This window comes from Vibrio sp. 1288, assembly GCF_033344475.1.
In genome coordinates this window covers 1-50,289 of sequence record NZ_JAWPOX010000035.1, presented here as the reverse complement: position 1 = coordinate 50,289, position 50,289 = coordinate 1, and the positions used below count along the sequence as shown (strand labels likewise).

46 protein-coding genes, 3 tRNA genes and 1 pseudogene are annotated in these 50,289 nt (G+C 45.0%); 31 read left to right on the top strand and 19 right to left on the bottom strand.

Annotated features, from left to right (window positions below; all coding sequences use genetic code 11):
• Positions 1-2 precede the first annotated feature (2 nt).
• The 6 genes from R8O11_RS20520 to lolB all read right to left on the bottom strand — a co-directional run bounded on the left by R8O11_RS20520 (position 3) and on the right by lolB (position 4,684).
• Positions 3-76 (bottom strand) — tRNA-Met (locus R8O11_RS20520).
• A 284-nt stretch (positions 77-360) separates the two neighbouring features.
• Complete coding sequence (gene ychF, locus R8O11_RS20515) at positions 361-1,452, bottom strand: redox-regulated ATPase YchF (RefSeq protein WP_005393178.1); 1,092 nt, start codon at positions 1,450-1,452, stop codon at positions 361-363.
• Positions 1,453-1,462: 10 nt separating this feature from the next.
• Entirely contained in the window at positions 1,463-2,053 is a 591-nt protein-coding gene (gene pth, locus R8O11_RS20510) for an aminoacyl-tRNA hydrolase (protein ID WP_138939894.1), read from the bottom strand.
• A 151-nt stretch (positions 2,054-2,204) separates the two neighbouring features.
• On the bottom strand, positions 2,205-3,149 hold the full coding sequence (locus R8O11_RS20505; RefSeq protein WP_005393176.1) for a ribose-phosphate pyrophosphokinase: 945 nt from the start codon (positions 3,147-3,149) through the stop codon (positions 2,205-2,207).
• Between the two features lie 27 nt (positions 3,150-3,176).
• Positions 3,177-4,049, bottom strand: a complete 873-nt coding sequence (ispE, locus tag R8O11_RS20500) for a 4-(cytidine 5'-diphospho)-2-C-methyl-D-erythritol kinase (RefSeq protein WP_005384108.1) — start codon at positions 4,047-4,049, stop codon at positions 3,177-3,179.
• The gene (gene lolB, locus R8O11_RS20495; protein ID WP_017634843.1) at positions 4,046-4,684 is read right to left on the bottom strand and encodes a lipoprotein insertase outer membrane protein LolB; all 639 of its coding nucleotides are present in this window, start codon (positions 4,682-4,684) and stop codon (positions 4,046-4,048) included. Before lolB ends, ispE begins: the two co-directional genes overlap by 4 nt.
• Positions 4,685-4,818: 134 nt before the next feature.
• Here lolB and hemA point away from each other — a divergent pair, with 134 nt between their 5' ends.
• The 8 genes from hemA to ybaK all read left to right on the top strand — a co-directional run bounded on the left by hemA (position 4,819) and on the right by ybaK (position 12,673).
• Positions 4,819-6,075: a glutamyl-tRNA reductase gene (gene hemA, locus R8O11_RS20490; protein ID WP_005384104.1), complete on the top strand. Its 1,257-nt coding sequence runs from the start codon at positions 4,819-4,821 to the stop codon at positions 6,073-6,075.
• 29 nt (positions 6,076-6,104) lie between these two features.
• Positions 6,105-7,193, top strand: coding sequence for a peptide chain release factor 1 (gene prfA, locus R8O11_RS20485; RefSeq protein ID WP_005382222.1), 1,089 nt, complete (start codon positions 6,105-6,107; stop codon positions 7,191-7,193).
• A gap of 3 nt (positions 7,194-7,196) precedes the next feature.
• Positions 7,197-8,051, top strand: coding sequence for a peptide chain release factor N(5)-glutamine methyltransferase (prmC, locus tag R8O11_RS20480; RefSeq protein ID WP_086046567.1), 855 nt, complete (start codon positions 7,197-7,199; stop codon positions 8,049-8,051).
• Positions 8,052-8,091: 40 nt separating this feature from the next.
• On the top strand, positions 8,092-8,475 hold the full coding sequence (locus R8O11_RS20475) for a SirB2 family protein (RefSeq protein WP_005382225.1): 384 nt from the start codon (positions 8,092-8,094) through the stop codon (positions 8,473-8,475).
• Positions 8,476-8,480: 5 nt separating this feature from the next.
• On the top strand, positions 8,481-9,290 hold the full coding sequence (locus R8O11_RS20470) for a SirB1 family protein (RefSeq protein WP_005384098.1): 810 nt from the start codon (positions 8,481-8,483) through the stop codon (positions 9,288-9,290).
• Between the two features lie 53 nt (positions 9,291-9,343).
• Positions 9,344-10,195, top strand: coding sequence for a 3-deoxy-8-phosphooctulonate synthase (gene kdsA / locus R8O11_RS20465; protein WP_005384095.1), 852 nt, complete (start codon positions 9,344-9,346; stop codon positions 10,193-10,195).
• A gap of 219 nt (positions 10,196-10,414) precedes the next feature.
• Positions 10,415-12,097 (top strand): bifunctional UDP-sugar hydrolase/5'-nucleotidase UshA, encoded by a 1,683-nt coding sequence (gene ushA, locus R8O11_RS20460; protein ID WP_318194399.1) that lies wholly within the window; start codon positions 10,415-10,417, stop codon positions 12,095-12,097.
• 102 nt (positions 12,098-12,199) lie between these two features.
• Positions 12,200-12,673, top strand: coding sequence for a Cys-tRNA(Pro) deacylase (gene ybaK, locus R8O11_RS20455; RefSeq protein ID WP_005384092.1), 474 nt, complete (start codon positions 12,200-12,202; stop codon positions 12,671-12,673).
• A gap of 66 nt (positions 12,674-12,739) precedes the next feature.
• Here the strand turns inward: ybaK and rluF are convergent, their stop codons facing one another.
• The 3 genes from rluF to R8O11_RS20440 all read right to left on the bottom strand — a co-directional run bounded on the left by rluF (position 12,740) and on the right by R8O11_RS20440 (position 14,846).
• Positions 12,740-13,897 carry a 23S rRNA pseudouridine(2604) synthase RluF gene (rluF, locus tag R8O11_RS20450; RefSeq protein ID WP_318194398.1) on the bottom strand — a complete coding sequence of 386 codons (1,158 nt, stop codon included), beginning with the start codon at positions 13,895-13,897 and terminating at the stop codon, positions 12,740-12,742.
• A gap of 94 nt (positions 13,898-13,991) precedes the next feature.
• Entirely contained in the window at positions 13,992-14,573 is a 582-nt protein-coding gene (gene smrA / locus R8O11_RS20445; RefSeq protein WP_005382233.1) for a DNA endonuclease SmrA, read from the bottom strand.
• A 132-nt stretch (positions 14,574-14,705) separates the two neighbouring features.
• A complete protein-coding gene (locus tag R8O11_RS20440; RefSeq protein WP_005382236.1) occupies positions 14,706-14,846 on the bottom strand; it encodes a DUF3149 domain-containing protein in 141 nt (46 codons plus the stop codon).
• 259 nt (positions 14,847-15,105) lie between these two features.
• Between R8O11_RS20440 and R8O11_RS20435 the strand changes: the two genes are divergently transcribed.
• Positions 15,106-15,182 (top strand) — tRNA-Pro (locus R8O11_RS20435).
• 185 nt (positions 15,183-15,367) lie between these two features.
• Here the strand turns inward: R8O11_RS20435 and R8O11_RS20430 are convergent.
• On the bottom strand, positions 15,368-15,751 hold the full coding sequence (locus R8O11_RS20430) for a hypothetical protein (protein ID WP_412035065.1): 384 nt from the start codon (positions 15,749-15,751) through the stop codon (positions 15,368-15,370).
• A 151-nt stretch (positions 15,752-15,902) separates the two neighbouring features.
• Positions 15,903-16,775, bottom strand: a complete 873-nt coding sequence (locus R8O11_RS20425) for a TraB/GumN family protein (RefSeq protein ID WP_005382001.1) — start codon at positions 16,773-16,775, stop codon at positions 15,903-15,905.
• Positions 16,776-17,269: 494 nt separating this feature from the next.
• Here R8O11_RS20425 and R8O11_RS20420 point away from each other — a divergent pair, with 494 nt between their 5' ends.
• Entirely contained in the window at positions 17,270-19,921 is a 2,652-nt protein-coding gene (locus R8O11_RS20420; protein WP_318194397.1) for a beta-N-acetylhexosaminidase, read from the top strand.
• Between the two features lie 439 nt (positions 19,922-20,360).
• Positions 20,361-21,053, top strand: coding sequence for an oligogalacturonate-specific porin KdgM family protein (locus R8O11_RS20415; RefSeq protein WP_005382004.1), 693 nt, complete (start codon positions 20,361-20,363; stop codon positions 21,051-21,053).
• A 65-nt stretch (positions 21,054-21,118) separates the two neighbouring features.
• On the opposite strand, the gene R8O11_RS20410 is transcribed toward R8O11_RS20415, so the two are convergent.
• Positions 21,119-21,568: a DUF411 domain-containing protein gene (locus R8O11_RS20410; RefSeq protein ID WP_005382005.1), complete on the bottom strand. Its 450-nt coding sequence runs from the start codon at positions 21,566-21,568 to the stop codon at positions 21,119-21,121.
• Positions 21,569-21,589: 21 nt separating this feature from the next.
• On the bottom strand, positions 21,590-24,286 hold the full coding sequence (locus R8O11_RS20405; protein ID WP_258509541.1) for a heavy metal translocating P-type ATPase: 2,697 nt from the start codon (positions 24,284-24,286) through the stop codon (positions 21,590-21,592).
• 478 nt (positions 24,287-24,764) lie between these two features.
• Between R8O11_RS20405 and chiP the strand changes: the two genes are divergently transcribed.
• The 4 genes from chiP (at position 24,765) to R8O11_RS20385 (ending at position 29,815) form a co-directional block, all read left to right on the top strand.
• Entirely contained in the window at positions 24,765-25,886 is a 1,122-nt protein-coding gene (gene chiP, locus R8O11_RS20400) for a chitoporin (RefSeq protein ID WP_005382007.1), read from the top strand.
• Positions 25,887-26,009: 123 nt separating this feature from the next.
• The gene (locus tag R8O11_RS20395) at positions 26,010-26,606 is read left to right on the top strand and encodes a DUF2057 domain-containing protein (protein WP_262593124.1); all 597 of its coding nucleotides are present in this window, start codon (positions 26,010-26,012) and stop codon (positions 26,604-26,606) included.
• A gap of 177 nt (positions 26,607-26,783) precedes the next feature.
• Positions 26,784-28,211 (top strand): glutamate--tRNA ligase, encoded by a 1,428-nt coding sequence (gltX, locus tag R8O11_RS20390; RefSeq protein WP_318194396.1) that lies wholly within the window; start codon positions 26,784-26,786, stop codon positions 28,209-28,211.
• A gap of 641 nt (positions 28,212-28,852) precedes the next feature.
• Entirely contained in the window at positions 28,853-29,815 is a 963-nt protein-coding gene (locus R8O11_RS20385) for an OmpA family protein (RefSeq protein WP_005382010.1), read from the top strand.
• Positions 29,816-29,930: 115 nt separating this feature from the next.
• Here R8O11_RS20385 and R8O11_RS20380 read toward each other — a convergent pair whose 3' ends face one another.
• The 3 genes from R8O11_RS20380 to R8O11_RS20370 all read right to left on the bottom strand — a co-directional run bounded on the left by R8O11_RS20380 (position 29,931) and on the right by R8O11_RS20370 (position 32,102).
• Complete coding sequence (locus R8O11_RS20380) at positions 29,931-30,437, bottom strand: hypothetical protein (RefSeq protein WP_005382011.1); 507 nt, start codon at positions 30,435-30,437, stop codon at positions 29,931-29,933.
• A gap of 279 nt (positions 30,438-30,716) precedes the next feature.
• A tRNA-Arg gene (locus R8O11_RS20375) sits at positions 30,717-30,793 on the bottom strand.
• 175 nt (positions 30,794-30,968) lie between these two features.
• Positions 30,969-32,102 (bottom strand): flagellar assembly protein FlgT, encoded by a 1,134-nt coding sequence (locus R8O11_RS20370; protein WP_025768949.1) that lies wholly within the window; start codon positions 32,100-32,102, stop codon positions 30,969-30,971.
• A 169-nt stretch (positions 32,103-32,271) separates the two neighbouring features.
• Between R8O11_RS20370 and R8O11_RS20365 the strand changes: the two genes are divergently transcribed.
• Both R8O11_RS20365 and flgP read left to right on the top strand, forming a co-directional pair.
• Positions 32,272-32,910, top strand: a complete 639-nt coding sequence (locus R8O11_RS20365; protein ID WP_005382013.1) for a FlgO family outer membrane protein — start codon at positions 32,272-32,274, stop codon at positions 32,908-32,910.
• 9 nt (positions 32,911-32,919) lie between these two features.
• Positions 32,920-33,351, top strand: coding sequence for a flagellar assembly lipoprotein FlgP (gene flgP, locus R8O11_RS20360; protein ID WP_005382014.1), 432 nt, complete (start codon positions 32,920-32,922; stop codon positions 33,349-33,351).
• 102 nt (positions 33,352-33,453) lie between these two features.
• On the opposite strand, the gene R8O11_RS20355 is transcribed toward flgP, so the two are convergent.
• From R8O11_RS20355 to flgA, 3 genes are all read right to left on the bottom strand, one after another.
• Positions 33,454-33,879, bottom strand: a complete 426-nt coding sequence (locus R8O11_RS20355; protein ID WP_318194395.1) for a flagella synthesis protein FlgN — start codon at positions 33,877-33,879, stop codon at positions 33,454-33,456.
• A 27-nt stretch (positions 33,880-33,906) separates the two neighbouring features.
• Positions 33,907-34,221, bottom strand: coding sequence for a flagellar biosynthesis anti-sigma factor FlgM (gene flgM / locus R8O11_RS20350; RefSeq protein WP_005382018.1), 315 nt, complete (start codon positions 34,219-34,221; stop codon positions 33,907-33,909).
• Positions 34,222-34,337: 116 nt separating this feature from the next.
• Positions 34,338-35,084 carry a flagellar basal body P-ring formation chaperone FlgA gene (gene flgA, locus R8O11_RS20345; RefSeq protein WP_005382020.1) on the bottom strand — a complete coding sequence of 249 codons (747 nt, stop codon included), beginning with the start codon at positions 35,082-35,084 and terminating at the stop codon, positions 34,338-34,340.
• A gap of 76 nt (positions 35,085-35,160) precedes the next feature.
• Here flgA and R8O11_RS20340 point away from each other — a divergent pair, with 76 nt between their 5' ends.
• The 14 genes and pseudogenes from R8O11_RS20340 (at position 35,161) to R8O11_RS20275 (ending at position 49,781) form a co-directional block, all read left to right on the top strand.
• The gene (locus R8O11_RS20340; RefSeq protein WP_005382022.1) at positions 35,161-36,087 is read left to right on the top strand and encodes a chemotaxis protein CheV; all 927 of its coding nucleotides are present in this window, start codon (positions 35,161-35,163) and stop codon (positions 36,085-36,087) included.
• A gap of 11 nt (positions 36,088-36,098) precedes the next feature.
• Positions 36,099-36,926 carry a CheR family methyltransferase gene (locus R8O11_RS20335; protein ID WP_005382024.1) on the top strand — a complete coding sequence of 276 codons (828 nt, stop codon included), beginning with the start codon at positions 36,099-36,101 and terminating at the stop codon, positions 36,924-36,926.
• Between the two features lie 303 nt (positions 36,927-37,229).
• Entirely contained in the window at positions 37,230-37,625 is a 396-nt protein-coding gene (gene flgB / locus R8O11_RS20330) for a flagellar basal body rod protein FlgB (RefSeq protein ID WP_005382026.1), read from the top strand.
• A gap of 5 nt (positions 37,626-37,630) precedes the next feature.
• On the top strand, positions 37,631-38,044 hold the full coding sequence (flgC, locus tag R8O11_RS20325; RefSeq protein ID WP_005393132.1) for a flagellar basal body rod protein FlgC: 414 nt from the start codon (positions 37,631-37,633) through the stop codon (positions 38,042-38,044).
• 17 nt (positions 38,045-38,061) lie between these two features.
• Positions 38,062-38,772 (top strand): flagellar hook assembly protein FlgD, encoded by a 711-nt coding sequence (gene flgD, locus R8O11_RS20320; RefSeq protein ID WP_318194394.1) that lies wholly within the window; start codon positions 38,062-38,064, stop codon positions 38,770-38,772.
• Positions 38,773-38,802: 30 nt separating this feature from the next.
• Positions 38,803-40,116, top strand: coding sequence for a flagellar hook protein FlgE (gene flgE, locus R8O11_RS20315; protein WP_005382030.1), 1,314 nt, complete (start codon positions 38,803-38,805; stop codon positions 40,114-40,116).
• Positions 40,117-40,446: 330 nt separating this feature from the next.
• Positions 40,447-41,196: a flagellar basal-body rod protein FlgF gene (flgF, locus tag R8O11_RS20310; RefSeq protein ID WP_005382031.1), complete on the top strand. Its 750-nt coding sequence runs from the start codon at positions 40,447-40,449 to the stop codon at positions 41,194-41,196.
• An 18-nt stretch (positions 41,197-41,214) separates the two neighbouring features.
• The gene (gene flgG, locus R8O11_RS20305; RefSeq protein ID WP_005382032.1) at positions 41,215-42,003 is read left to right on the top strand and encodes a flagellar basal-body rod protein FlgG; all 789 of its coding nucleotides are present in this window, start codon (positions 41,215-41,217) and stop codon (positions 42,001-42,003) included.
• Between the two features lie 30 nt (positions 42,004-42,033).
• Positions 42,034-42,813 (top strand): flagellar basal body L-ring protein FlgH, encoded by a 780-nt coding sequence (gene flgH / locus R8O11_RS20300; RefSeq protein ID WP_005382033.1) that lies wholly within the window; start codon positions 42,034-42,036, stop codon positions 42,811-42,813.
• Between the two features lie 43 nt (positions 42,814-42,856).
• On the top strand, positions 42,857-43,948 hold the full coding sequence (locus tag R8O11_RS20295; RefSeq protein WP_005393118.1) for a flagellar basal body P-ring protein FlgI: 1,092 nt from the start codon (positions 42,857-42,859) through the stop codon (positions 43,946-43,948).
• A gap of 16 nt (positions 43,949-43,964) precedes the next feature.
• Positions 43,965-44,891: pseudogene (gene flgJ / locus R8O11_RS20290) on the top strand (flagellar assembly peptidoglycan hydrolase FlgJ).
• Between the two features lie 160 nt (positions 44,892-45,051).
• On the top strand, positions 45,052-46,992 hold the full coding sequence (flgK, locus tag R8O11_RS20285; RefSeq protein WP_053350834.1) for a flagellar hook-associated protein FlgK: 1,941 nt from the start codon (positions 45,052-45,054) through the stop codon (positions 46,990-46,992).
• A 13-nt stretch (positions 46,993-47,005) separates the two neighbouring features.
• Positions 47,006-48,199, top strand: coding sequence for a flagellar hook-associated protein FlgL (flgL, locus tag R8O11_RS20280; RefSeq protein ID WP_005382037.1), 1,194 nt, complete (start codon positions 47,006-47,008; stop codon positions 48,197-48,199).
• 427 nt (positions 48,200-48,626) lie between these two features.
• Positions 48,627-49,781, top strand: a complete 1,155-nt coding sequence (locus R8O11_RS20275) for a flagellin (protein ID WP_005382038.1) — start codon at positions 48,627-48,629, stop codon at positions 49,779-49,781.
• Positions 49,782-50,289 lie beyond the last annotated feature (508 nt).

Genomic DNA, 50,289 nt, shown 5'->3' with positions numbered 1-50,289 from the left:
GGTGGCTACGACGGGATTCGAACCTGTGACCCCATCATTATGAGTGATGTGCTCTAACCAGCTGAGCTACGTAGCCAAAACCATATTTTTTGTTCTCAACGCTTTGTTGCCTTGTCGTTGGGAACGGCGCGCATTATGCGAAGTTGAGTGAGATCCGTCAACAGTTTTTTTTAATAAATTTCGGAAAAAACCTCGTTCGCTTCCTTTTTAAACAAAGAGGCGTGTTTATGATCTAAAACTGGAAATAAATTAGCTTGCAGTTGCGTAATTTATTTTTGTTCATTTACTTAAGGTATTAAAAAAGCCAGCTTAACAGCTGGCTTTTAGTGTAAATGAAGTGTTTAGAATTCATTCATTTAATTAAACATTGAAGCGGAAGTGTACAACATCGCCATCTTTTACGATGTAGTCTTTACCTTCTAGACGCCATTTACCTGCGTCTTTTGCGCCATTTTCACCATTGAATTGGATGAAATCGTCGTAACCAACTACTTCTGCACGAATAAAGCCTTTCTCGAAGTCAGTGTGGATCTTACCTGCCGCCTGAGGCGCAGTTGCACCAACAGGGATTGTCCAAGCACGTACTTCTTTAACACCTGCTGTGAAGTAGGTGTGTAGAGTCAGTAGTTCGTAACCAGAGCGAATTACACGGTTCAGGCCCGGCTCTTCGATCCCCATATCTGCTAGGAATTCTTCGCGATCTTCATCTTCTAGTTCAGATAGTTCAGATTCGATAGCTGCACATACAGGTACAACGACATTGTTTTCTTTTTCTGCGAACTCACGAACCGCATCTAGATATGGGTTATTTTCGAAGCCATCTTCGTTTACGTTTGCAATGTACATAGTTGGCTTCAGTGTTAGGAAGTTTAGATAGCCGATTGCTGCTAACTCTTCTTTAGATAGCTCAACTGTGCGTGCCATGCCGCCTTCAGTTAGTACTGGTAACAGTTTTTCTAGTACGGTTAGTTCAAATTTTGCGTCTTTATCGCCGCCTTTTGCCTTCTTCGCGTTACGTTGAATCGCTCGCTCACAAGAATCTAGATCAGCCATCGCAAGTTCAAGGTTGATCACTTCGATATCTTCAATAGGTGAAACTTTACCTGAAACATGAACAATGTTTTCGTTTTCAAAACAACGTACAACGTGGCCAATCGCGTCTGTTTCACGGATGTTAGCTAGGAATTTGTTACCTAAACCTTCACCACGTGATGCACCAGCAACAAGACCAGCGATGTCCACGAACTCCATCGTCGTTGGAAGAACTCTCTGTGGGTTAACGATCTTAGCTAGTGCGTCTAGACGTAGATCTGGCACAGGAACCACACCAGTGTTTGGTTCAATGGTACAGAACGGGAAGTTTGCTGCTTCGATACCCGCTTTAGTTAGTGCGTTGAACAGAGTTGATTTACCTACGTTAGGTAGACCAACGATGCCACATTTAAAACCCATGATAGTAACCTTATTCAGCTTTGAACGTGTGGAGGCGATTTTGTGCTTTAGATAGGCCATCCTTAATCAGGATATCTAGACAACGAACAGCCTCATCAGCTGCTGCATCTAAAAGCTCTTGCTCTTTAGCTGGCGCTTTACCTAATACAAAACCCGCCACTTTATCTTTGTGTCCCGGATGACCAATGCCAATACGAAGACGATAAAAATCTTTGTTATTGCCCAGTTTGCTAATGGTGTCACGCAGACCGTTGTGTCCACCGTGCCCCCCACCTTTTTTAAACTTAGCGACACCTGGCGGTAAGTCTAGCTCGTCATGAGCAACCATGATCTCTTCAGGTTTAATTTGATAAAATTTCGAAAGCGCTGCGATCGATTTACCTGATAGATTCATGAAGGTGGTTGGGATAAGCAAACGGAGATCCTGGCCATTGACCATAATGCGTCCTGTTAGACCAAAAAACTTTGGTTCGTTCTTCAGTGTAACGTTGTGAACGCGTGCTAATTCTTCTACAACCCAAGCGCCCGCATTGTGACGAGTTCTGGCGTATTCTGGTCCTGGATTAGCAAGACCAACAAGAAGTTTGATTTGTTGACTCAAGGTTAGGATCTCTCTGGAATCTCAAAAAGCGCAGTATGATAGCACAGAAAACTCGCGGTGGGCGACCAAGGGATTTTCTAGTTATCAGTACAAATAAAAAAACACCCCAAAGAGGGGTGCTTTTGAAATCAGTGTAACTGAAATGTTCGTATTAGTTGAACATTGCAGAGATTGACTCTTCGTTGCTGATACGACGAATCGCTTCAGCTAGCATGCGAGATAGGCTTAGTGTTGTCACTTTACCTGTTGCAGCCATCTCTTTAGACAGAGAGATAGAGTCAGTTACGATAACTTGGTCAAGAACTGAGTTCTTGATGTTATCCGCAGCGTTGCCTGAGAATACTGCGTGAGTAGCGTAAGCGAATACACGCTTAGCACCGCGCTCTTTTAGTGCTTCAGCTGCTTTACATAGTGTGCCACCTGTGTCGATCATGTCATCAACGATCACACAGTCACGACCTTCAACATCACCGATTAGGTTCATTACTTCAGAAACGTTTGCACGTGGACGACGCTTATCTACGATTGCGATGTCGATGTCGCCTAGTGCTTTTGCTGTTGCACGAGCACGAACAACGCCACCTAGGTCAGGAGATACCACTACAGGGTTATCTAGACCGCGAGCCTGCATATCTTCAAGTAGCACTGGCGTGCCGAAGATGTTGTCTACAGGTACATCGAAGAAGCCTTGAATTTGCTCTGCATGTAGGTCGATAGTTAGAACGCGGTCAACACCAACGTTAGATAGGAAATCAGCAACAACTTTTGCAGTAATTGGCACACGCGCAGAACGTACACGACGGTCTTGGCGAGCGTAGCCGAAGTAAGGGATAACTGCAGTGATACGGCCTGCTGAAGCACGGCGCATTGCATCAATCATAACAACCAATTCCATTAGGTTGTCGTTAGTCGGTGCACAAGTGGATTGAATGATGAAAACATCGCTACCACGAACATTCTCATTGATTTGAACTGCAACTTCGCCATCAGAAAAGCGAGAAACAGATGCATCACCAAGAGAGATGTAAAGACGATCAGCAATACGTTGGGCTAGTTCAGGTGTTGCGTTACCAGCAAATAGCTTCATATCAGGCACGGTGGAAACCTCGGGTTTGCGTCCAGTTTAAATAGGTCGGTGTGAGGCTGATTGGTATTCAGCCAAAGTCTCTTTTAATGGCGAAATATTGCGCCCTTGAGCGACAAATGCCGAGACTTTATCAGAGAGTTGTGCAAGGATAGTTTCTGCTTCAGATTTGCTCGAAAATTCAGCAAAAACGCAAGATCCTGTCCCCGTCAATCTTGACGGCGCGTATTGTAGCAGCCAAGAAAGTTGCTTATCAACCTCTGGGTAGAGCATTCGTACAATTTTTTCGCAATCGTTTACGCTTGGCGTATTTAAAAGTGTTTCTAGATCTCGTTTTGGGGTGTTTCGCGTTAGATCTGGATGACAAAAAACGTCGACGGTTGCGATAGATACATTCGGTCTGACGACTAAATACCACTTTTCTTCGGGATAAGCAGGAGAGAGTTTTTCACCAACACCTTCAGCAAAAGCTGCAAATCCGCGCACAAATACGGGCACGTCTGCGCCTAGTTTTAAACCTATTTCAGCCAGTTCGTCGTCAGTTAGATTCAGTTGCCATAAGTAATTCAGTGCCACTAATGCTGTAGCTGCATTCGATGAGCCCCCACCAATGCCTCCACCCATAGGCAGCACTTTCTGTAGCTCAATATGCGCGCCAAAAGGGCAGTTTGAGTAAGCTTGAAGCGCGGTTGCTGCTTTCCAAATTAAATTGTCTTGAAGAGGCACACCTTCTATCTCTGGAGAAATCGTAATATCACCAGAATGGTTCGCTTGAATGGTGAGCTCATCGCCGTGATCGACGAATTGGAATAAGGTTTGTAACTCGTGGTAGCCATTCTCTGTACGGCCGTTGATATATAGAAAGAGATTCAATTTCGCTGGTGATGGCCAGCGTGTTGAAAGTTCAATCATTGGGTGATGTTCCATTTTGTGATCACTAGATTTATTTTGACATCAGCTGTGGTGAGTTTCAGCTTATTTGGCAGAGGGAGAGACTGTTCATGCCATTGAACGTCGCCATATCGTTGATAAGCGATACTCCAATCATTTAAACCAATTTGTTTGTTTAACGCTTGCAGTGTATTGGTTGGAGACAGTTGGAATTTGTCGGCATCGGTCGGTAGACCTAATAGCCAGTCAGGCATGTGATCGACGGGCATCATCAACCCTGTAAGACGGTAAATCAGCTGGTTAGCACTGCGAGAAGAAAGGACCTGATCATCGTAAGTTTCTACTGTGGCGCCTTGTGGGGTGATGGTGAGCTTTAATGCCGTTTGTCCGAGAATCGTTGTTAAACGCAACTGGCTTAGTGCTGAAGAATGTTTCCAGTAGAAGTTTAAATTTTGTCTTTGGTCTGGGCCAATATAACCAAGTTTCCCCGTTGCTTGAAAATCTTGGATGGTTTCGAGTCGCTGCTCATGAGCTTGCCATTCAACGCTGGTAACACTTTCAGGAACGGATGAACAACCAGCGAGCAGTAAGCTCGACAAGAAAAAAAGAATAAAGGAGCGTAACGTCATGTTTGATGGCTTATTAATCAGTTTCATCGGGAATCGCTCACAACTATAGCATTGAAAAGTCGCACTTAGGAAAACAAATCCGGCTTACCCTTTCAATAAATGCGTGCTTACAGTAAAATTCTGGACCTATTTTATAACCTATCCCAGAGATACCACGTTAGATGTCCTTGCTTGCTATTGGAATTAATCACAATACAGCGTCTGTCGACTTGCGAGAGAAGGTGGCGTTTGGTCCGGATAAACTCGGCCCTGCACTCGAGCAACTTAGAGAGCACGAAGCGGTTAACGGCAGTGTGATTGTTTCAACCTGTAACCGAACTGAGTTGTACTGCGATGTTAAGCAAGGAGCGCGAAACAAGTTGATCGATTGGCTTGCTCAATTTCATCAAGTGAGCCGCGAAGATTTAATGCCGAGTTTGTATGTTCATGAAGAACAAGCTGCAATAAAGCATTTGATGCGCGTATCGTGCGGTCTTGACTCTCTGGTGTTGGGTGAGCCTCAAATTTTAGGGCAGGTAAAGCAAGCATTTTCTGACTCGCGAGATCATCAAGCCGTCGATGCCTCGATTGATAAACTGTTTCAAAAGACGTTCTCAGTCGCCAAACGGGTGAGAACAGAGACAGATATTGGTGGTAATGCCGTGTCCGTGGCTTATGCGGCATGTACACTGGCAAAACATATTTTTGAGTCGTTATCAGATTCAACCGTGCTTTTAGTTGGTGCGGGTGAGACGATTGAATTGGTCGCGAAGCATTTAGCGTCCAACGGTTGCACAAAAATGATTGTCGCGAACCGCACTAAAGAGCGCGCGCAAGGCTTAGCGGACCAATTTGGCGCAGAAGTGATCAGTTTGAACGAAATTCCTGAACATTTGGCGAAAGCGGATATTGTGATTAGCTCAACGGCGAGCCCATTGCCTATTATTGGCAAAGGTATGGTCGAAACGGCTCTAAAGCAGCGCCGACATCAACCTATCTTGTTAGTCGATATTGCGGTGCCGCGAGATGTAGAGTCGGAAGTCGGTGAACTGAACGACGCATATCTGTATTCTGTTGATGACTTGCAATCTATCATCGACAGCAACATTGAGCAGCGTAAAGTCGAAGCGATTCAAGCTGAAGCGATTGTTAGTGAAGAAAGCGCTGCGTTTATGACATGGTTGCGTTCACTGCAAGCCGTCGATAGTATTCGCGACTATCGCAAATCAGCCAACGAAATTCGTGAAGAGTTACTGAGCAAAAGTTTGCAATCTTTAGCGGCAGGCGCAGATCCGGAGAAAGTGCTGCGCGAGCTGAGTAATAAACTCACCAACAAACTGATTCACGCTCCAACTCGCGCATTGCAAAGTGCAGCAGAGCAAGGCGAACCAGCAAAATTAACGATTATCCGCCAAACACTTGGCTTGGATGATCTATAACTCACGCTTTTTATTAAGAAAACGACACTATGAAAGCCTCTATTCTGACTAAGCTAGAAACGCTAGTAGAACGTTACGAAGAAGTTCAACATCTTCTTGGTGATCCTGATGTAATTGGAAATCAGGACAAATTCCGTGCTCTATCAAGAGAGTACTCTCAGCTAGAAGAAGTAACCAAGTGCTTCCAAGCTTATCAACAAGCACAAGAAGATCTTGTCGCCGCTGAAGAGATGGCAAACGAAGACGACGAAGAAATGCGTGAAATGGCGCAAGAAGAAATCAAAGAAGCGAAAGCGACGATTGAGCGTCTTACTGATGAGTTACAGATTCTTCTTCTGCCAAAAGATCCGAACGATGATCGTAACTGTTTCCTAGAAATTCGTGCAGGTGCGGGTGGCGACGAAGCGGGTATCTTCGCGGGTGATCTATTCCGTATGTACAGCAAGTACGCAGAAAAGCGTGGCTGGCGCATCGAAGTCATGTCTTCAAACGAGGCTGAGCACGGTGGTTACAAAGAGATGATCGCAAAAGTGAGCGGCGACGGTGCGTACGGCGTACTGAAGTTTGAGTCAGGCGGTCACCGTGTACAGCGTGTTCCAGCAACTGAATCTCAAGGCCGTGTGCATACTTCTGCTTGTACAGTAGCAGTAATGGCGGAAATCCCTGAAGCGGATCTGCCAGAAATCAAAGCAGCAGACCTGAAAATCGATACGTTCCGTGCATCTGGCGCGGGTGGTCAGCACGTTAACACCACGGATTCTGCAATCCGTATTACCCACTTACCAACGGGTACGGTAGTAGAGTGTCAGGATGAGCGTTCACAGCACAAGAACAAAGCGAAAGCAATGGCGGTTCTTGCTGCTCGTATCGTTCAAGCGGAAGAAGAGCGTCGTGCCGCAGAAGTGTCTGATACACGTCGTAACCTTCTAGGTTCTGGTGACCGTAGTGACCGTATTCGTACCTACAACTACCCACAAGGTCGTGTGTCTGATCACCGCATCAACCTGACCATCTACCGTTTGAACGAAGTGATGGAAGGTGACCTGCAGAGCTTGATTGATCCTGTGATTCAAGAGCACCAAGCAGACCAACTTGCGGCGCTCGCAGAGAACGGCTAATCGATGAGCCAAGTTCAATCGATTGAGCAAGCACTGAAAAGTGCGACGGCGAAACTGGCAGAAGGCGGCAAAGAGTCGCCTTCTCTCGATGCAGCTGTACTCCTTTGCCATGTCCTTGGCAAACCACGAACTTACCTGCTGACCTGGCCAGAAAAAGCGTTAGAAGCAGAGCAAAAATCTCAGTTTGACGCTCTACTTGAACGACGTTTAACTGGTGAACCCGTCGCTTATATTATTGGTGAGCGAGAGTTTTGGTCTTTACCGTTCAAAGTTTCTCCCTCTACCTTGATCCCAAGACCGGATACAGAACGTTTGGTCGAGGTTGCACTCGATAAGACCTACGAGCAAACTGGGCCTGTTTTAGATCTTGGAACGGGGACGGGAGCTATCGCCATCGCGCTTGCATCTGAAATGCCAAAACGTCAAGTGATGGGCGTAGATCTCAAACAAGAAGCGAAAGCACTTGCAGAGTACAATGCTGAGCAGCTAAACATCAAAAATGTGACCTTTGCTCAAGGCAGTTGGTTTGAGCCTATTACAGAAGGTACGAAGTTTGCTTTAATTGTCTCCAACCCGCCATATATTGATGAAAAAGATCCACATTTATCCCAAGGTGATGTGCGCTTTGAGCCAAAATCTGCATTAGTTGCTAAAGAGAATGGCTTAGCTGATATTCGTCATATCTCGGATCTTGCTCGTCAGTATCTTGAAGTGGGCGGTTGGCTGGCATTTGAACATGGTTATGATCAAGGTGAGGCGGTGCGTGAGATAATGCGTGGCTTTGGTTACCAACAGGTCGCTACGGAAAAAGATTATGGCGGTAACGATCGAGTAACGCTTGGTTGTCTGGCCAGTTAATCATGGAAGTCAGCAAACACTAACTAAAAAGAGAAGAAAAATGTACGTAGCTCTAAAACACATACACTTAGTGACGATCGCTCTCAGCGCGACGCTACTATCGATCCGATTCGTGTTAATGATGATGAACTCACCGAAGCGAAATAATCGCTTTTTGAAAGTGTTTCCCCACATCGTTGATACTGCATTGCTAGTGTCAGGTATCGCGCTTATTTTCATTACGGGTTTCATCCCGTTTACCGATGCCGCACCGTGGTTAACAAACAAAATCACCTGCGTACTGGCGTACATTGCGCTTGGATTCTTCTCATTGAAACTTGCGAAAAACAACCTACTGAAGATATTTGGCTTTTTCGGCGCATTAGGTTGGTTGGTCATGGCTGCAAACATTGCTGTGTCTAAGAGCCCTACGTTATTTGGATAGACGTCATGTTAGAGTTTTTTGACGAAGATTTTGACAATATACCGTTGGTGGAAGGTGCGCTTGAGCTAAACAAAGCGATTAACCCAGAAACCAAAGTACATTGGGCGAAACAAGAGTTAGAGCGTCTTTACAAAGATGCAGAAGCCACGCTTGTTCATGAAACCGATGAAGAGCAACGATTTGATGCATTCCTACGACTGTTTTTCCACGAGTGGGGATTCAAAGGCGACGAGCAGGAATACTTTATTTCGGACAACAGCTTCATCGATAAAGTGTTGGAGCGCAGAAAAGGTATTCCTGTGAGCTTAGGTTCGATTTTGTTATACCTAGGCAAAAAGCTGGGGTTCCCGTTGAAGGGAGTTACTTTCCCTACTCAGTTCCTGTTAAAAGTCGACTGGATGCATAAGAAGCCAGACTACATCAACCCATTTAATGGTGAGTATGTAGGTGAAAGGATTCTTCAAGCTTGGCTTATTGGCCAAGAAGGACCGCTAGCTCAGCTAAAGCCTGAACATTTTGAGGAAGCTGACAACCCAACAATTATTGGTCGCTGGTTGGCGTTGATTAAAAGTGCGATGTTGCGTGAAGAGCATTATACGCTGGCATTACGTTGTACAAATCTTGCTCTAACATTTGTGCCAGATGACCCATACGAAATTCGTGACCGTGGTTTTATTTTCCAACAGCTAGAGTGCCCTCAAGTAGCGGTATCAGATTTTCAGTACTTTATTGACCAATGCCCTGACGATCCGGCTTCCGAGCTACTAAAATCACAAGTTAATGTGATGAGTGAAACGCACGTCACACTTCACTAATTTTATCGATGTGCCGAACTGTGGCGTATCGTGGACAGAAAAAGAGAATCAAAATGGAACAGAAAATCGTTAATATCGGCGACATTCAGGTTGCTAACGACAAGCCATTCACCCTATTTGCAGGTATGAACGTTCTTGAGTCTCGTGATCTTGCGATGCAGATCTGTGAGCACTACGTAAAAGTAACGGAAAAACTTGGTATTCCTTACGTATTTAAGGCGTCGTTTGACAAAGCAAACCGCAGTTCTGTTCATTCATACCGTGGTCCAGGTCTGGAAGAAGGTATGAAAATCTTTCAGGAGCTGAAAGACACTTTTGGTGTAAAGATCATCACGGACGTTCACACTGAAGCACAAGCTCAACCTGTCGCTGACGTGGTAGACGTTATTCAGCTTCCTGCATTCCTAGCTCGTCAAACTGACCTTGTTGAAGCTATGGCTAAAACAGGTGCGGTTATCAACGTGAAGAAACCTCAATTTATGAGCCCTGGTCAAGTGGGTAACATCGTTGAGAAGTTCGCAGAATGCGGTAACGACAAGATCATCCTATGTGAGCGCGGTTCTTGCCACGGTTACGATAACCTAGTTGTAGACATGCTTGGTTTTGGTGTGATGAAAAATGCTTCGAAAGGTAGCCCAATCATCTTTGACGTAACGCACTCACTACAAATGCGTGACCCATCAGGCGCAGCATCTGGCGGCCGTCGTGAGCAGACAGTTGAGCTTGCTAAAGCGGGTCTAGCGACAGGCATCGCAGGTCTATTTATCGAAGCGCACCCAAACCCAGACCAAGCGCGTTGTGATGGCCCATCTGCACTGCCTCTAGACAAGTTAGAGCCATTCTTAGCACAAATGAAATCGCTTGATGATCTGATCAAGAGCTTTGCAGATATAGATATCAAGTAAACGCCAGATGACTGGTGGTAACAAATACTATAGCCAACCGATGTTGGCTATTTTTTTATCTGAAAAGCCGTGAATTCTCAAACTTGTTACTGATGAATTTGTTATTGCTAAACAATGCATCATAATTATTAAATCAATGTGTTAGGGTGCACGTGGTTTTCAAATAGATCCAATGCTTAAAATGTGCGTCAGTAATCCCAATAAGAAAAAGGTAAATAAATGAATCAGCGTCTGATGATCAAAACTGTTTTGAGTGCCGCTATCTTGGCCTCGTTAGCTGGGTGTGCTACGCAACCTGTACCAGATTGGAATGCCGATACAACCTATAAATTGACCGTATTGCACACTAACGATCATCATGGTCGCTTTTGGCAAAATCGATACGGTGAATATGGCATGGCGGCGCGTAAAACGTTAATCGATGATTTGCGCGAAGAAATACAGGCTGAGGGGGGGAGCGTGTTATTGCTTTCTGGTGGTGACATCAACACAGGAGTACCTGAGTCTGATTTACAAGATGCCGAGCCGGATTTCAAAGGCATGAGCAAAATTGGTTACGATGCGATGGCTCTAGGTAATCATGAGTTTGATAATCCATTGGACGTGCTATTCAAGCAGCAAGAGTGGGCAAACTTTCCGATGTTGTCTGCCAATATTTACGATAAAAATACTGGCAAGCGTTTATTCCAACCATATGCGATGTTTAAAAAGCAGGGCATTAAAATTGCGGTCATTGGCCTTACAACCGAAGACACAGCGAAACTTGGCAACCCTGAATTCATTGAACAAATTGACTTCCGTGACCCAAAAGAAGAAGCCAAGAAGCTGATTGCAGAACTGAAAGAAACAGAGTATCCAGATCTGATTTTTGCTGTCACGCATATGGGACACTATGAAAATGGTAATAGAGGCATCAATGCTCCTGGCGATGTGGCGTTAGCTCGTTATTTGAATGACGGCGATCTCGACATGATCGTTGGAGGACACTCACAAGAACCTGTGTGCATGGAAGGTCCAAACGTTATCAAAAAGAACTTTAAACCAGGTGATGAATGTCAGCCCGATAAACAAAATGGTACCTTTATTGTTCAGGCACATGAGTGGGGGAAATATGTGGGACGCGCCGATTACGAGTTTCGTAATGGCGAACTCTCGATGGTGAGCTACGATCTAATCCCTGTAAACTTGAAAAAGAAAGTTAAAGTTGATGGTCAGTCGCAACGAGTCTTGATCCAAGATGAGATTAAACAAGACGAAATGATGCTTGAGTTTCTTCGTCCTTATCAAGAAAAAGGTCAGGGCAAACTAAACGTGAAGATTGCAGAATCTAACGGTAAGCTTGAGGGTGACCGCAATGTGGTTCGTTACCAGCAAACAAACTTAGGTCGATTAATTGCAACGGCTCACATGGAACGTGCGAAAGCAGATTTCGCCGTAATGAATTCTGGCGGCGTTCGCGATTCGATTGCAGCAGGTGAGATTACCTACAAAGATGTGCTGACTGTTCAGCCATTTGGCAATATGGTCTCTTACGTTGATATGACGGGCAAAGAAGTATTGGATTACCTAAATGTCGTTGCAACTAAACCTGTCGACTCTGGAGCTTACGCGCAGTTTGCCGGCATTGCGATGAGTATCAATAATGGTGAGGTAACCAATGTGTTCATTGGTAATAAGCAACTTCGCTTAGATGGTAATTACCGCTTTACCGTACCAAGCTATAATGCTGCTGGTGGAGATGGTTACCCTAAAATCGACGATCATCCAGGGTATGTAAATACAGGTTTTACCGATGCTGAGGTTTTGAAGGATTATTTAGAAACACATAGCCCTATTGATGTTAATGAGTATGCCCCTTCAGGTGAAATCACGTATTTAGTTGATACGGCGATTGATCAGTAACCCAACAGAGAAAAAGCGATTGACTCAAACTCGCTGATATCATTAACTAAAAGCGCAGATCCAATTCAATCTGCGCTTTTTGTTTTTATGAGGAGAATCTTGATGACTCCGGCCATTAATCTTGCGAAAAAGAAAAAAATTCCACACACGATTCATCAGTATGAGCATGACCCTAGAGCCGATAGTTATGGCTTGGAGGCTGCTGAAGTACTGGGGCAGGATCCGAAAACAGTATTTAAAACCTTGCTGTTCTGCTTGAACGGGGAGCCAAAGAACCTTGCGGTTGCGATTATCCCTGTTGATCAAAAGCTGAACCTAAAACTGGCGGCGAAAGCAGCGAAGGGCAAAAAGGCCGATATGGCTGATCCGGAAATCGCCCAAAAGACCACAGGTTATGTCGTTGGTGGAATTAGCCCACTAGGGCAGAAGAAAGCCTTACCTACTTTTTTGCACGAAAGCGCAGCAGAGCAAGACAAAATCTGTGTGAGTGCTGGTAAACGTGGTTTAGAAATTGAGTTAGCCCCGAGAGATTTGCTGAGCTTAACTCGTGGTCAGTTTGCACCTCTTTGTTTGTAAACTCATGACAAATAAAAAGGACGCTCATGAGCGTCCTTTTTTGATCTTGCCTGTGTCAGTGAAGTGTTACTTCTTCAGACTCAATGTACCACCAGTGCGTTTAGCTGGTTTGCTTGGTTTCGCGGCATTTGGATTCATGTAATGCTGCTTAGGCTTACTCGGTGATTGAGGCTTGTTTGCTGAATGCGTATTGCTCGATGCACCTGGTTTACGGTGCGATTTACCATGCTCGCCTTGCGGTCTGCTGCGTTCACCTTGTGGTTTCGCTTTGTAATGTTCTTTAGCTGGACGTCCGCCTTCATCATCACGCTGACGACGCTTTTGTTGACCTTTTTTCGAGTTTGGTGCATGACGGAACTCATCAGCATTGTTACCGCGGAAAGTTCGTGTCTTCTGGTTACGACGAGCAGTAGAATCTTGGTTTTCTTCACGGCTATCAAACAGCTTCGCGTCGGTCGCTTTACGAATGTTGCGACCTCTAGAGTCTGTTTTTGATGCTTCTTCTGTACCTACAGAGCCTTCACACATTGCTAGGATCTCTGCCACTTCTTCGTCACTTAGGTAACGCCATTTTCCATTCGGAATACCATCAAGAGAGATATTCATGATGCGTACGCGACGCAGCTTGAATACTTCATAGCCCAGCGCTTCACACATGCGACGGATCTGACGGTTAAGTCCTTGAGTGAGCACAATACGGAAAGAGAATTTAGTTTCTTTCGTTACCTTACAAGGTAGGGTGACTGTGTCGAGAATCTTAACGCCACTCGACATCTGTTTGAGAAACTCTCCTGTAATTGGCTTGTCCACGCGTACGACGTACTCTTTTTCGTGGTTGTTGCCTGCGCGAAGGATTTTGTTCACGATGTCGCCATCGTTGGTCAAAAAGATCAGACCATCAGAGGGTTTGTCTAAGCGGCCGATCGGAAAGATACGTTTTTGGTGGCCGATGAAATCAACGATGTTTCCAGGGACGTCTCTCTCAGTTGTACAGGTGATGCCTGTTGGTTTATTGAGAGCGATATAAATCGGCTTCTCTTTTGCTGCCACTGGATTACCATCCACACAAACATCATCACCAGGTAGCACTTTTGTCCCCATTTCAGGTTTGTTGCCATTAATGGTGACACGGCCTTGCTCAATCAGTCTGTCTGCTTCACGGCGTGAGCAAAACCCCGTTTCACTGATGAATTTATTTAATCGTTTAGCGTTGTCTTGTGACATTTTTGTCTCCTAACGTTTCACAACGGCGAATGAAGCTCGCTTCCTTTAAGGGGAAGGAAGAATAAGGGCGGGCATTCTAGCATTAGGGTGAAATTTAGCCTAACCGTTTTTGGTGACGTTCGCGGGTTTCTAATTTCTTTTCCGCACTTTTTCTAAGTAGGACGTAAACGGCTCCAGTTCCACCGTGAAAGCGTTGCGCACTATGGACGCATTGGACTTCCTTTATTTGTCGTAGCCAACTGCTAACAAAGCTTTTCATCATTGCAGGTGGATTTGAGCGTTCTCCTCGACCATGGACGATAACGACCGTTCTAATGTCCATTGATAGGCATTGCTTTAAAAACGTCACGACTTCATCGCGTGCTTCTTTCAATGTTTTACGGTGCAAATCCAAGCGAGCTTGGATTGGATACTTACCAAGGCGAAGTTTGCGGTAAACCCCGTCCTGTACACCATCACGTTTGAACTCAACAAAGTCCTCTGGCTTGAGCATTTCAGCGTGATCAAGTGATAGGTATTCTGGGTCATCTTCCGTTAACCAGATTGCTGCTTCGCGTTTTGCGAGCTGTGCTTCTGTTACTTGGTGTACTTTTTTGTGTTCGGTGGTGTCTTGAGTGATTGGCTTTACATCGCCCATCATCTGTTGAAATAGATCAAAATCGTCGTCGTGAGACATAGCAGTAATCTCATTAAGAACAGGGAAGAATAATAGGATTATATCAATGACTGGTGCATTGAGATCAAATAAAAAACCGGAGTAGGCAAGTAACCGACTCCGGTGCAAAGCGTTTCTAGAGCTAAGCGAGATCTAGTGAGGAGATTTGTCGTTCATGATCTTGTATATGAAGAAACCGCCGTAAAATAACATCAGACCAATTGCCCCAAAAATTACTATCATTGACGATAGACCCACTGCATTACCAAATAGGAGATCAAGCCAAAAGTCCATACGTTTCCTCCAAGATGTTCCCGACAGGAATAAACTAAATGGCGGTGTCTTGTTGCACACTGATCTGGATCAATTATGTTGCTAAGGTTAATAAACTGTATTTTGTTGTGAGTTATCAGTCACATTTTACGTGCTAGTGTTCAGTTATTCATCAAACGAATTAAGACCTAAGGTTTTTTTGTAAAAAGCACTTGCGCCACAGTTCAGAATCCGTAATATACGCATTCGTTGACGGGGACAATTCCTCAGTTAAACATCTCGGTGAATAGCGCAGCTTGGTAGCGCATCTGGTTTGGGACCAGAGGGTCGGGGGTTCGAATCCCTCTTCACCGACCACTTTCAGAAAGCCTGCTCAATGAGCAGGCTTTCGTCGTTTTTAGTGCTAGTAATTTTAGACTTCAATAGTATCGAACCAAATGGGGTTCGCTTGAAGTTAGAACATGGCTCTTCATCGACACATATTGAGAGGAAGGCTCTACAGAAATGTAGGGCCTTTTCATTTTTTAGAGCGAGTAAATTTATTACTTGATGTCACACGAGATAGTATTGATAGGAGTTTCAGAAGTAGTGAAACAGACATAAGCGGCCTTTGGGTGATTTGGCCCAATCTTGACGTAACCCGCTTTTAAATCGTCTTCATCAAACGTTACTGAGTGAGATTTGCTTGTATTTCCATCATAGTAAACCGCTTCAAAGCCTTGGTTCATCATATGTGCAACGCGATTTCGAGTGTGGGCTGTTGAAAACGTGATGTTCGCGCAACGCATCATTGGTTTTTCGGTAATAAGAAATTGACCACTCTCTTTATCTAAAACACCGCCTTTTACTTCCGGAGTTATATCAATAGCTTGAAAAGCTTCTACGTTGCATGGCGGTTTAGCATAAGACAGCGAAGAAGTGAGCATAATTCCAATCGTGTATAGGAATAAATATTTAAATTTCATATGAGTTGTTTTGTATCCACTTAGCTTAACGGCGTTTTATAAGAAAGTTTGAATGAATTTTAAATGGTTGTATTTAAATAATTGTATTTAAATGGCATTTTTCAAACAATCACTAGATATCACAATTTGCTTGGCGCGTCTTACCCAGTGGTTTGATGTTAAATCCCCGATTTTTAAGCAGTTCAATCAGGTTATCTTTACCTACTAAATGCAAGCCACCAACAACAACGGTGTAACGACCCGATTGCTGAGGTAGAACACTGCCAGTGTCGAGTTTTTTAGCCCAATCTCGATTACGCTCGTATAAAAAGGCTTGGTTAAACTCTTCTGTTGTATGATCGGTCAAAGAGGCTTCGACCAACATGCTACCATCACCACTCTTCCAACTCTCTATCAAGCATTGAACCAACTCTTCTCCGCCATCATATTCTTCAATTGATGAGAGAAGTATCTCTTTACCGCCTTCTGATTGACCTGCGATTAAATCGATTTGGAATTGCACGGACTCCAGTGGAATGACCGGGATTTGCTTTTTATCAGCGAGTCCTATTAAGTGCATGTCGACCCCTTTATCAGAGACATACCCCAGTTTGTTGACTAAAGCGAGTTGGATGGTGAATGCCGCCATCCAAGGTGGGGAATTTAGGAGTTGAGTTTCTGGCAAACCTAAATCTTGGGCAATTTCAATTAAGTGGCGACGTTGAGCTCTGTCTAAAACATCTTTAGAAAGAATGGTTGTTTGTGGGTAAACCAAGCCTTCAGAATTCCTGACGTCTGCTTCAATAATCAACCCTGCGCTTTGGCTTAAATGCTGGATGACCGTTCTAGGGAGTGGGTACATCGTTTTATCCCCCACATGTACCGAGCCAATAATCATAAGTTCGGTTTCCCCTTTTTTCGCTAACCAATGCTGTGGCTCTGCATAAGAGGAAAAAGGAGTCAAAGTAACAAGTAGAGATGATATGAGCGTCAAGAGACGAAACATAGAATGGTCCTCAGATAAGATACCTTTAAACTTTATACGCAAAATAGCGTGAGGTTAAGTGCAATTTCTCCAGTGGGGTATTCGACAAAATCGTCATTTCTAAAAATATTGACGAGTTTTGACGACGAATAAATGAGAGTCACTTCACGAAAGGTAAATAGGTAATTCGCTTACTAATGGTTCACAAAATAATTAGGCGTGATCCAAATCTTACAAAATCAGTCGTAACTCATGAATATAAGTGACCTAGATCGCAGCAAACTCGTCAAAACAAGTTGTTCGATTTTGACGTGTATTGTAACTCCATGAAAATTAGGTTTTTATTGTTTTTGCTGAGTGTCATTTTTTGAGCTGGATCACTTCCTATTTCTATTTATTTTACGCTTAGAAATAACAGGTTGTATGTTGAATGTAACGGTTAGGTACCTCGCATTTGAGGGGCCGAGATTTTTATCATTGTCGTTTTGAACCACTGACTTTTTTGGGGAAGTAAGATGTTTAAACCTAGTCTGATTGCTGTTTCTGTTATCACTACATTAGCAGGTTGCTCTGCGCTGCAAAGCTCTGAACAACAATTTGTAAATTCGTTGGCTAATAATCTTGATATTCAATACCAAGTGTTGACTAACCACGGTGCAAACGAAGGTCTTGCTTGTCAGGACTTAGGGGCTGAGTGGGCGTCTTGTAACAAGGTAAACATGACGCTGGTTAACCAAGGTGAAGCGGTTGACTCAAGAGATTGGGCTATTTACTTCCATAGCATTCGTCTGATTCTGGATGTTGAAAACGAACAGTTTAAAATCTCTCGCGTAACGGGTGATCTACACAAACTAGAACCAACAGATAAGTTTGATGGTTTTGCTGCGGGTGAAGAGGTTGTGCTTCCTCTTGTTGCTGAATACTGGCAGCTATTTGAAACTGACTTCATGCCAGGCGCTTTCGTTGCTGCACCAAATGCAGAGCCTAAGATGATCGCTTCTCTTAACACAGAAGACGTTGCATCTTTCGTGACTGGCCTTGAGGGTAACAACCTAAAACGTACGCCAGATGACAACAACGTATTTGCGAGCGCTGTGTCTCGTTTCGAGAAGAACGAAGATCTAGCAAAACAAGACGTATCAACCACGTTACTACCAACGCCAATGTCTGTTGAAGCAGGTAAAGGTACGGTAGATATCGCGGCGGGTATTGCGCTGCCTAAAGACGCATTCGATGCGGCTCAATACGCAGCAATTCAAGGTCGTGCAGAAGTGGTAGGTGTGGATGTTCGTGGTGATCTTCCTGTAAGCATCACTGTTGTTCCTGCAGACTTCACCGGTGAATTGGCAAAATCTGGTGCTTACGAAATGAGCATCAAAGGCGACGGTATTGCGATTAAAGCGTTTGACCAAGCAGGTGCTTTCTACGCAGTACAATCTATCTTTGGCCTGGTAGATAGCCAAAATGCTGATTCTCTACCACAACTGTCTATTAAAGATGCGCCGCGTTTTGATTACCGTGGTGTGATGGTGGACGTGGCTCGTAACTTCCACTCTAAAGACGCGATTCTTGCAACGCTTGACCAAATGGCCGCGTACAAGATGAACAAACTACACCTTCACCTAACGGATGATGAAGGCTGGCGTTTAGAAATCCCGGGTCTGCCAGAGCTGACTGAAGTGGGTGCTAACCGTTGTTTCGATTTGGAAGAGAAAAGCTGTTTACTGCCTCAGCTTGGCTCAGGTGCAACGACAGACAACTTTGGTTCTGGCTTCTTCAGCAAAGCAGACTACGTGGACATCTTGAAGTACGCGAAAGCGCGTAACATCGAAGTGATTCCTGAAATTGATATGCCAGCGCACGCTCGTGCAGCAGTGGTATCAATGGAAGCACGTTACGACCGTCTAATGGAAGAAGGTAAAGAAGCAGAAGCGAACGAGTACCGCCTGATGGATCCTCAAGATACATCGAACGTAACGACGGTTCAGTTCTACAACAAGCAAAGCTTCATCAACCCATGTATGGAATCTTCAACTCGCTTTGTTGATAAAGTGATTTCAGAAGTAGCAGCAATGCACCAAGAAGCGGGCACGCCGCTAACAACATGGCACTTTGGTGGTGACGAAGCGAAGAACATCAAGCTAGGCGCTGGTCTGCAAGACATCAACGCAGAAGACAAAGTAAGCTGGAAGGGTAACATTGATTTGTCTAAGCAAGACAAGCCATTCGCACAGTCACCACAATGTCAGACGTTAATTGCAGACGGTACGGTAAGCGATTTTGCTCATCTACCAAGCCACTTTGCAGAAGAAGTGTCGAAGATGGTGGCAGAGAAAGGCATTCCAAACTTCCAAGCTTGGCAAGATGGCCTTAAGTACAGTGAAGGTGAGAAAGCGTTCGCAACAGAAAACACGCGTGTTAACTTCTGGGACGTTCTTTACTGGGGTGGCACATCATCAGTGTACGAATGGTCTAAGAAAGGTTACGACGTTATCGTTTCTAACCCAGACTACGTATACATGGACATGCCGTACGAAGTTGACCCGAAAGAGCGTGGTTACTACTGGGCAACGCGTGCAACAGATACTCGTAAGATGTTTGGTTTTGCACCAGAGAACATGCCTCAGAACGCAGAAACCTCTGTAGACCGCGATGGTAACGGCTTCACTGGTAAAGGTGCAATCGAAGCGAAACCTTTCTATGGTCTATCAGCACAGCTGTGGTCTGAGACAGTACGTAACGACGAGCAATACGAGTACATGGTATTCCCTCGCGTACTAGCAGCCGCTGAGCGTGCATGGCACCGTGCTGATTGGGAAAACGACTACAAAGTGGGTGTTGAATACTCGCAAAACTCTAACCTAGTAGACAAAGTCGCGCTAAACCAAGACTACAACCGCTTTGCGAACGTACTTGGCCAACGTGAACTGGCTAAGCTAGAAAAATCAGGTATCGACTACCGCCTGCCTGTACCAGGTGCGAAAGTAGAAGATGGCAAGCTAGCAATGAACGTTCAGTTCCCAGGGGTGACGCTTCAATACTCTCTAGACGGCAAGAACTGGCTAACTTACGCAGATAATGCTCGTCCAAATGTGAAAGGTGAAGTGTTTATCCGTTCCGTGTCAGCAACCGGTGAGAAAGCAAGTCGAGTGACCAGCGTGAAATAACTCAATTCTTGTAAGTTAATTTTTTGGCAAAGCCTCAACATCATGTTGGGGCTTTCTTTATTTTTTGAGGAAATTAAGCGTGATCGATGTCTAATTATTTTTCATTGATAAATAAGTTTTGGGTTGTAATGGTCAAGGTTATTGTGAACTGGATCGACTTAATCTGCTAAATATCAATAAATTATCTGTTTACGATCACACTTTTATTTTTTGAATAATTTTATAAAAATACGATAAGTACCTGTATTTTCCATGTTTTTATCAGGGTTTTTGAGCGTCGGTTTGAACAAGATCACTTTTTAAAATGTTTTATTTTCCATCGCGAATTAATTGAAACAATATTGCGAACGCCAAGGAGGCACATTCCAAAGTTTGCGATAAAAGGGAAGAGATGCCCTCTAAAACTATCGCATAACGTGAATAAATAAAGGCAGTAATTATGAAAAACATTTTTGCACTGAGTGCTCTTTCTCTCGCTTTCGCTTCTAGCGCTTTTGCTGGTTCTTCTTACGTAACAGGTAATGTTCAATTCCACGATGATGGTCGAATTCATGGTTCGGACGTTACGTCTACACTGGAAGCTGGTCATACTTTTGATAACCAATTCGGCGGCTTTACGGTTTACACCGAATTTGATGGTATTCAGTTGGGTAAACTGGAAACAGAAAACGGTGGCGCAGGTAACACAACACCAGCAATCACTGTGGGTGGTGAGCAGTCATTTAATATTACCGATCATTTATGGGTTGCCGCGGGTTACCAACACCTGTTCTCTGCTGGCGAGAATGTACAGTACCGTCCATTGGTTAAGATCGGTTACAACTTCGATAACGGCATCTCCTTAAGTAACCGTACTCGTGCGCACATTGATGCGACAGACGCAGATGCGGATACAGATTACCGCATGGACAACCGCATCGGTTACGTGATGAATGAGGATGTGACGCTAAGCTACAACAACGTCTACATGATTGAAGCGGAAACCATGGACCACGAGCTTCGTGCAACGTGGACTCGTAAAGGTGTTCAACCTTACTTTGAGTTCCGTAGTCAAGCACACGGTGCAGAAAACGCGAGTGGTGACAGCCTAGTGAATAACGCTTTTGTATTTGGTGCCTCTTACGGCTTCTAATTTTATATTTGTCTTAACTGTCCATTAAGAAAAAGCCCAGCGGTTTATCTCGCTGGGCTTTGTTTTTATTGGTCGTTGCCTTCGTGGTGGCTATATTCGAACACTTGGCCTTTTTCGTTAAAGGCGTAAACGGTGTAGCTGTCTTTTTTGTCGCCATATTCCATACCAGGGGAGCCCATTGGCATGCCCGGTACTGATAGGCCTTTTGCGTTACGTGGTGGATTTTTCAAAAACGCTTTAATGTCTTCGGCTGGAATGTGACCTTCAAACAGATAGCCGTTGATCTCTGCCGTGTGGCAAGAGTAAAGCTGTTCATTCTTGATGCCTAGATCGCGTTTGATGGCGTTCATGTCATCGTGCAATTTTTCTTCGACCGTAAAGCCGTTCTCTTCCATGTGTTTTGTCCATTCTCCACAACAGCCACAGTATGGTGATTTATGGTTAATGACATCGGCTGCCAATACGTTGGCGGACACGGTCGCAAGCATTGCAAAGGTCAATAGTTTCAACTTCATAATACCCTCAAAAAGAAGTGGTTATTTTACTGAAAACAGTCGTAGTCGATTTGCATTACTAACGACAGTAATTGAAGACAGTGCCATTGCCGCTCCTGCGACAACAGGACTGAGCAAAAATCCAAACGCTGGGTAAAGCACACCAGCGGCAACTGGAATACCCAACGAGTTGTAAACAAAGGCACCAAATAGGTTTTGCTTCATGTTCTTAAGTGTAGCGCGAGAGAGTTCAATCGCATGTACTACCGCCATTGGTGATGTGTTCAGGATGGTCATTTGCGAACTTTCAATGGCGACATCACTGCCGCTACCCATGGCAATACCTAGGTTGGATAACGCGAGAGCAGGGGCGTCGTTAATGCCATCCCCCACCATTGCCACGACATGTCCTTGAGATTGAAGTTGCTCAATGTGCTGAGCTTTCTCATCTGGCATTACTTGGGCAATCACTTCATCAATACCAAGTTCTTGGCCGATAGCATTGGCAACGTGTTGGTTATCGCCCGTCAGCATTACCGTTTTGATGCCTTGCGATTTTAATGCAGAGAGCGCTTGCTTCGCATCTGATTTGATCGGGTCGGCAATGGCGATCAGACCGATCAGTTCGCCGTTCAATGCCACAGCTACCGGAGTCCACGCATTTTTTGCGCATTCATCGATGGCAGGTTTTAGTGCGCTGGTCTCGACGTTTTCTGCTTGCATAAATTGAAGCGAACCGATGAGTAGCGGTTTATCTTGATACGTCGCCAAAATGCCGCGTCCGCGAACGTTCTCAAACTTGTCTAATGAGACGTCTTTTGCGTCGTGTCGTTTGGCGTAATCACATACCGCTTTTGCCAGTGGGTGCTCAGACTGACGCTCTGCCGCATACGCTAAAGCCAATAGATCTTCTTGGCTGGTGGCGTGAGTAAACACTTGCTGAACGCTAGGTTTACCTTGGGTAAGCGTGCCAGTTTTGTCGAATACAACCGTGTCGACTTTGCTTGCCAATTGAAGGGCGTCGGCGTCTTTGATCAGAATGCCGAGCTCTGCGGCTTTACCCACTCCCACCGTGACAGAAAGTGGGGTTGCTAAGCCTAGGGCGCAAGGGCAGGCGATGATCAGGACGGTTGTGGTGACCACCAGCATATAACTCGCTTTTGGCTCTGGGCCAACGGCAAACCAAACGAGCGCGGCCAGTATTGCTATGCCAACAACGACAGGGACAAACACCGATGAAATCTGGTCTGCCAGTTTCGCGATGGCAGGCTTACTGCTTTGCGCTGTGCGCACCATGCGGATGATACGAGCCAGTATGGTATTTGCGCCAATGCCCGTTGCCTCAATGACTAATCCACCATCGGTATTTAATGTCCCAGCAGACACTTGAGCCTCTTGCGCTTTTAACACTGGTACTGGTTCACCAGTGAGCATCGACTCATCAATGTATGATTCACCTTGAATCACAACACCATCAACAGGCACTTTCTCGCCTGGTTTGATACGCAGTTTCATGCCTAGCGTGATTTGCTCAACCGCGATTTGTTGGTCGCCTTGTTCCGTGATTACCGTAGCTTGCTGAGGTTGCAGGTTAATCAGAGCTTGTAAGGAACGTGTTGTGTTTGCTTTGGCTTTTGCTTCTATATAGTGCCCAAGAGAAATTAAGCCGATGATCATTGCACTCGCTTCAAAGTACACGTGGCGTGAAGCAAGAGGGAACCAGTCTGGGAAAATCACCACAAGCATCGAATAGAACCACGCTGCGCCAGTACCGAGCGCGACTAACGTGTCCATGGTGGCGCGCTTGTGAGTAGCTGCTAACCAAGCGTTACTGAAGAAGTGTTTCCCTGCTGTGGCAAGAAGGAGTAAACATACGATACCGATCGCGCCCCAAGCTAATTGGTCGTTGGTGTTGCGAATCATCATATTGCCGCCAGCAACGCCCCAAATCATTAAAGGGGCACCGACGACAAGGCCAGCAATAGCATCCAGTTTAAAGCGTTTTTGTTGCTGACGTTGTTGCTGTGCTTGCTTTTCTTGCTGGGTTGCGGCGTCTTGTAGGATCTCTGCTTGGTAACCGGCTTGTTTTACCGATTCAACAATTGCGTTAAGGAGGTCATCAGAGTCTTGGCTTGCGAATACTAGTGCGCTTTGTTCTGCGAGGTTGACCTGTGCTTTCTCAACGCCTTCTACGTTAGTAAGTGCTTTCTCTACTGAAGAGACGCAACTCGCACACGTCATGCCTTGAATCAGCATTTGCAATTGAATACTCGCTGGTGGCACCTGCGTATCTTTAATATTGCTTTGCTTTTCTACCTGTTCGGTCTCTGGTGAGCTTTCGTTCTCTACTTCAACAGAATCAAGGTTGGCGGTATAGCCGAGTGTTGCTATTAAGTCGATCACTTGTTGCTCGGAGAGGAGGGTATGAATCTCTAAGTGCGTTGTTGAAGCCTCAAAAGAAATAACGTCTTGATTAGATTCTAATAAAGATGAAAGTTTTTTGACGCAGCCGCCACAGCTTAAGCCTGAAAGGTTTAGTTCGTAGTGATTTCCTGCTTGGTAACCAAGAGATTCAATCGACGAGACGAGCTCTTTAAGAGAAGACTCGGTTTTGACCTCTACTTGCGTCGGGGACAAATTGAGGATCTCCACATCGTGATTCGCATGTAAAGCATTCTCAACTTTTCTCGCACAGCCCATGCAGTTGAGCCCTGATAAAGGTATAACTAACTGATACATAATCTGCACCTCAATAGTAGTGATGCTATGAGCTTAAACCTTCCTGCAAGGGTAAGGTCAATACCCATTTGCTACTCACAACAATTTCGTCAAAATCTCTCGAATCCCACAAGTGCATGGTCATTTTACTTGCGAGTGATCTCAAGGTTTTTTCTCTTTGAATATAAAGTTCCGTTAAAACACCTAAAAGATGAATGAAGTCGCTCACGTTTTTTAGATGCTCTCAATGTCAGTTCAGTGTCAAAACGTACTTTTAACGTTTTTTATTTTTTATGTTTGATGTTAACTAATTGTTTTTTAATGATTTATTTTATTTTTGATCTTCTCATTTTGAAGTCGCTCAGATTGCTGTAGGGAAAGTTTTTTAGTGCGAAAAAAGTTTGTCATATTTGCCTCGTCCAAACACTGTTTCAAGTTCCTGCCATGTCCTAGTTAGTGAATTTGAAAATGGAAAAAACTAAAAATATAGGGGTTTATAATGTCTTACCTAAAGAAAAGCCTACTTGCCACGGCAATTACCGGCATGATGTTCAGTGGTGCTGCATTTGCTGATGGTGCAAACAGTGACGCAGCAAAAGAGTTTCTAACCAAAGATTCATTTTCTTATGAAGTTTACGGGATCATCGCGATGCAGGCCGCGTACCGCGATTACGATTCTGGCAGCAAAGCAACGGACGATGATTTGGGTGGCATGCAGCTAAACAACGAGTCTCGTATTGGTTTCCGTGGTAAAAAACAATTTGCTAACTTCGACCCTACTTTTATTTGGCAAATCGAAGGCGGTTATGTAGACCCTAGCTTTGGTGGCGAGGGCGCAGGTCTTGGTGAACGTGACACATTCGTCGGTTTTGAAAGTGCATCTTGGGGGCAAATTCGCCTGGGTCGCGTTTTGACACCTATGTACGAATTGGTTGACTGGCCAGCATCTAACCCTGGCCTCGGCGATGTATACGACTGGGGTGGTGCTATTGGTGGCGCCAAGTACCAAGACCGTCAATCAAACACTATCCGCTGGGACTCTCCAATGTTTGCTGACAAATTCTCCCTAGATATCGCAGCTGGTGCAGGTGATAAAGCAGGTCTAGGTGAAGGGGATGACTACTGGGGTGGTATCGCAGCACACTACAAAATTGGTCCTATCCAGTTAGATGCGGCATATGAAGGTAACCGTAATATCAAGATGGAAAGCCAAACGTGGGAAAACAACACGTACTTGGTAGGGGCACAAGGCTGGTTTGATAACGGGATCTCTTTCTTTGCGCAATACAAATACATGGAAGCGGACGCAAGCAATGGTGTGAGTGAAAAGCAAGATGCAATGTCTGCCGCTATCATGTACACCACGGGTGATTGGCAATACAAACTGGCTTACGCCGCTAACTTTGATCTAGAGCGTGATGGTAAGAAAATTAACGATACAGCGGACGATGTGTTATCAGCACAAGTTATGTATTTCGTAGACCCATCGGCAGTGCTGTACGTACGTGCTCGTACTCTAGACTTTGGCGACGGTGCGTCTCAATTAGATAAACCAACAGAAGCACGTTGGAAGTCTGCTGACTACGACGAGTTCTCTGTAGGTGTTGAATACTACTTCTAATTAAAGAAGCAGCTAAAAGGGCGGAAACGCCCTTTTTATCTTGATACTTATTCAAATAAGCCTTTGAAATGACTGGCCTGTAAATTTTAGAGGCTTATCTAAATTGGTATAAAGTGAGAAACCATGATGAAAAAAACAACGACACTTCTCGGACTTTGCGCAATGCTTTCGGCGCCAGCTTTTGCTGCTCAACTCACTCTGCAATCTGAATTAGTTCCTCGCGTTCTCAACGGCGAGTTCGTCTACCCTGAGTGGATATCCAAGAACAACGGCATCGAGTTAAAAGATGGGGAAAACCAATTAGCGGTAACGGTTGGACAAATCGTATTTGAAGATGGAAAGCGCCGTAAATTCGATTCGCAGCCGCTGGTATTAGAGTTTGATGCAGAAAAAGACACCGAGCTTTCTCTGACTTATCAAACATTCCGTACTATTGAAGAGGCGAGAGCCTTCGAACTCGATCCTAAAGTGGTATTGAAAGACAAAAACGGAAAAGAAGTGGCATTCTCTATGGTTCAACTTCGTAAAGGTGGTTTGCAAGGTTTTCGTGATTATGAACGAGAAGTTGCCGACTATAATAACGCAATGAATAAAGAATCGACTAAGGCAAGCATTGCGTCTTCTCCAGCGGAAACCAAAACAATCAAAGCATCGTTTAATGAATTGAGCCGTGAAGAGCAGCAAGAATTTATGCAATGGGCAATGCGTAACCTGAAGTAATTTCGTCTCGTGCTTTAACAGTAAATAGCAGGGCTGTGCCTTTTTGGTTCTGCCCTGTTTTTATTTCTGTTGTCAAACCGATTGTAGAATTGACTTACGGTGGTAAAATGTCGCCACTTTTATCCTTGACATTACAACGAGAGATCTCTCGTTGCTCATTACCCCTAAGGAACTCAAATGACGGTTAAAACTCGTTTTGCTCCTAGCCCAACTGGCTATCTACACGTTGGTGGTGCGCGTACTGCACTTTACTCTTGGCTATACGCTAAAAACCAAGGTGGTGAATTCGTTCTACGTATCGAAGATACAGACCTTGAGCGTAACTCTCAGGAAGCGGTTGATGCAATTCTTGAAGGCATGGAATGGCTAGGCTTGGAGTGGGATGAAGGTCCTTACTACCAAACTCAACGTTTTGACCGTTACAACGAAATGGTTGATAAGCTTCTTGCTGAAGACAAAGCTTACAAATGTTACGCGTCTAAAGAGCTGCTAGATGAAATCCGTGCAGAGCAAGAAGCAAATAAAGAAATGCCTCGCTACGATGCTAACCATCCAAAAATCAAAGCAGCAAACGAAGCGGCAAAAGATGGTGATCCATGTGTTATCCGTTTCCGTAACCCGAAAGAAGGCAGCGTAGTATTTGATGATCAAATCCGTGGTCGCATTGAAATCAGCAACGATCAAATGGATGACCTAATCATTCGTCGTACAGACGGTTCACCTACTTACAACTTCTGTGTAGTAGTGGACGACTGGGACATGGGTATCACTCATGTTGTTCGTGGCGAAGACCACATCAACAACACGCCTCGTCAAATCAACATCTACGAAGCACTAGGTGCGCCAGTACCTACATTTGCACACTGTGCAATGATCCTGGGTGATGACGGCGCGAAACTGTCTAAACGTCACGGCGCTGTATCAGTCATGCAATACCGCGATATGGGCTACCTGCCTGCGGCACTAAACAACTACCTAGTACGCCTTGGTTGGTCTCATGGGGACCAAGAAATCTTCTCTCAAGAAGAGATGATCAATCTATTTAGCCTAAACGCAGTATCTAAGTCAGCGTCTGCTTTTAACACTGACAAACTGCAATGGTTGAACAACCACTACATCAAGAACTCAGATCCTGCGTACGTTGCTGAGCATCTACAATGGCATCTAGATCAACAAAAACTAGACGTAACGAATGGTCCTGCTATTACTGACGTGATCAAGCTGGTGGGTGAGCGTTGCAACACACTAGTTGAGCTAGCTGAGCAAATCCGTTACTTCTATGAAGATTTCTCTGAGTTTGAAGCGGGCGCAGCGAAGAAACATCTGCGTGGCGTGGCTAAAGAGCCTCTAGAACTTGCATTAGCGAAAGTGGAAGCACTAACTGAGTGGACGACAGCTAACATCAAAGATGGCGTTATCGCAGCAGTATGTGAAGAGTTGGAAATCGGCATGGGCAAAATCGGTATGCCATTACGTGTTGCTGTAACAGGAGGCGGTCAGTCTCCTTCTGTCGATGCAGTCATGGAGCTGGTTGGAAAAGAGCGTTGTATTGCTCGCATTAAGATGGCGCTTGAGTTCATTGCTGAGCGTGAAGCAAACGCATAATTGCTTTGAACTGAACGTTCTTTTGAATAAATAGTCACAAAGCCGCGGTGAGCAACCGCGGCTTTTTTGTATCTTCAATTTAGATAACGAGAAACTTTCTCTCATATTGGTGAATGAAGAGATGGTTTCACCTGTAATTTACCTCAATATGGATAAGATTTTTTAATCCAAATATCGTTGGCATGAATAAAAAACGAGCGATTATATATCAAATATCTGATTGATTTTTATCCATGTTCCTTAAAGTTCCATTTTGTTTGTCTCATTTTTAAGAAAAAACCTTTGCTTTAGCTATGTTGTTTCAAAAAATAAAGCAAACGTTTGCGTCGTGATTGCGTGGGGATTTTTTTGCTTAAGATCACATGTTGTCGAGATTTTTGATGACAATAAATTGACAGAATTGGGATTTTTCTCGCGATTTCTTAGCGTTATAGTTCATCCCGTCAGCGATACCGAGATGGCGATATGTATCACTGAACAGGAAATGTACGTAAGTTGCTTCCATAAAAAAAATGCATGTGCATAAAAAGAAGCTGACTAAGTATCTCACTCAAGGAATGAATAAAAAGAATTGAAATACAACGTCAGTCAGACGGCGCATTTCGGCATCTAACAAAAGAACTTCTTTAGAGGAATCAATAATGAAAAAATTAGCAGCGGTAATTTCAGCGTCTCTACTTATGGCTTCAGCAGCACAAGCAGAAGTATACGTTGGTGGTAAGATGGGTAAGTCATGGATGGAAGACGCGTGTGTAGCGGGCCAGGCTTGTGACAAAGACGATTCTACTCTTGGCGCTTTTGTTGGTTACGAAATGAATAAATACTTCGCAGTAGAAGCGGGTTTCGACAACATCGGTGATTTTAACCAAACTTCTTTCGGTGGCCACGTAGAAGCAATCACTCTTGCTCCTAAATTTAGCCTACCAATCACTGAAGACATCGCACTTTACGGTAAAGTGGGTGGCGCTTACGTAATGTTTGATGGCAAAGATGATTACTCTTACCTAGGCGCAGCTGGTCTTGAATTCAACCTAAGCCAAAACGTAACAGCTCGTGCGGAATACCAAACACTGACTGACATCAGCAACGATGTAACTCGTGCGACAGGTAACACTGCAACACTAGGTGTTTCTTTCAAATTCGGCGGCAACGATGAGCCAGTAATCGTAGAAGAGCCAGTTGTTGTTGAAGAAGTGGTTGTAGAAGAAGTGGTAGAAGAGCCAGTTGTAGTTACGAAAACATTCGAAACTCAAACAATTGGCACAGGTAGCTTCGATCTAAACAGCACAACTCTAAAACCAGAGAGCGCTGCAAAACTTGATAACCTAGTTGCTTTCCTAAACGAGCACCCACAAGCGAACGTTGAAGTTGTAGGTTACACAGATACGTCTGGTCCAGCAGCTTACAACCTAAAAGTTTCTGAAAAACGTGCTGAGTCTGTTGCTAACGCACTCGTTGAAAAAGGTATTGATTCATCACGTATCCAAGCTCGTGGCGAAGGTGAAAACAACCCAATCGCTTCAAACGACACTCGTGAAGGTCGTCAACAAAACCGTCGCGTAGAAGTCGTTGTTCCAGAATTTGAATACCAAGTTCAGCAATAAGCTCCTATTCGACCGTAGTATAGAAGACTGAAGCTGAAAGCCCCAAAGAGTTCGCTCTTTGGGGCTTTTTATTTCTCTTCAAAAAACTGACTGAAATGTTCAAAGTGGCCAGGTATTACTTAAGATCAATGCTGTTTAAACGCCCCATAAATGTCAGGATCTCCAAGTTATCTTTATGTGCTTCTAACAACGCTTTTTTGGTTTGCATGTAGGCGGCAAGTTTGCCGTACTTACTAATAGAGCGAACCACCGTTTTATATTTATACTCACCGTCATCATTGAACTCTCGCCACTTGGCGATGTAACACGTATCTCGGTTGTCAGGGTTTTCAAGAGTAGGGTTAGGCTTGTGAACGATTTTAGGCTCAACGCTATGTGGAAGCCTAGTCATTAGGTAAGGGTCTTTCAAAAGACGTCGCCAGAATTTGCCCCACATTTGCCGGCCTAACTCGTTTCTCAGCTTAATGGCTTTTTGTAAGCCTTTCTTTTCTCCAATACGAACAAATCCTACCGAGCGGTGTAGTACCGTATCCTCGGGGGTATGGATATGTATCTTAAAGGCTGTCTTGCCTTTAGAAATAAAGCGGTGTCCAGTGTTAGTTATTAAATTGCTCTTAGACATAGTGCTAACTAATAATTTTATTAATAGCTAAAAGGGTAAGCAAAACTCATAGATAATTAAAGTAATAAAATACAAAACTGTAAATAGGGCTTGTTGAAATGATTTCAAGGGGAAGAAGTCAGATCAGTAGAGGGGTTTATCCCGTAACCGAAACACCCGATCCGATCATATTGATTACTGGGAAGATTATCTAACACGGTGTACTAGGGGGAGCAGTGCGAGGCTTGAAATTGAAGATACAAAAAAGCCTTAGCTCAAGTGGGAGCTAAGGCTATGATATGGCGCCCCCAGTAGGATTCGAACCTACGACCTGTCCCTTAGGAGGGGACTGCGCTATCCAGCTGTGCCATGGGGGCGTAATACCAATAGTTGCAGTTCATTGCACTGTTTTACTGAGTTCAAATCTAGCAATCTACCAGATCTGTATCAGCATCACGTTGAACGATTCGCTACGGTCATTGGTATAATCAAATAAGATGCGCTGCCTATGATATTCAAAAGTGAGCATATCTCAAGACTTAATGTTTGCTTTTATAGGATCTTGTTCATTACGTCGCCAATTTGAACGCTAGATGCTAAATTTGGCTGATCAATCGTCAGTTCCGCTTCGTGTTCGTATATGCGTGATACCGTTAATGTAATTTCGCTTTGCGAGACTTTGTTTCTTGGCAATCCATTTTGGTCGATAAACGACGCGGTGTGCCAAAGCTGCAATTTGTCTCCCTCTTTTACGCCGTGCATACGGCCGAGATCCATCGTTACGGTATTACCGAAGACTGCCACAACCTCTGGCAGTGTAATTTTGCAAGATAGCTCCGACTCCAGATCCAACATAATATTGCGACTAACGCGAAGCATCATCTCGCCATAGGTCGATGCCCAAAAACGTGCACTACGAGTGTCCACTTGACTCGTCTTAGCAAATGGCCAACGCGCGACCTCACGGTAGGCTTTGTTGAAGATTTCATGGCCAGTTTTACCATCAAATACTTTCATTTCTAACGCAAACTGACGATTGATGATGTCATCTTGCAATAGTTGAGATTCGACCGTTGCAGTGAGATCGGTAATGACCCCTCCAATGATGTATTGTGCGCCATTGTCTTGCGCGATCATTTGAGTGCGAGCAGGATAGTTGCTGCTTATTGAGTAGTCCGTTGTACCAACAGACACAAAGCTGCGTGAGGTTTGATCAAGTTGACGGTTCACTACGTGGCTAAAATCGTCACCAACTTGATAAATTTGTCCCATCACTGCTTGTTGTGGTGATGCGACCTCAATATTGCCGACCAGCATTGTCTTTTTGTATTGATCGGTGTGGCAACCCGTTGCCGATGGATAAATATCAACGCGGATTTTTACCTCGACTTTACCGCGACGTTTGCGTTCAGACTCCACCAAAATGTAACGGACTTCATGATTGGTAAACTGGTATTCGTTGCGACTTTCTTCTAATAGCGGCATCAAGTTGCTAATACTGCCAATATCTGCGCCCGAAAAATTGACGGCTTTGAACAGCGCGTCTTCCAACGCATGGAGCCTTGCCGTCTCTTCTGAAGAAACGATGGTGGCAACGCCTGTGACTTCATACCAAGATGCCATTACCTTAAAAGGCAGAAGCATCACTAAAGTGATTGAAAACAGACTGTTTAATATTTTTTTCATTGGTTACAACCGTTCGGGTATAAATATTGCTTTAACAAATTCAGTGAAGTTTGGTGGGTTTTTCTTCGTTAGGCAAACAAAGAAAAGCAAAGACTGTTCCAATATTCACTTTCTTGGAAAGGAATTAATAAAGAACTGTATCACCTAAGATTATCTGGAGAATCAAACCATGAAAAAGTGGCTTGTCGCTGCATCGATGATGACGCTTCTGACATCGTGCGCGTACTCACCGATTTACAATGGTAAAGAACCTTACTCGGGAAGCCAGTTCATGCTGATGGATAGTCCGCGTCATACGATGGACTTTTTCATTGAGAGCATGACAGAAGACCTGATGGTTTCTAATGTGGCAGTATCAGCGCGGACACCGATTGCGATTACCTCGTTTGTTGATCTACAAAATATGGATGCAACAAACTGGTTAGGTAACTCGGTCTCTGAAGGTTTTATCCATCAGTTTCAGCGCCGAGGGTTTAAAGTGGTTGATTTCAAAACTACGGGCTCTATTCAAGTGACGCAACAGGGCGATTTTGCTTTAAGTCGTGATTGGCAAGATTTAGCTCAAGAGCAGCAAATTCAGTATGTATTGACCGGAACGATGCTGCGCCAAGAGGGGGGAGTGCTTGTCAATGCACGCGTGGTTGGCATGCAAAGCCGTGTAGTTGTAGCGACAGCGCAAGGTTTCCTTCCGGCTGACCGTATTGGGCGTGACTTAGATACGTTAAATAGCATCCGCACACAAGATGGTGTGTTGATTCGTTCTGACCCTACCATTCGTCAGCCGTACACTGTGATTCTCCGTCCATAGGATAGAAGCATGAAGAAGTTATTATTTATTGTTGCCACACTGATATTGGTTGGGTGTCAGCCATTACAACAGATGCGTCAAGATGAAATCTTAGTGGCGGTGGGCTACGCCAGCGTCAGTGAGCAAACAGGCCGCACAGTAGAAGAAAAGCGTGTACGTGCAATGCGCGCATCAAAAATTGATGCTTATCGTGAGCTAGCAGAGCAAGTTTATGGCATGCGTGTTAGTGGACGTGCAGAGCTGCAAGACCAGCGTTTGGGTATTGAAAGCACCACTGGTGCCGTCGATGGTGTAATTCGTGGTGCAGAAGTTGTGCGTAGTTATCTTGTTGAAGACAGTTATGTGACTGAGCTGCGTCTGGATATCCGTAAGATGGATAAGCTACGTGATTATGGAGAAGTTCAGCAAGTGCCTGAGAAGCGTCAGCAAACTTTGTTTTAAACCATTTCACTAGACAGATAATCTTTTTGAGCGGCTGATTGGTAACAATGAGTCGCTTTTTTATATCTACGTGAGCGCGGGAATTGAGGGTAGGAGTGACGTTTAAGCTTTTATATTGGTGCCAAGCGTCGAGATGGTGTGGGTTTTTCCGCCCGCATTGTAGGTCATGCCAACTTTGCCATGAGTTCGCTGGAGCATGTTGTTGAGTTTATTGAAGCTCAGCTGTGCGCGACTAAGCGATTCGCCATTTACTTGGTTAACTTGTTGACAGTCGAGGACGAACGATTGGATTTGAGCAACAACCTGACTTAGGTGCTCATCTTCAGTAAGTTGATTGACGTGCGGGTGAGAGGCGATTCGCTGATCAGTTGTTCTGAGCTGATCAATGAGCGTCATCTTCTGTTTGGCAATGTTCTCAATCTCGGTAGAGACACGCGCCGTTATTGCTTGTGTTTCTTGGCGTAAAACAGCGGAAAGTGCCTTAGCATTTTCTAGCTGGAAATTAACGAGATCGACTAATGCTGCCATAAAATACTTACCTTCGGCCTAAGTCAGTTAGCTTTTGCCTTGCAATTCGTTTTCAAACTTAATCATGTTGTCAGCCAATTTTTCAGGATCGACTTTGTATGAACCGTTTGTGATAGCTTCTTTGATTGCTGCAACTTTGGCGCTGTCATATGCCGGAGAAGCTGCCATATCCTTCTGGAGTTTACTGACGGCTTTACTTTGCTGGCTGAGTGATACTGCGTCTTGTTGCGCTGGCGCCTTTTTTGATTCTGTCGTGCTGGTAGCATTGGAATCGTTACGTGCAGGTGCGCGACTTGTTGTCGTCATCATTTGCCCTGAACGTATATTATCTATACCTGCCATGTTTAACCTTTGCCTTGTATCGTAATACTGGTATCCAGACTATCGACCAGCGCAAAAATAACTTTAGTCATTTTTTGCATTTTTATTGATCAGTTTAAACACGCTACCAGTGGGTATTAAAAATTAACAGTGATTTCCGCAATGTCAGTCACTATGCCTTCTATTATACGTTGCGACTTATCATTTTTCACTCTTACTTGATCGCCAGCTGAACCATCCTGCAATGCTGTGCCTTGCGTTGTGATCGTCATGCCAGAATTCACCGCTTTGATAATGACCTTTTCATTTCGGCATACCACACAAACATCATTTCTCTCTACGACATCGCCTAAGCGAACATTACGCTTTAGCTTTGCCCCAACCACTTGATCGTAGCTAGAAAATCCATCTTTACGAAAGCGCTGTAGCTCGATCATGGAAGTGGTAACATCCGATGCGCTGACGATTTCTCCTCTCCCTAGTGTTCGTGTCGCGACGATCATTGGTACTGATACCGAGATCCTCACAGGGACATAGACTTTCCAGTCATCCGGTTGGCATTCCACTAACACATTGATGTTACTTCTCGTGCTGCTGGTGGAAGAGGCAGATGTATCTAACGGAACAGGGCAATCCGTTGCTTTTATTCTCGAGTCGATCTCTGCCGCATTAACAGATAGCTCGCCACCATCAGGCTGATCAACCGTAGCAAGAATATGTTGTTCTGCTGCTGTTTTTATTTGCTCGATCTGATTATCTGAAGCTGAATGAACAAAAAAGCTAAACATACTGAGCAAAATGCCGATAGACTTAGCGTACTTTGTAATTAGCGCTCTACATATTGTCATAGTCAATGGTGTCGAAGTGAAAGTGAAATACGCCATACTGTCTCCCTGGTATCGTGCTTGCCAGTGGTAGAGTATCATTTAAAAACAAAAAGTTTGAGATGGAGATGAGCATATGACGGGGATTCTTGACTCGGTGAATCAGCGTACGCAACTCGTCGGTCAGAACCGATTGGAATTATTGACCTTTCGACTGATGGGCCGACAGCGCTACGGCATTAACGTATTCAAAGTGAAAGAAGTACTACAGTGCCCTAAGCTGACTTCAATGCCAAATCTACACCCTCTGGTTAAAGGTATCGCTCATATCCGCGGCCATACCGTGTCCGTTATTGATTTGAGCCTGGCAATTGGTGGCCGCCCAACCACTGATTTAGATAAATGTTTTGTTGTTATTGCAGAATTTAACCGTACGATCCAAGCATTTTTGGTATCATCGGTTGAGCGTATTATCAATATGCATTGGGAAGCGATTTTGCCACCGCCAGACGGCGCAGGTAAAGCGCACTACTTGACTGCCGTGACAAACATTGACAATGAGCTGGTTGAGATCCTTGACGTTGAAAAAATCCTGGCAGAAATTGCGCCAGTTGATGAAACGATGGATTCCGCTATTGGCGAAGAAATCGCACAAGCAGAACAAGAAAAGCCTATTGTACGCCGCATACTGATTGCTGATGACTCGACGGTCGCGCGTAAACAGGTAGAGCGTGCGATTACATCCATCGGTTTTGAGGTCGTATCTGTCAAAGACGGCAAAGAAGCGTACAATAAGTTGATTGAAATGGCTCAAGAAGGCAATATCTACGATCAAATTTCGTTGGTTATTTCCGATATTGAAATGCCAGAAATGGACGGCTATACCTTAACGGCTGAAATTCGCAGACATGCCGATTTGAAAGACCTTTATGTTATCCTCCATTCTTCATTAAGTGGTGTATTCAACCAAGCTATGGTTGAGCGTGTAGGTGCCAACACCTTCATTGCGAAATTTAACCCAGATGAGTTGGGTAACGCGGTTAAATCTGCATTAACACAATAAAAGAGACATTAATGACTGCTATTACAATCAGTGATCAAGAGTATCGTGACTTTAGCCGTTTTCTAGAATCGCAATGTGGCATCGTGTTAGGTGATAGCAAGCAATACCTCGTGCGTAGCCGACTGAGTCCTTTAGTGACGAAGTTTAAGCTCGCATCGTTATCAGATTTGCTACGTGATGTTGTTACAGGGCGTAATCGAGAATTACGAGTCGCCGCTGTGGATGCGATGACGACTAACGAAACCTTGTGGTTTCGAGATACTTATCCGTTCACGGTTTTAGCTGACAAATTATTGCCAGAAGTAGCGGCAAGTAAGCGCCCAATTAAGATCTGGTCTGCTGCCAGTTCATCGGGCCAAGAACCGTATTCTATTGCAATGACGATCCTGGAAACGCAACAGCGCAAGCCGGGCTTGTTACCAAACGTGTCCATTACAGCCACAGATATTTCGGCAAGTATGCTCGAGATGTGTCGTGCAGGGGTTTACGACAACTTGGCTTTGGGTCGCGGGCTTTCACCAGAACGTCGTCGCACCTTCTTTGAAAATGCGGACGGTGGTCGCATGAAAGTCAAAGATAACGTCAAGCGTTTGGTGAACTTTCGTCCACAAAACTTGATGGACAGTTACGCACTGATGGGTAAGTTCGACATCATTTTCTGTCGTAACGTATTGATTTACTTTTCTCCAGAAATGAAATCTAAAGTGCTTAACCAAATGGCGAGCAGTTTAAACCCTGGTGGTTACTTGCTGTTAGGGGCATCAGAGTCGCTAACTGGTCTGACTGATAAATTTGAAATGGTGCGTTGTAATCCGGGCATCATTTACAAGCTTAAATAGCGGTATCTCTTCATTGATAGAAAAGCCTGACTTCGTGTCAGGCTTTTTTGTTTGTTACCTTTCTGCGCCGAGCGCTTCATGTATCACTCAATTAGTTGAAGCGCGTTTTTGCCTTGTGCCCTCAACACGGTGTATCTTTATTAAGTGAGCAAAGTGATACGACATGACATTCCAGTTACTTTGGCTCAATTATTGCTATTTCAATTCACGGTAACCACTAGGTTGGTGTAATGCTTTAGGTTTTGGCATGCTAATTGCTTTTTGGTTATCAATCACGGTCAGTTCTTAATTGTAGAGGCAAACATGGCTATATCTTTTGACAATGCACTAGGCATCCACCAGCACACGGTGGGCGTACGTGAGCGCAATGCAGAGGTGATTTCCACCAACATCGCACAAGCAAACACGCCTGGTTACAAAGCAAGAGGTTTAGACTTTGCGAAGGAATTGCAAGCGGCAACATCTGGGGCAAGCATTGGTCTTAGTCGCACAGATGGTCGGCATATTCCTGCCACTACAACGTTGGTTGGGGACAAGTTATATCGTCTTCCTACGCAACCAGATACGGGAGATGGCAACACGGTAGACTTGGATTTAGAGCGTAACTTGTTTATGCAAAACCAAATCAGACACCAAGCATCACTCGACTTTCTAGGCAGCAAATTCAAGAACTTAACCAAAGCCATCAAAGGGGAATAATTTAGATGAGCTTATTTAACGTTTTCAATGTGACAGGTTCCGCAATGAGCGCTGAATCCGTTCGTCTGAATACTACCTCAAGCAACTTGGCGAACGCCGACAGTGTCAGCAGCTCTGCGAAAGACACTTACAAAGCGCGTCATGCCGTGTTTGGTGCAGAGTTAAGTAACGCCATGCGTGGCGGTGATACGGTGCCAGTGAAAGTGATGGGTATTGTAGAAAGTGATAAACCGCTGAGTGCGGAGTACAACCCAGACCATCCCCTTGCAAACGAAGAAGGCTACATTTACAAGCCTAACGTCAATGTAATGGAAGAAATGGCAAACATGATCTCAGCTTCTCGTGCATACCAAACTAATGTACAGGTCGCTGATTCTAGTAAACAAATGCTGCTGCGTACGCTGCAGATGGGTCAATAAGGATAAGGGGGTAGCGTATGGCCGGAATTAACAACGTTGGTCAAAGCGGCTTGTCCTATATCGACCAGCTTAAAAGTCTACAAGAGAGTAACAAGAAAGCGGAAGAGAGCACGGGTAAGCAGGACCTAAAACAGGAAGACTTCTTATCATTGCTCACGAAGCAACTGTCTCAGCAAGACCCTTTTAAGCCGGTAAGTAATGACCAGATGATTGCGCAAATGGCTTCATTTGCGACCGTTGATGGCATTGGCAAGATGAACACTCAGTTTGAGAGTTTCAATTCGTCAATGACATCAAATCAAGCGTTACAAGCTTCCTCTTTGGTAGGGCGTGACGTATTGGTCCCAGGAGCAGCAGGTGTGAAGCAGGACGACGCACCAATGGCGGCAATGGTTAAGCTTTCACAATCTATCGATAATCTGTTTGTTCGTGTAGAGGATGAAGCTGGCCAACTGGTTCGTACCTTTGAGGTAGGGGCGAAACCAGCCGGCGACACGCGTGTGCTTTGGGACGGTAAAGATGAAAGCGGAAATCCACTGCCAGCTGGCAAATACAAAGTGAAAGCGTCTGGCTTAGTTGAAGGGGAGTCGCAAGAGTTCCCAGTATCGACGTATGCCAACGTAAACAGCGTATTGCTTGGCAAAGGTGACGGAAACGTATTACTCAATCTGGCTGGTTTTGAGTCGCCAGTTCGACTTGCAGAAGTATTGGAAGTCGGCAAAGCGTAGTCATAGCTCGCTAGATTAGGAGATTTTGGAATGTCATATGTATCTTTAAGCGGTTTGTCCGCCGCCCAACTGGATTTGAACACCACCAGTAACAACATTGCGAACGCCAACACTTACGGCTTTAAAGAGTCCCGTGCTGAGTTTGCTGATGTCTACTCTAACTCTTTATTTACTAACGCAAAAACCACACCGGGTGGTGGTGCGCAAGCAAGCCAAGTGGCACAGCAGTTCCATGAAGGCTCTAGCATTTACACCAACAACCCAATGGATTTGCGTGTTTCGGGGACAGGTTTTTTCGCTGTAGCGAAAGAGCGTCTAACTCCACAACAGAATGAACTGACACGTAATGGTGCATTTCACTTAAATAAAGAAAACTACATGGTGACCGCGAACGACGAGTTCTTATTAGGTTACCAAGTGGACCCAAGCTCTGGTGAGGTTTCTTCATACGAGCCACAACCCATCAATATTCCTGCTGAATTTGGTAAGCCAAAACAAACAGCAAACATTGAAGTGGGTGTGAACTTGCCAGCGAACGGCGATTTGAAAGATCCAACGCAGTTTGATTTTTCAGACCCAGATACATACAACCGTTCAACCTCTTCGACAATTTATGACTCGATGGGTCAGTCTTACAAGCTAACGACGTATTACTTGAAAGATCAGACTCAGCCAAATACATGGAACACTTACTACACCGTGACAGATAAAGAAGGTGAAAAGCCTTTAAATGTTGCGGCTGGTGATGCGCAAACGCCAACAGGTCATGTGGGGCATACCATGAAGTTCAACAACGATGGTACGTTGGCGAGCTTGAACAATGGTCAGCCAATCACTTCTGTGGCTCTGGGCGATCCGGCGACGAACACGACACCAGTCGATATGAATGGTGCCGATCCTGCGCAGACGCTTAACTTCGGCTTAGGCTCAGCAACACAGTTTGCGGCTCCGTTCGAACTGACTAAGTTTGACGAAGACGGTGCAACGACGGGCTTCCTAACCAAAGTTGACTTCGATGAAAACGGCAGCGTATTGGGAACTTACTCAAACGGTGAAAACGTTACATTGGGTCGTGTTGCTCTCGTACGTGTTCCAAACGAGCAAGGTCTGGATAAGAAAGGCGGCACTCAATGGGATTCAACGCAGTTCTCTGGTGACAAGATCTGGGGTGAATCAAATAAAGGCTCTTTCGGCACCATCAATAACGGTATGCTGGAACAGTCAAACATTGATATGACGCAGGAGTTGGTGGACCTGATCTCTGCTCAGCGTAACTTCCAAGCAAACTCACGTTCGCTCGAAGTACACAACCAACTACAACAGAATATCTTACAGATCCGCTAGAGCACTAGCTGGGTCATTCGATACTCTGCTTGAGTAAGCAATGGCGTGTGGTTGCTTCTTAGTAATTACCGCTTTGTTCACTTTCATCATGACATTCATCTGATGCTTAGCCTGAATACACCTCACTCAGGCTAAGCATGCTTTGATCTACGATTTGCCGCTGTTGCCGCCGTATGGATCAAAACCTTGCCTCTCGTTACAGTTTTCTGCCTCTATTGACCTCTTTTAATAGTTTGTTATTAATTCAAGGTATTGATTAGTAAGTCTATTTTTATTTTGGCATAACTATTGCTTTTACTCCGTGTACAGAGAGATTTTTTGGAGTAATTTATGGATCGCGCACTGTTTCTCGCAATGAGTGGCGCCAAGCAAAATATGCAGGCACTACAATTGCGCGCTAATAACTTGGCTAACGTAAGCACGACCGGATTTCGGGCTGATTTAGCACAGGCTCGCTCAATGCAGGCTTATGGTGAAGGCCATCCTTCACGTGTATTCAGCATGACAGAGCGTCCAGGGCATAACTTTGCTCAAGGTAGCGTGATTACAACAGGGCGTGATCTGGATGTGACGATTGAAGGCAGCGGTTGGATATCGGTACTCGATCACACAGGGAAAGAAGGGTTGACCCGTAACGGCAACCTAAAAGTCGATCAAAATGGCATGCTTACCAACGCAAGTGGTCATTTGGTGCTGGGTGAAAACGATGCGCCGATTACTTTGCCTATTCCTCTCTCCAAAATTGAAATCGGTCGGGATGGCACCATCTCTGTGCTTCCTCAAGGTGCCCCGGCAGAAGAATTCCAAGCGGTTGATCGCATTAAGCTTGTTAAGCCTAATGACCAAAGCTTGTTTAAAGACACCAATGGCTTATTTCGCCATAAAACTCCAAACCAACCTTACGAAGCAGACGCGACTGTTAGCCTCCAGACGGGAGCGATAGAAGGCAGTAACGTGAATGCCGTAGGTGAAATGACCGCATTGATTGACTTACAACGTCAGTTTGAAATGCAAGTCAAGATGATGAGCACAGCTGAAGAAATGGATAAATCTTCAGATTCACTGCTTCGTATGAGTTAACAGAGTTAGAGGTTCACTATGCATCCAGCACTATGGGTAAGTAAAACAGGTCTAGACGCCCAACAAACCAACATTGCCACGATTTCGAACAACTTGGCGAACGCCTCTACTGTCGGCTACAAAAAGAGCCGTGCAGTATTCGAAGATTTGTTCTATCAGAACATCAACCAGCCTGGCGGCCAGTCATCTCAGAACACGGAACTGCCAAGTGGCTTGATGCTAGGTGCGGGTTCTAAAGTGGTTGCGACGCAAAAAGTGCACACGCACGGCAATGCACAGACAACGACCAACGCACTGGACATGATGGTGGAAGGCGACGGTTTTTTCCAAGTGACATTGCCGGACGGCAACATCGGTTATACCCGTAACGGTCAGTTCACGCTCAATGGTGAAGGCACGTTAGTCACGTCGGGTTCTGGCTACCCTGTAGAGCCTGAAATTGTGATTCCAGAAGATGCGATTTCTATTACTGTCGGTACGGATGGTGAAGTGTCGGTTCGCGTCCGAGGTCAGCAAGACAACCAAGTCGTTGGTCAGCTAACCATTACAGACTTTGTTAACCCGGGTGGCCTAGAGCCAATTGGTCAGAACCTTTACTTACCAACGGGTGCCAGTGGCGATCCACAAGAGGGTGTTCCTGGTTTGGACGGTTTGGGGGAAATTCGTCAATCCATGCTGGAAGCGTCCAACGTGAATGTAACAGAAGAGTTGGTCAATATGATCGAAGCCCAGCGCGTTTACGAAATGAACTCAAAAGTGATCTCGTCAGTCGATAAGATGATGAGCTTCGTTAACCAGCAATTGTAACGATTAAGAGCAAGATTTGAGGAGCTCACGATGAAACGTATTTGCCTACTCGCTTTGATTGCTACGATGTCGGGCTGTGCCATGTTGGAACCGATTGAAACGGATGAAGTGACACAAGCAACCACTGTGGTCGACGCAGTAGAAGGCGATAAATCGAAAGAAGAGAGCAGCGGTATTGTAGATACTTTACGTGGTAGAAGCGATCCGGTTGCTGGCGACCCTGCTTGGGCTCCAATTCATCCGAAAAACAAACCTGAGCATTACGCTGCTGCAACAGGTTCGTTGTTTAGCGCCGAGCACATTACCGATCTATACGACGATTCTAAACCACGTGGTATTGGCGACATTATTACCGTAACACTGGATGAGACAACCAGTGCGACGAAAAGCGCAAATGCCGATTTATCGAAAACCAATGAAGCGCAAATGGACCCGCTTCAAGTGGGCGGAGAAGAGCTGCAAATTGGCGGAAAATATAATTTCTCTTATGACCTAAACAACTCCAACTCATTTGCAGGTGACTCTTCTGCAAAACAGAGTAACAGCATCAGTGGTTACATCACTGTTGAGGTGATCGAAGTACTGGCAAACGGCAACCTCGTGATCCGCGGTGAGAAGTGGATGACGCTAAATACAGGTGATGAGTACATACGTTTAAGTGGCACTATTCGTCCGGATGATATTAATTTCGACAACACCATTGCATCAAATCGCGTTTCTAACGCAAGAATTCAGTACTCTGGCACTGGTTTGCAACAAGATATGCAAGAGCCAGGCTTCTTGGCACGATTCTTTAATGTAGCGCTATAACACGCCGTGCTGACGGCAATTTGACTGCAAGAGATAAGTAAGCATGAAAAAACTCCTTTTAGTACTGATGAGCGTTGCTCTGTTTTCTACCGTAGCCCAAGCCGCACGTATCAAAGACGTCGCGCAAGTGGCAGGTGTACGAAGCAACCAACTCGTGGGTTATGGTTTGGTTTCAGGCTTACCTGGTACGGGTGAAGCGAACCCGTTTACAGAGCAAAGTTTCGCCGCCATGCTGCAAAACTTCGGCATTCAGATGCCGCCGGGCACAAAGCCAAAAATTAAAAACGTTGCCGCAGTCATGGTTACGGCAGAATTGCCGCCTTTCTCTAAACCGGGTCAGCAAGTGGACGTGACTGTCTCTTCCATCGGAAGTGCTAAAAGTTTGCGTGGTGGCACCTTGCTGCAAACGTTCCTCAAAGGTCTCGACGGTCAAGTTTACGCGGTTGCTCAAGGTAACTTAGTAGTGAGCGGCTTCAGTGCTGAAGGCGCTGACGGTTCTAAAATCGTAGGTAACAATCCAACCGTTGGTCTTATCTCTAGTGGTGCGACAGTAGAGCGAGAAATTCCAAACCCATTTGGTCGTGGTGATTACATCACGTTCAACTTGCTTGAGTCAGACTTCACAACGGCTCAACGTATGGCGGATGCGGTAAACAACTTCCTTGGCCCACAAATGGCGAGCGCTGTTGACGCGACATCAGTGCGCGTGCGTGCTCCTCGTGACGTCAGCCAGCGTGTGGCGTTCTTATCGGCAATTGAAAACCTAGAATTCGACCCAGCAGATGGCGCAGCCAAAATCATCGTTAACTCTCGCACGGGTACCATCGTAGTTGGTAAGCATGTGCGTCTTAAACCAGCAGCAGTAACGCACGGCGGCATGACGGTTGCGATCAAAGAAAACCTGAATGTTAGCCAACCTAACGGCTTTTCTGGTGGGCAAACCGTTGTCGTACCAGACTCGGATATCGAAGTCAGCGAAGAGCAGGGCAAGATGTTTAAGTTCGAGCCAGGCTTAACGTTGGATGATTTGGTCCGTGCCGTGAACCAAGTCGGGGCTGCGCCTTCGGACTTGATGGCAATTTTACAAGCATTGAAGCAAGCTGGTGCCATTGAAGGCCAGTTGATCATCATTTAATGGTTAGGAGGTAGGTATAATGAACAATCCTAACGACATTGGTTTTATCCATGACATCAGTTCTCTGGATACTCTGCGTCAAAAAGCAGTGAAAGAGGGAAAAGATGGCGAGCAAGAAGCATTGCATGCGGCTGCTCGTCAGTTCGAATCGATCTTCACCTCCATGATGTTGAAATCCATGCGTGAAGCCAATGAGGGCTTTGAGTCCAACATGATGAACAGCCAAAACGAGAAGTTCTACCGACAAATGTTGGATGAACAGATGGCGAGTGAATTGAGTTCGTCTGGTTCAATGGGACTGGCCGATATGATTGTTAAGCAATTAACGGCTGGGCAAGGGAACGACAAAAAAGAAACGGCTATGCGTGATGCGGCAAACAATGCTGCGGAATATCGTCGTGTTGACCCGAAAAAAGCGCGCGAGATTGAACAGCGCTTGATTGAATCTGGTCAACTATCTCGACCAAGCAATGAACCCACTCGATTCGATTCACCAGAATCCTTTGTTAACTCGATGAAGCCATACGCGGAGAAAGCTGCGAAAGCCCTAGGAGTCGAGCCATCTCTGCTACTTGCGCAAGCCGCTTTGGAAACGGGGTGGGGGCAAAAGGTGGTGAAGAACGCGCGTGGCAGCAGCAACAACTTATTTAATATCAAAGCAGATCGAAGCTGGCAGGGTGACAAAGTGACGACTCAAACTTAAGAGTTCCACGATAACACGCCAGTGAAAGAGACGGCAGCGTTTCGCTCCTACTCAAGTTACGAAGACAGCTTTAATGACTTTGTACGATTTTTGAATGACAACCCACGTTACGAGACAGCATTGCAGCAACGCGGGAATTCAGAGTCGTTTATTCGCGGTATCCACAGTGCGGGTTACGCGACCGATCCGAACTACGCAGATAAAGTCCTGCAGGTGAAGGATAAAATCGAAAGTATGTAATGTCTCTGCGCCAATTTATGACGTTCTCGAAGGCTTGCCATAGTGCAAGCCTTCACTTTATCTGAATATCTACGCCTTTCTATCACTTGGCGCATCTTTTGCTTTTAACGTGTCTAGGTGATCGGTTTTGCCGATTTATATTTCGTTTTTGGGGGCATGTATGGCGTCAGATCTTCTGAATGTAGGTACTCAAAGTGTGCTTACTGCTCAGAGACAATTAAACACCACTGGTCATAACATTTCTAATGTTAATACAGAGGGTTATAGCCGTCAGTCTGTTATCCAAGGCACGAATGATCCGCGCATGTTTGGTGGTTCTACCTACGGCATGGGTGTGCATGTGGAAAATGTTCGCCGCTCGTGGGATCAGTTTGCCGTGAATGAACTGAACCTGTCGTCGACCAACAATGCCAACAAAACGGATACCCAAGACAATCTTGATATGCTCTCTAGCATGTTGAGCTCTGTGGCATCGAAGAAAATTCCCGAGAACCTGAATGAGTGGTTCGATGCGGTAAAAACCATGGCAGATACCCCGAACGATTTAGGGGCACGAAAAGTGGTATTGGAAAAGGCGAAAATCTTCTCTGATACATTAAATGATTTCCATGAAACCGTTCGACTGCAATCTGATGTCACCAATAAAAAATTGGATATGGGCATTGAGCGCGTTAACCAACTTGCGTTGGAAATTCGCGATATTCATCGACTGATGATGCGTACTCCCGGTCCACATAATGACCTGATGGATCAGCATGAAAAGCTGGTTACTGAGCTGTCAGAGTACACCAAAGTTACCGTAACCCCACGCAAAAATGCAGAAGGGTTTAATGTTCATATCGGCAATGGACACACACTTGTTTCTGGCACGGAAGCAAGCCAGCTCAAAATGATCGATGGCTATCCGGATGTTCATCAAAGACGATTAGCAATGGTGGAAGGAAATGGCATTAAAGCGATCAAGTCTGATGATATGGATGGCAAAATCGGCGCTTTACTTGAAATGCGCGACAAACACATTCCACAACTGCAAGATGAAATGGGCCGTTTAGCGACGGGTTTCTCCTACAAAATTAATCAGCTGCAATCTCAAGGTCTGGATCTTAACGGTAAGATAGGTAAAGACGTATTTACCGACGTGAACTCTGAGCTGGTGGCAAAATCTCGAGTTTTTGCTGCGCCTGACTCTCAAGCTGATGTTGCGGTTTACATTGATGATATTTCAGCGATCAAAGGTGGTGAATATTCGCTACGTTATGATGGCGACCAGTATAGCGTGACAACACCGAAAGGTGAGCAAATGTCGTTGAACATTGATCAATCAGATTCTTCGTTTGTTCTGGATGGTATGAAAGTGCAAATCGGTGAAGGCCTTGCCGCCGGTGAGCGCGTATTGCTCCGCCCAACGAGAAGTGGTGCAGCCATCATAAAGATGGAAACCAATGATGCAAAAGCTATTGCCGCACAAAGTTATGAAGCCTCAACCACTTTTGCACAAGGTAACGCCAAGTTTAAAATTCGTGAGGCGGGGGATGTTAAAGAGTTTGAGGTTACCGTACAACCAGCCGACGAGAAGCATGATAAGCCGTGGTTAAAGATCACGGATAACAAGGGTAATTTACTATCGGACAAATACTCATACCCGTTAGATAAAGATAACCCGATGATTGAAATCTCAGTGCCGAAAAGCCATCCGCTGTATAAAAACGGCGATGCAACCGTGTTTGAGTTGACCGAAGGCGCACTGATGAATGATAAATTCACCGCAAACTTGGTGCCTTCTGAAGGTGGTAACGGCAACTTGAGAAAAATGCAGAAGATCCAAACAGACAAGATGATGGATGGAAAATCTAGTACCTTGATCGATGTTTATCATAACCTCAATACTGAAGTTGGACTGAAGTCTTCTACAGCAAACCGTTTAGCCTCCGTCGCTCGTTTAGAGCATGAAGCGGCGCAAGAGCGCGTTGCTTCTATTTCTGGTGTTAACCTCGATGAAGAAGCGGCCAACATGATGAAGTTTCAACAAGCGTACATGGCTTCATCACGTGTGATGCAAGCGGCGAATGATACCTTCAATACCATTTTACAACTGAGGTAAGGAGAAGAGATAAGTGCTAACCCGAATTTCTAGTTTCCATAACTATCAGTCCGTACAAAATGATCTGCGTCGTCAAGAGAATAAGGTTCACCACAACCAAGAGCAACTTGCTTCAGGGAAAAAGTTACTGAAACCTAGTGACGACCCCCTCGCTGCGCATTACATCCAAAACATTAGTCAGCAACAAGAACAGCTACAACAATATCTTAGCTCGATAGTGTTGGTGCGTAATCGTCTAGAAAACCACGAAGTTAATATCGCCAATGCGGAGAATTTTGCCGACGAGTCGAAGCGCTTAACGATGGAGATGATTAACGGTGCGTTTTCTGCGGAAGACCGACAAGCAAAGAAGCGTGAGCTAGAAGAGATTGCGAACAACTTCCTTAACTTGGTGAACTCGCAAGATGAATCTGGTAACTACGTGTTTGCTGGCACTAAGCCAAAAAGCCAACCATTTTATCGCGATAAAGATGGTAGCGTGCAATACGCTGGGGACGATTATCAGCGCAAAATGAAAGTCTCCAGCATGCTTGAGATGCCAATGAACGATCCCGGCAGCAAGCTGTTTATGGAGATACCAAACCCATTTGGCGACTATCAGCCGAATTACGATCTACAAAACGGCTCTGAGCTGTTGCTAAACAAAGCTACTAACGTTGACGCTAAGGATGATGCGGCGTATCGCGTGACATTTGTCGATATGAATAACGGCAAATTTGGTTACCAATTAGAGCGTAACGGCAAAGTAGTGGATGCCGATGAGTTTTCACCAGAGAAAGGGATTGAATACAAAGGCCTGAAAGTGCACGTAAAAGGCCAAATTACGCCTGGTGACAGCATTGAGATCGAAAAGCGGGCAGAGTTCAGCATTTTCGATACCTTCAAGGATGCAATGGCATGGTCAGACAAATCGGTTTCGGATACGTCGGCGACCGCCAAATTGCACCAAATGACAGAAGAATTCCACGCTGCTTTTATCCATTTGAATAAAGCGCGTACAGATGCCGGTGCTCGATTGAGTACGCTGGATATCCAAGAGCAAAATCATGAAGACTTTAATTTGTCTCTGGCAAAAGCGAAGAGCAACTTTGAGGACTTGGATTACTCTAAAGCCGTGATCGAGTTCAGTGAAAACTCGCGAGCGTTACAGGCATCGCAACAAGCATTCGGTAAGACCAAAGATCTAACGTTGTTTAACTACATCTAGTATGACACTCATACACATTGTCTGATTTTGATGCCTTATGTGCAAAGCCTTAAGCGCGATAAGTCGACGTAACCTGAGAGTCTGAGATGTTATGCGGCACGATTTTACCCAAAGCGGCAATGATGCGGGAGGCAAGTCGGGCGGCAACAGGGCAGCGTTCAATACCCATGGGCTAAGATGAGTCTGACAAACCGGAAATAGCTTAATGATAAAGCTAACTTATTGTTTATTTGATTCTTTTAAAAGTAGTTAAATAATTTACTCAAGTTGGCACACAAATTGTATTGAAAATATCAGAACAGATTTAGAGATTCTAAACCCTGCGTTTAAGGCAGATTTAGCAAGTAACTTTTACGGTCAGTGCTTATCCAAATGAGAGTAAAGCTGGCCGCTTCGCAAAAGCTTGCGAACTCAACAGGAGAGCAAAATGGCTGTAACAGTTAGTACTAACGTCTCCGCGATGACCGCGCAGCGTTACCTAAACAAAGCGACTGATGAATTAAACACGTCGATGGAGCGCTTATCTTCAGGACATAAGATTAACAGTGCAAAAGATGATGCGGCAGGTCTACAGATCTCTAACCGCTTAACTGCACAGTCTCGTGGCCTAGATGTCGCAATGCGTAACGCGAACGATGGTATCTCGATTGCACAAACCGCTGAAGGTGCGATGAATGAGGCAACCTCTGTCATGCAACGAATGCGTGACCTTGCGATTCAATCATCGAACGGTACTAACTCTCCAGCTGAGCGTCAGGCGATCAACGAAGAGTCAATGGCATTGATTGACGAGCTAAACCGTATTGCAGAAACCACTTCATTTGGTGGTCGTCGTCTATTGAACGGCTCATTCGGTGAAGCGGCATTCCAGATTGGTGCGAGCTCAGGTGAAGCCATGATCATGGGACTCACCAGCATTCGTGCGGACGATACTCGCATGGGCGGTGTGACCTTCTTATCTGAGAACGGTAAAGATAAAAACTGGAGTGTTGACCCAGCTAAATCTGACTTGAAGATCACGCTACCAGGTATGGGTGAAGACGAAGACGGCAATGTTGATGATCTAGAAATCAATATTAATGCTAAAGCGGGCGACGACATCGAAGAGCTTGCCACTTACATTAATGGTCAGTCTGATATGATTAATGCGTCTGTAAGTGAAGATGGCAAGCTGCAAGTTTTTGTCGCGCACCCAAACGTTCAGGGCGAGATTTCCATTTCTGGTGGATTAGCATCTGAGCTTGGCCTGAGTGATGAACCTATCAGAACGTCAGTACAAGATATTGATATGACCACGGTACAAGGCTCTCAAAACGCGATTTCTGTGCTGGATTCGGCACTGAAATACGTAGACTCGCAACGTGCAGACTTAGGTGCGAAGCAAAACCGTTTGAGTCACAGCATCAACAACTTGGCGAATATCCAAGAAAACGTTGACGCCTCGAACAGCCGAATTAAAGATACAGATTTTGCGAAAGAAACCACGCAAATGACCAAAGCACAAATTTTGCAACAGGCAGGTACATCGATTCTTGCTCAAGCGAAACAGTTGCCAAACTCTGCAATGTCACTATTGCAGTAGTTTACTTAGCCTGTACTCAATACATTCAGACGTGGATGGGAATGCAGGCTTTTGGCAAGCAACTTTACAATAGAATGAGCGGCTCTCTCATCTCTCACCTGCCAATCATTTTCAATGTAAAGTTGCACTCGGTATGCCGGAAATGTGTTCATTTCTCTTGATCTCCACATAGGCTCTGGCGACCAACCTAGCCCCAGTTCTCTCAAAGGAAAAGGGGCTTTTTCTTTTCTAATTTTCACGTCTATCGTCTGCGAACTTACCTTCAATTGTTTCCTTTTGCTGGTTTTCTATACAATTTATCCCTCTCGGCTCGATTTGTGGAAACTTGAGCACTTTTTCTTACTTTTCTTCAATTTTATTAGCTAAATCTCGCAATGTTATTTTTTTAAACTTTTTTCTAAAGCTTCTGAATTTGGTGTCGTTAATAGAAATAACTTTGAGAGAACTACTTGGTTTTCCGAGACGTCGGAAACCGCTACACCGGAAAATCAATTGGAGAAATCACCAT

Coding starts and splice junctions, on each gene's coding strand:
- ychF (WP_005393178.1), bottom strand. CDS start 1,452: ATGGGTTTTAAATGTGGCATCGTTGGTCTACCTAACGTAGGTAAATCA.
- ispE (WP_005384108.1), bottom strand. CDS start 4,049: ATGATTGAACTTTCAACACGCTGGCCATCACCAGCGAAATTGAATCTC.
- lolB (WP_017634843.1), bottom strand. CDS start 4,684: ATGAAACTGATTAATAAGCCATCAAACATGACGTTACGCTCCTTTATT.
- hemA (WP_005384104.1), top strand. CDS start 4,819: ATGTCCTTGCTTGCTATTGGAATTAATCACAATACAGCGTCTGTCGAC.
- prfA (WP_005382222.1), top strand. CDS start 6,105: ATGAAAGCCTCTATTCTGACTAAGCTAGAAACGCTAGTAGAACGTTAC.
- prmC (WP_086046567.1), top strand. CDS start 7,197: ATGAGCCAAGTTCAATCGATTGAGCAAGCACTGAAAAGTGCGACGGCG.
- R8O11_RS20475 (WP_005382225.1), top strand. CDS start 8,092: ATGTACGTAGCTCTAAAACACATACACTTAGTGACGATCGCTCTCAGC.
- R8O11_RS20470 (WP_005384098.1), top strand. CDS start 8,481: ATGTTAGAGTTTTTTGACGAAGATTTTGACAATATACCGTTGGTGGAA.
- kdsA (WP_005384095.1), top strand. CDS start 9,344: ATGGAACAGAAAATCGTTAATATCGGCGACATTCAGGTTGCTAACGAC.
- ushA (WP_318194399.1), top strand. CDS start 10,415: ATGAATCAGCGTCTGATGATCAAAACTGTTTTGAGTGCCGCTATCTTG.
- ybaK (WP_005384092.1), top strand. CDS start 12,200: ATGACTCCGGCCATTAATCTTGCGAAAAAGAAAAAAATTCCACACACG.
- rluF (WP_318194398.1), bottom strand. CDS start 13,897: ATGTCACAAGACAACGCTAAACGATTAAATAAATTCATCAGTGAAACG.
- smrA (WP_005382233.1), bottom strand. CDS start 14,573: ATGTCTCACGACGACGATTTTGATCTATTTCAACAGATGATGGGCGAT.
- R8O11_RS20440 (WP_005382236.1), bottom strand. CDS start 14,846: ATGGACTTTTGGCTTGATCTCCTATTTGGTAATGCAGTGGGTCTATCG.
- R8O11_RS20430 (WP_412035065.1), bottom strand. CDS start 15,751: ATGCTCACTTCTTCGCTGTCTTATGCTAAACCGCCATGCAACGTAGAA.
- R8O11_RS20425 (WP_005382001.1), bottom strand. CDS start 16,775: ATGTTTCGTCTCTTGACGCTCATATCATCTCTACTTGTTACTTTGACT.
- R8O11_RS20420 (WP_318194397.1), top strand. CDS start 17,270: ATGTTTAAACCTAGTCTGATTGCTGTTTCTGTTATCACTACATTAGCA.
- R8O11_RS20415 (WP_005382004.1), top strand. CDS start 20,361: ATGAAAAACATTTTTGCACTGAGTGCTCTTTCTCTCGCTTTCGCTTCT.
- R8O11_RS20410 (WP_005382005.1), bottom strand. CDS start 21,568: ATGAAGTTGAAACTATTGACCTTTGCAATGCTTGCGACCGTGTCCGCC.
- R8O11_RS20405 (WP_258509541.1), bottom strand. CDS start 24,286: ATGTATCAGTTAGTTATACCTTTATCAGGGCTCAACTGCATGGGCTGT.
- chiP (WP_005382007.1), top strand. CDS start 24,765: ATGTCTTACCTAAAGAAAAGCCTACTTGCCACGGCAATTACCGGCATG.
- R8O11_RS20395 (WP_262593124.1), top strand. CDS start 26,010: ATGATGAAAAAAACAACGACACTTCTCGGACTTTGCGCAATGCTTTCG.
- gltX (WP_318194396.1), top strand. CDS start 26,784: ATGACGGTTAAAACTCGTTTTGCTCCTAGCCCAACTGGCTATCTACAC.
- R8O11_RS20385 (WP_005382010.1), top strand. CDS start 28,853: ATGAAAAAATTAGCAGCGGTAATTTCAGCGTCTCTACTTATGGCTTCA.
- R8O11_RS20380 (WP_005382011.1), bottom strand. CDS start 30,437: ATGTCTAAGAGCAATTTAATAACTAACACTGGACACCGCTTTATTTCT.
- R8O11_RS20370 (WP_025768949.1), bottom strand. CDS start 32,102: ATGAAAAAAATATTAAACAGTCTGTTTTCAATCACTTTAGTGATGCTT.
- R8O11_RS20365 (WP_005382013.1), top strand. CDS start 32,272: ATGAAAAAGTGGCTTGTCGCTGCATCGATGATGACGCTTCTGACATCG.
- flgP (WP_005382014.1), top strand. CDS start 32,920: ATGAAGAAGTTATTATTTATTGTTGCCACACTGATATTGGTTGGGTGT.
- R8O11_RS20355 (WP_318194395.1), bottom strand. CDS start 33,879: ATGGCAGCATTAGTCGATCTCGTTAATTTCCAGCTAGAAAATGCTAAG.
- flgM (WP_005382018.1), bottom strand. CDS start 34,221: ATGGCAGGTATAGATAATATACGTTCAGGGCAAATGATGACGACAACA.
- flgA (WP_005382020.1), bottom strand. CDS start 35,084: ATGGCGTATTTCACTTTCACTTCGACACCATTGACTATGACAATATGT.
- R8O11_RS20340 (WP_005382022.1), top strand. CDS start 35,161: ATGACGGGGATTCTTGACTCGGTGAATCAGCGTACGCAACTCGTCGGT.
- R8O11_RS20335 (WP_005382024.1), top strand. CDS start 36,099: ATGACTGCTATTACAATCAGTGATCAAGAGTATCGTGACTTTAGCCGT.
- flgB (WP_005382026.1), top strand. CDS start 37,230: ATGGCTATATCTTTTGACAATGCACTAGGCATCCACCAGCACACGGTG.
- flgC (WP_005393132.1), top strand. CDS start 37,631: ATGAGCTTATTTAACGTTTTCAATGTGACAGGTTCCGCAATGAGCGCT.
- flgD (WP_318194394.1), top strand. CDS start 38,062: ATGGCCGGAATTAACAACGTTGGTCAAAGCGGCTTGTCCTATATCGAC.
- flgE (WP_005382030.1), top strand. CDS start 38,803: ATGTCATATGTATCTTTAAGCGGTTTGTCCGCCGCCCAACTGGATTTG.
- flgF (WP_005382031.1), top strand. CDS start 40,447: ATGGATCGCGCACTGTTTCTCGCAATGAGTGGCGCCAAGCAAAATATG.
- flgG (WP_005382032.1), top strand. CDS start 41,215: ATGCATCCAGCACTATGGGTAAGTAAAACAGGTCTAGACGCCCAACAA.
- flgH (WP_005382033.1), top strand. CDS start 42,034: ATGAAACGTATTTGCCTACTCGCTTTGATTGCTACGATGTCGGGCTGT.
- R8O11_RS20295 (WP_005393118.1), top strand. CDS start 42,857: ATGAAAAAACTCCTTTTAGTACTGATGAGCGTTGCTCTGTTTTCTACC.
- flgK (WP_053350834.1), top strand. CDS start 45,052: ATGGCGTCAGATCTTCTGAATGTAGGTACTCAAAGTGTGCTTACTGCT.
- R8O11_RS20275 (WP_005382038.1), top strand. CDS start 48,627: ATGGCTGTAACAGTTAGTACTAACGTCTCCGCGATGACCGCGCAGCGT.